Here is a 55,554-nt window from a genome sequence, read left to right as displayed (position 1 = left end):
TGGCCATCGTCTTCCAGAGCGCGATGAACGCCCTCAACCCCGTGCTCCGCCTCGGCGCCCAGTTCGCCGACGTCCTCCGTAAGCACCGCGGCCTGTCGAAGAAGGAGGCCTGGGAGCGGGCGGGGGAGCTGCTCGGCATGGTCGGCATCCCCGCCGACCGGCTGCGCTCCTACGCGCACGAACTGTCCGGCGGCATGCGCCAGCGAGCCACCATCGCCCTCGCGCTCGCCTGCGAACCCGACCTCGTGGTGATGGACGAGCCGACCACCGCCGTCGACGTCGTCATGCAGCGCCAGATCCTGCGCCAAGTGGCCCGACTGAAGCGCGAGTTGGGCTTCTCCGTCGTCTTCATCACCCATGACCTGTCGCTGCTCATCGAGATCGCCGACCGGATCGCCGTGATGTACGCGGGCAAGATCGTGGAGACGGGGCCACCGCGACGCCTCTACGAGGACCCCCAGCACCCCTACACCACCGCCCTGCGCGGCGCCTTCCCACCCCTGCACGGCGAACGCCGCGAGATCACCGGCATCCCCGGCTCGCCACCCGGCCTTCGCACCCCGCCGCCCGGATGCTCCTTCCATCCGCGCTGCGCACAACGCCTCGACGCCTGCGACCGCGAGGAGCCGGTCCTCTTGCAGCTCGGCGAGGCCGGAGACGTCGCCTGCCACCTCCACCGGCACCCCGCCACGACGACCCCGGAAGCCGAGGACCGCCATGCCCGTACCTGAGACACTCCCGGTCCTGGAGGCCCGCGAGGTCGTCAAGCGCTTCCCGATGCACGGGCCCGGCGGCCACGGCAAGGAGGTCAAGGCCGTCGAGCCGACCTCGCTCGCCCTGCACAAGGGCCGCATCACCGCACTCGTCGGCGAGTCCGGCAGCGGAAAGTCCACGCTCGCCCGGATGCTCGCGCTCGCCTACCCGCCCACCGAGGGCGAGATCCGGCTCGACGGCGACGTCGTCAAGAAGGCCCGAACGGCGAAGGCGAAGCGCGCGTACTACCGCCAGGTCCAGATGATCTTCCAGGACCCGTTCTCCTCGCTCAGCCCGGTCCACAAGATCCGCTACATCCTCAGCCGCCCCCTCAAACTGCACGGCCTCGCGTCCGGCGCCGAGGACACGGAGCGCCAGATCCTCCAGCTCCTCGAACGCGTCAACCTCACACCGGCCGACCAGTACATCGACAAGTTCCCCTACGAGCTGTCCGGCGGCCAGCGCCAGCGCATCGCCATCGCCCGCGCGCTCGCCGCCCGCCCCAAGGTGCTCCTCGGCGACGAACCGATCTCCATGCTGGACGTCTCGATCCGCCTGGACATCCTCAACCTGCTCGGCAGACTCCGCGACGACGAGGGCCTGGCGATCCTCTACATCACCCACGACATCGCCAGCGCCCGCTACTTCGCCGACGAGATCAAGGTCCTGTACGCGGGTCAGCTCGTCGAGTCGGGCCCCGGCGACGAGATCGTGGCCAACCCCCAACACCCGTACACCAAGCTCCTGTTGGAATCGGCCCCCGACCCCGACCGCGGCGGCTTCCTCGACGAACCGGACGTCGATGACGACGAGGAGACCCTTGGCGAACCCCCGAGCCTGGTCGACCCGCCCTCAGGCTGCCGCTTCCGCACCCGCTGCCCCTTGGCCAAACCGGTCTGCGCGACGGCCTTCCCGGCCAGGACCCAGGTCGACGAGAGCCACTGGGTGCACTGCTGGGCGCAGGACGAGCAGTACGCCTGAGCCCGACCCGTACCACCTCGAAAGGACCCGCGTTGCAATCCGACGCCCCCATCGCACCGACACCGCACCAACTCGCCTGGCAGCGCGCCGAGACGGGCGCGTTCTTCCACTTCGGCGTCAACACCTTCCACGGCCAGGAGTGGAGCGACGGCACCCTCCCGGCGTCGTCCTTCGACCCCACCGACCTCGACGCCGAGCAGTGGGCCGAGACCGCCCGCGCGGCCGGGGCCCGCTACGCGATCATCACCGCGAAACACCACGACGGCTTCTGCCTGTGGCCGACGAAGACCACCGACTACTCCGTCGCCTCCTCGCCGTGGAAGGACGGCAAGGGTGACGTCGTCGGCGAACTGGCCGCGGCCTGCCGGGCGGCCGGGCTCGGCTTCGGGGTGTACCTCTCCCCGTGGGACCGCCACGCGCCCGAGTACGCCGACCCGGCCGCGTACACCGAGCTCTACACCGAGCAGATCCGCGAACTGTGCACCTGGTACGGGCCGCTGATGGAGCTGTGGTTCGACGGCGCCGGCTCGGACGGCTACGCGTACGACTGGACCGCCATCATGGCCGTCGCCCGCAAGCACCAGCCGGACGCCATGGTGTTCAACATGGGTGACCCGACGATCCGCTGGGTGGGCAACGAGGACGGGCTCGCGGCCGACCCCGTCGAGTACGTCGTCGACCACACCCAGATGAGCAACTACACGGTCGTCACCGCCGAGTTCGCCGAGGCGCTCTACCTGCCGCCCGAGTGCGACGTGTCGATCCGCCGCGGCTGGTTCTGGCACCCGGACGACGAGCCCAAGTCCTTGGAGCACCTGCTCGCCATCCACTACCGCTCCGTGGGTCTCGGCGCGAACCTGCTGCTCAACCTGCCGCCCGACACGCGTGGCAGGATCCCGGACGCCGATGTGGCGCGGGTGGCGGAGTTCGGCGCGGAGGTCACGCGCCGCTTCGGGACGCCGGCCGCCACCGCCGAGCTGGCCCGCGACGAGAGCCACGACGACACCTGGACGGCTTCCTTCGGGGGGCCGGTCACCTTCGACCACATCCGGCTGCGCGAAGACCTCACCGACGGGCAGCGCGTCGTACGCCATGTGGTGCGGGCCGGTGACCGTGTCCTCGCCGAAGGACTCACCGTTGGCGCCGGACGCGTCCACCTCACCGAGCCGGTGACGGCCGACGAGCTGACCGTCGAAGTCGTGGGTGAAGGAGCGGTGTTGGAGTCCTTCGAGGTCTTCGAGACGGGGGTACGGGAACTGCCGCAGGTTCCCGAGGGATACCGGGCGCCGACGGATCGGCCGGACGCATGAGAGGGCACGGGAACGTGGAACTGACGGGTGAGGGCTGGACGCTGCGCGGCACCGGCGATACCGGTGACATCGAGGTACCGGCGGTCGTACCGGGATGCGCGCACACCGACCTGATGCGGGCCGGGGTCATCCAGGACCCCTTCTTCGGCACGAACGAGGAGCAGGCGCAGTGGGTCGGGCTCACCGACTGGGAGTACAGCAGGCGGTTCGACCTGGCGGCCCGGCACGACGGCTCGCGCGTGCACCTCGTCTTCGACGGCCTCCAGACCGTCGCGACGGTCCTCGTCAACGGCACCGAGGTCGGCAACTCGCGTAATATGCACCGCCGTTACCGCTTCGACGTGACCGACGCCGTACGGCCCGGGGCGAACGAGCTGACCGTGCGTTTCGCCTCGTCGGCGCGGGCGATGCTGGAGGCGGCCGGTGACGATCCGCTGCCGTACGACTGGTCGTACCCCTACAACGAACTGCGCACGATGGCCTGTGAGGGCGGCTGGGACTGGGGACCAACCCTCGTCACCGCCGGGATCTGGCGGGACGTACGCCTTGAGGTGTGGGACACGGCCCGCGCGGACGTCGATGTCACCACGACCCTGGACGAGGACCTGCTCAGCGGGACGCTCGTCGTCGGGCTGAACGTGGAGGGCGGCCCGTGCGAGACGGAGGTCGCCCTAGCGGGGCACACCGAACGCTTCCCGGTCTCGGCAACAGGCCGTCACAGGCTGTCGGTTGACGTACCGTCACCTGAGACCTGGTGGCCGCGCGGCTACGGCGAACCCACCCAGTACGACGCGACTGTGCGGCTCCTCGACGAGAACGGCAACGTCCTCCAGGAAACCCACCACCGCGTCGGCTTCCGGCACATCGCCATCGACACCACACCCGACGAACACGGCCGCGCCTTCACCCTGCGGGTCAACGGGCGACCGGTGTTCTGCAAGGGCGCCAACTGGATCCCCGACGACCTCTTCGTCTCCCGGATCACCCCCGCCCGCTACGAGACCCGCGTCGACCAGGCCTGCGCCGCCAACATGAACACCCTGCGTGTCTGGGGCGGCGGCATCTACGAGGACGAGGCCTTCTACGCGGCGTGCGACGCCCGAGGCGTCCTGATCTGGCAGGACTTCATGTTCGCGTGCGGCGCCTACCCCGAGGAGGAGCCACTGCGCTCGGAGGTCGCCGCCGAGGCCGACGACGTCGTCCGCCGCCTCGCGGCCCACCCGAGCGTCGTCGTCTGGAACGGCGCCAACGAGTGCCTGCTCGGACACGAGGACTGGGGCTGGCGCACGCAGATCCGGGACCGCACCTGGGGCGAGGGCTACTACCGCGAACTGCTCCCCGCCGCCGTCGAGGCCCACGCGCCCGGCGCCGTGTACGTCGTGAACAGCCCCGTGGCGAGCGAGCCGGGCGTCCACCCGCAGGTGCCCGGCGACGGCCCGAGCCACCTCTGGGACACCTGGAACCTCCTCGACTACGCCCACTACCGCGACCAGATCCCGCGCTTCGCCGCCGAGTTCGGCTGGCAGGCCCCCGCCACCCGGGCCACCCTGACCGAGGCACTGGGGTCCCTGCCCGAGAGCCCCGACGACCCGGCCCTCCTGGCGCACCAGAAGCAACCCGGCGGCGAACGCCACCTCGTGGACCGCTTGAAGGGCCGCTTCCCCGACCCGACCGGCATCGCCTCGGACACCGACCGCTGGCACCTCGCCACCGGCCTCAACCAGGCACACGCCCTGCGCACCGCCGTGGAGCACTTCCGCTCCTGGTGGCCGCGCACGGCCGGAGCTCTCATCTGGCAGCTCAACGACGTCTGGCCCGCCCTGTCCTGGTCCCTGATCGACCACGGCGGCCGCCCCAAACCCGCCTGGTACGCGGTGCGCGGCGCCTTCGCCGACCGCCTCGTCACGCTCCAGCCGAGGGAAGCGGGCCTCAGCGTCGTCCTCGTCAACGACACGGACGAGCCGTGGACGGGCGAACTCGCACTGCGCCGTGTCCATGTCCGCGACGGCGAAGTGGCACGTACGGAAAGGGAGTTCACGGTGCCCGCCCGCTCGGTCCTCGCGCTCCCCGCCGGCCCGGAGATCACCCAGGCGGGCCGGCGCCGCGAGGAACTCGTGGTCGCGGACACCGCGGGAGCCGACCGCGCCGTCCACGCCTTCGTACGCGACGACGGCGTCCGCTGGCCCGCCTCCGACGTCAAGCACACCGTCGAGCACAAGGAGGACCACGCGCTCGTCCACCTCACCGCGGGAGTCGCGCTCGGTGACCTGATCGTCGAGGCCCCCGGCATGCGCGCGGACACGGCGCTCCTGACGCTGCTGCCGGGGGAGAGCGGGACGGTCGTGCTGCGCCCCGAGCACGAGGGGGACCGGCTGCCCGGGGCGGACGCGATTTCCCTGCACACGCGGAACGGGTTCTTCCAGGGCTGAGGCACTCACACCTCTCCTCACACAGGGGCGGCCGGCGAAAGACGCCGGCTGCCCCTCACCCGTTCACGTGCCGCCCGAGCGCCCCGATGAAGTCACGGAAGTACGCCTGGGTCACACGGGCGTCCGGCACCATGTCGTACGCGTGGAACGCCCCCGGATACACGTGCAGTTCGGTCGGCACCCCTGCGCGGATCAGGCGCGTGGCGTACGCGACGTCCTCCTCCAGGAAGAGGTCGAGCGCGCCGACGCTCAGGTAGGTGGGCGGAAGGCCCTCGACCGACTCGACGCGGGCCGCGGCGGCGTACGGCGAGACATCGCTCCCGCCGGGCTCGCGCCCCAGGAGGGAGGCCCAGCCGAAGCGGTTGTCGCCCGGGGTCCAGATGAACTCGCCCGCGTGCGGGTGGGCGTCGACCGTGCTGGAGGTGCGGTCGTCGAGCATCGGATAGATGAGCAGTTGGAACGAGACGGGTACCTCGCCCCGGTCGCGGGCCAGCACCGTGAGGGCCGCGGCGAGCCCGCCGCCCGCGCTCGCACCACCGATCACGATCCGTTCGCGGTCGACGCCGAGGTCGGCGGCGTGGGCGTGCACCCAGCGCAGGGCGGCGTAGCAGTCGTGCACCTGCCCGGGCGCCCGGGTCTCGGGGGCGAGGCGGTAGTCGACCGAGACGATCTGGACGCCGGTCTCCGTGGCGATGCGGCGGCACAGGATCTCGTCGGCGTCGGCCGTGCCGAGTACGTAACCGCCGCCGTGGATCCACACGAGTGCGGCGGTGTCGGTGGACGCGGGGCGGTCCTTGGGCTCGTAGTGGAGCACGCGCACCTCGGGGTCGCCGTCCTCGAAGCCCGGTACCCACTGCTCGGTCGTGGTGATGTCCGGGTGGAGCGCCTGCGGATCGGGCGCGTCCGGCACGGGCGCCCGCATGCCCTCACGGGCCAGTGGCAGGGTGTCCGGGCCGAGGCCGAGCGGCGGGAAGGCGTCCAGGAGCGGCGCGATCTCCGGGTCGACGAGGTGGCGGGTGCCGGCCGGACGGGGGTGTGCGGCGCGGGTGAGGGCGAAGCCGCGGTAGCCGTCCTCGGCGACCTCGTCGCAGATGTCCCGGTAGGGGCCGACCCCGCCGACGTACGGCATGAAGATCCGGGGTTTTCCGGGGATGTTGGCGCCCATGTACCAGGACGCGGCCCGCGGGTAGAGGGTCTCCTGCGCCACCTCGTTGACGTGGTCGACCCACGTGTCCTGGGCGTCGCGCTCGGCCTCGAACCGGACGACGCCGGTGCGGCGCGCGTGGTCGATCGCGTCGGTGATCCAGTCCACGTGCTGCTCGATGGAGACGATCATGTTGCTGAGTACGGACGGGCTGCCCGGCGCGGTGATCATGAACAGGTTCGGGAATCCGGCCGAGGCGACCCCGAGATAAGTACGTGGCCCGGCGGCCCACTCCTCGCGCAGAGCGGCCCCGTCGAGACCGCGGATGTCGATCCCGTCGAGCGGCCCGGTCATGGCGTCGTACCCGGTGGCGAACACGATGGCGTCCACGGTGTGGTCGACGCCGCCGACCCGCAGTCCGTGGGGAGTGATGCGCTCGATCTCTTGGTCGCGCAGGTCGACCAGGGTCACGTTGTCGCGGTTGTACGTGGCGTAGTAGCCGGTGTCGACGCAGATGCGCTTGGTGCCGATGGGGTGGTTCGTCGGGCAGAGCAGTTCTGCGACGGTCGGGTCCTCGACGATGGCGCGGATGCGGTCGCGTACGTAGTCGGCCGAGACCTGGTTGGCCGCCTCGTCGATCGCGGTGTCCTCGAAGGCGCCCATGAAGGTGGTGCCGCCGAAGGCCCAGCGCTGGTCGAGCTCGGCGGTGCGGCGGGATGCGTCGAGGTCGAGGGCGTTGCCCAGCGGCGGCGGCACGACGACCCCGGAGGCCGACGCGCGGGCCTCGGCGCGCAGCTCGCGGTAACCGGCCTTCACGAGTCGCTGCTCGTCGGGGGCGAGCGGCCTGTTGTTCGCCGGGACGGAGAAGTTCGGGGTGCGCTGGAAGACGGTGACGTGCGCGGCCTGCTCGGCGATCACCGGGATGGCCTGGATGCCGGAGGACCCCGTGCCGATGACGGCGACATGCCGCCCGCTGAAGTCGACACCCTCGTGTGGCCAGCGCCCGGTGTGGAACGTGGGCCCGGTGAAGGAGTCGAGCCCCGCGAAGTCCGGCACACGGGACGCGGACAGACAGCCGACGGCCGTGACGAGGTACGAGGCGCGCGCCTGGCGCCCGTCCTCCAGCGTCACGGTCCACACATCGGCCTCGGCGTCGTAATCGGCGCCCCCCACCGAGGTGTCGAACTCGATGTCACCGCGCAGCTCGAAGCGGTCGGCCACATGGTCGGCGTAGCGGAGGATCTCGGGCTGGGAGGGGTAGCGCTCGGTCCACTCCCACTCCTGTTCCAGTTCCTCGGAGAAGGAGTACGAGTAGAACATCGACTCGACGTCGCACCGGGCGCCGGGATACCGGTTCCAGTACCAGGTGCCGCCGACGCCGCCACCGCGCTCATAGACCCGTACCCGCAGGCCGAGATCGTCGCGGAGCCGGTGCAGGAGATACATGCCGGCGAATCCGGCACCGATCACGATGGCGTCGTACTGAGGAGTTTGAGGAGTTTGCCGCATGGTGCACCACCACTCCCTTCCCGGCGACGGGGCGCCGGGCTCGGTTGGGTCGATCACCAAGCAGGATCGTCAGAGCGTGTGACGCGCGTCATTGGGCAGGTGGCTCGGTTGACGAGCCATCTGTCCCGCCCGCCCGATACAGGTCACCGGACTCGTGCAGCCGCCGCAGCACCAGAGCCAGGAACAGTCGGGTGCGCCCGTACGGTTCGGTGAAGCTGAACCCGAGGTAGCGCTGGGCGCGTTCCACCCGGTACGCGACCGAGTTGTGGTGCCGGTGCAGCAGACGGGCGGCCTTGCGCACGGAGTCGGTGGCGGCGACCGCTTCGAGGCAGACCAGCATGTCGTCCCCGTGGTCGTCGACGAGTCGGCCGAGTTGGCGCACATCGGGCACGGGGGCGATCTGCTCGGCGCTCAACGTCTCGGCGAGCAGCGCGTACCCGCCGATCCCCGCCGCGTCGACGAGTGTCGCCTCCTCCACGGAGTACGGCCCACGCGCCCGCGTGCTGGGACGGGCGAACCGCAGCGCGGTGCGAGCCAGTTGCCAGGCCGGTGGCGCGTCCGCGGCGGCGCAGGGCCCGGCGAACGCCGCGCGGGCCCCGACCGGAACACCCGGAACGTCGCCGGGGTCGAGCTCCTTCGCGACCACCAACTGCACGGCGCCGACGGGGGCGTCGAGCACGACGGGCGTACGGCCCCGTAGCCCGTCGACGAACGCCCCGGCCGCCCCGGGCGGCCCCGCCAGCGCGAACACCGTCACGGCCGACGCCTCACTGAGCCCGAACCGCAGCCACGTACGGGCACGCTCCGACGCGTCGACGCCGGCGTCGACGACGGACCGCAGCGCGATTGCGTCCGCGACGTGATGTGACGCCGGAACGCGCCCCAGCAGGGCGACCTTCGCCGCGATCCCGAGCCGGCGCAGCAGCAGCGCGGTCTCGGCTTCGGTGAGCGGGAGGCTGTGGGCGTCGAGCCAGACCTGCCCGGTGCCGGGCAGCTCGCGCGTCACCACCCGGCCAGGAGCGACCTGCTCCGCGCCGCCGACCGGACGACCATCGGGAGCCGCCGCCCAGACCTCGCCCTGCACGGTCCGGACTCCGACGGCGCGTCCGACGGCATCGGCGGTGCGGTCCAGAACGACGTCCAAGTCCGCGTCGGACTCGGCCAGTTCGTCGATGAGCCGCAGGACCGATTCGAGGTCGAACGTGCGCGCCACGGCGTCCCCCTACTCCTTCACCGCCCCGCTCAACATCCCTTCGATGAACTTACGCTGCAACGCCACGTACACCACCACCACCGGCAACGCGATCAGCACCGACGCCGCCGCCAGCAGTGTCGTGTCCGCGCTCTGTTGCCCCTGGAAGAAGGCCAGGCCGAGGGGGACCGTGCGCAGGGACTCGTCGCTGATCATGACCAGGGCCATCAGGAACTCGTTCCACGTCCACATGAACGTGATCACGATGAGCGTGGTGATGGCCGGGCGGCCCATCGGGACGAGGATGCGCCACAGCGTGGTCCACGACCCCGCGCCGTCGACGCGTGCCGCCTCGATGACCGAGCGGTTGCTGTTCATGAAGTACGTGCGCATCCAGAACACACCGAAGGCCAGGGACTGCGCGGACTGGGGCAGGATCAGCGCCCAGTAGGTGTCCGTGAGGTGGAAGTACCGCAGGTCGAAGTAGAGCGGGACGACCAGCGCCTCCTGGGGGAGCGTGAGGCCCAGGACGAACAGGTAGAAGAGCAGCGTCGAGCCGGGGAAACGCATCGTGCCGAAGGCGTACGCGGCGAGGACGGACAACACCGTCGAGGCCGTCACCACGACGACCGTCACCAGAACCGAGTTGCCGAGGTACGTGCCGAAGTGGCCGCGCTGCCACGCCTGTTGGAAGTTCGACCAGTGCAGGGCGTCGGGGAGTGTGAAGCCGCCGCCCACCGCGTCGGGGGACGAGAAGGCGGTGGAGAGGATGCCGACGACCGGGGTGAGGGCGAGCACCGCGAAGAGTGCCAGGATCGCGTACGTGGCCGTGCGCTCGATACGGGAGGTCATGCGCGGCGCCCTTCGACGAGACGGGAGACCGTGACGGTCAGGGCGAAGATGAGGACGGTGAGTGCCACCCCGATGGCGGCCGCCGAGCCGACCTCGTTCAGTTCGAACGCGCGGTGGTAGACCTCGTAGGCCGGTACGGAGGTGGCATTGCCGGGGCCGCCGCCCGTGGTGATGTAGATCAGGTCGAAGTTGCGCAGGCCCGCGATGATCGTGAGGGTCAGCGCGACCGAGATCTCGCCCCGCAGACCGGGCAGCGTCACCGCGAAGAACTCCCGCACCGCGCCCGCTCCGTCGAGCCGCGCCGCCTCGTACAGTTCGCGCGGGATGCGCTGCGCTCCGGCGAGGAAGAGGACCATGCACAGGCCGGTCATGACCCAGGTGCCGACGACGCCCACGGCGGGCAGCGCCCATGTGTCGTCGCCCAGCCACGGGCGGGCCAGGCTGTCCAGGCCTACGCCCCGCAGCACGTCGTTGAGCAGGCCGTCCGGTGCCAGGATCGAGCGCCAGGCCACACCGACGACGACCATCGCCAGGACCTGCGGCAGGAACAGCACCGTACGGAAGAAGGTCAGGCCGCGGACCCGGATGCGGGACATCGTCGCCGCGAGCAGCAGGCCGATGGCCACCGGGAGCGCCGCGTAGAAGACCAGCAGCACGAGCGCGTGGCCGAAGGGGGCGCGCAAGCTCGGGTCCGTGAAGAGGGCCGTGTAGTTGTCCAGGCCCGCCGACGTGGCCCGGGTCAGGCCGTCCCAGTGGAGGAAGGAGAGACCCACCGCCTGGCCGAAGGGATAGAGGAGGAACAGGCCGTAGATGACCAGCGCGGGCAGGACGTAGAGGTAGCCGATGGAGCGGGGTTCGCCGGGGGCCCGGCGCGAGGCGTGCACACTCTTGGTCACGAGCCCGACGCTCCCGAACTGCCCTTGCCCTGCTGCTTCTTGATGAACGGGGCGTAGTCGGCCTGGAGCTCGCGCGCGAAGTTCCGCGGCGAGGCCTTGCCCGCGATGAGGTCCTGCAGAGCCGCGGAGCTCGTGTCGTAGAACGTGGGCGTCGCGTAGTCCAGATATGGGACCAGGCCGTCCGCCGACGTCAACTGCCGCCATCCGTCGACCATTTGACCGTCGGGGGACTTCGGGTCGAGGGCGTCCGCCGCCTTTCCGGGGACCGCCGGAAGCACGCCGTTCCGCGTCATCACGTCCGCCGCGTGCTCGCTGGTGATGAAGTCCAGGTACGCCGCCGCGACATCCGGGTGCGCGGAGCGCGAGGTGACCGACCACGCCAGGCCCTGGCCGCCGGTGGTGACCGGCTTGCCGCCCTCGGTGGGCGGAGGCGGCGGCATGATGCCGAGGTCGTCGCCGAGCCGCTTCTTCAGGTCGGCCAGCATCCACGTGCCGGTGATCGTGTACGCGCCCTGCCCGGCCATGAACTTCTTGTTGGCGTCGTCGTAGCCGAGCCCGTTGGCGTCCTTGGGGAGATAGCCGCGGTCCAGCCAGTCGGTCAGCGTGGTGGCCGCCTTCGTCGTACGAGAGTCGGCGAAGCCGTCGCCGCGGCCGAGGACGGTGTCACGGGCCTGCTCGGCGCCCTGCTGGTCCTGGAGCGTGCCGAAGGTGTGGATCGCGGGCCACTTGTCGAGGTTGCCGAACTGGATCGGGAGCTCCCCGGCCTTCTTGAGCTTCCCGAGGCTGTCGGTGAACTCCGCCCAGCTGCGCGGGGGTTGGAGGCCCGCTTGCTTCAGGACCTTCTTGTTGTAGTAGAGGCCCACGAACTCGCCGGTCTGGGAGATCCCGTACAGACGTCCCGTGCCGAAGCGGCGCGATGTGCCCGGCTCCGGCACGGAGACCCGGTTCAGGTTGAGGAGCGTCGCCGGGTAGCGGGTGTTCCACTCGTAGATTCCCGCGTAGTTGTCGAGCGGTGTGAGCAGGCCCGCCTCGACGAACGCCACCATGTCCGGGTAGCCCTGGTTGGCCTGCACGACATCGGGCGGGTTGTTGCCGGACAGGGCCAGCTTGAGCGTCGTCTTGAGGTCGTCGAAGCTCCGCGAGACCCGCTTGATCGTGACGTTCGGGTACGTCCGCTGGAATTCCCTGTTCAGCTGCTCGATCTCGGCGTTGGTGCCGCCGCGGACCTCCTGGTCCCACACACGCAGCGTCACGTTCCCGGCCTTCGCGGGATCGGGTATGCCGTTGCCGCCGCCCGGCGCGGTGTCACCGGTCACGGCGCCCGAACCGTCCGTACCCGGTGTGCAGCTCGCGGCGCCGACGGCGAGGGCGGCCGCGAGCATCGACCTCCGCGTGAATCTTGAGCTCATGGTGTCTCCTGCGCGGCGCGGAAGCCGAGGGTCGGTGTGGCGCGGCGGCGGGCCACCTCGTGCAGGCGGGCGGGGACGACGTCGGCCAGGAAGCCATAGCGGCGTGCCAGATCCGTGGCGGCGGCGTCACCGGCCTTGGCCCGCACAGTCAACTCGCCCCACCAGGCGGCCACTTCCACCCAGCCCGGCGCGGACAGCGAACCGCCGAAGTGCTGCACGGACAGGGCTGCCGTGAGATTGGCGAAGGCGAGGCGGTCGGCGAGCGGCCACCCGGCGAGGGTGCCGGTCACGAACCCGGCCATGAACACATCCCCGGCGCCGGTCGGATCGAGCGCCTCCACGCGCAGCCCCGGGACATCGGCGTGCTCACCGGTGAGCGAGTCGACGGCGACGGCGCCCTCCGGGCCCTTGGTGACCACGGCGATGGGCACCAGGTCCGCCAGCCTGGCCACCGCGTCCCGCGGGGTGTCGGTGCGCGTGTAGTGCAGCGCCTCGGTGGCATTGGGCAGGAAGGCGTGGGCGTACGGGAGTCCCGTCAGCGTCGCGGTGTCCCAGCGGCCCGACTCGTCCCAGCCGACATCGGCGAAGATCCGGGCGCCCTGGTCGTGCGCCTGCCGCAACCAGGCGTCCTCACGGTCGGGTTCGAGCGAGGCCACGCCCGCGCGGGCGCGCGGCACGGTGTGCTCCAGCGGGGGCGCCGGGTGCTCGTGCGTCACCATGGTGCGCTCGCCGTCGTACGCCATGGAGACCGTCAGCGGCGAGTGCCAGCCGGCGAGGCGCTGCGAGTGGGTGAGGTCGACGCGTTCGACATCGGCGAGCGACTCCCAGCAGTAGTCGCCGTACAGATCCGTGCCGAACGTGGCCGCCAGCGTGGTGCGCAGGCCCAGGCGGGCGAGCGCGGTGGCCATGTTGGCGATGCCGCCGGGGCTGGAGCCCATGCCGCGGGCCCAGTTCTCGGTGCCGATGCGCGGGGCGCCGTCGAGCCCGGTGAAGACCAGGTCCATGAAGACGGTTCCCGTGAGGAACACGTCGTGTTCGGGATCGCCGGTGGCGCGTACCCCCGCCAGCGGATCGATGCAGTCGCACACCGCTCTGCTCGGACTCACCGTCGTACCCTCCCTGTTCGCCAACGTCGGCCGGGTTCAGCGCAACGATGATCGATACCATGCACTTCCGGCCAGACAGTTGCAAGAAGATGCTTACCTTTGCGCGGGCTCGCCGTCTGTGCATGGCGTTTGTGCATGACGAAGGGGCGCTCGCCCTCCGGCCGTGTGGCGGGAGAGTGAACGCCCCTTCGGCGGGCGACAGGCCCTAGCTGAGCGTCTTGAGCGCCGCCGCGTCGTACGGCTTCAGCTCGTCGAAGCGGCCCGCGAGGACCTTCGCCGCCCACTGCGGGTCCTGGAGCAGGGCACGGCCGACCGCGACCATGTCGAACTCGTCGCGCTCCAGGCTGTCGAGAAGGTCGTCGATGCCCTTGACGGGGGAGCCCTCGCCCGCGAAGCCACGGATGAAGTCGCCGTCGAGACCGACGGAGCCGACGGTGATGGTCGGCTTCCCGGTCAGCTTCTTCGTCCAGCCCGCCAGGTTCAGGTCCGAACCTTCGAACTCCGTACGCCAGTAACGGCGGGTGGAGGCGTGGAAGACATCGACACCGGCCGTCGTGAGCGGGGCGAGGATCGCCTCAAGGTCCTCGGGGGTCTCCGCGAGCCGCGCGTCGTACGCCTCCTGCTTCCACTGCGAGTAGCGGAAGATGATCGGGAACTCGGACGAGACACGTTCGCGGATCGCGGCTACGATCTCGGCGGCGAACTTCGTACGGGCCACGGCGTCGCCGCCGTAGGCGTCGCCACGGCGGTTGGTGCCCGCCCAGAGGAACTGGTCCAGCAGATAGCCGTGCGCGCCGTGCACCTCGACGCCGTCGAGACCGATCCGCTCCGCGTCCGCGGCGGCCTGCGCGAAGGCACCGATGACATCGTCGAGGTCGGCCTGCGTCATCGCCCGGCCCTTGCCCTCCGTGCCGTCGACGCGGATGCCGGAGGGGCCGACGGGCGGGGCCTCGGCGAAGGGCGGCTCGCCCGCCTCGCGCACCATGCCGATGTGCCACAGCTGCGGAACGATCGTGCCGCCCGCCGCGTGCACGTCCTCGGCGACCCGCGCCCACCCGGCCAGCTGCTCCTCACCGTGGAACCGCGGCACCCGGTCGCTGTTGCCGGCCGAGTCGTGGCCCACGTAGGTGCCCTCGGTGATGATCAGGCCGACGCCCGCGGCGGCCCGCCGCGCGTAGTACGAGCGCACATCCTCACCGGGAACGCCGTCCGGCGAGAACATGCGGGTCATCGGCGCCATCGCGATGCGGTTCGGCACGGTCAGGCCGTTCAGCGTGACGGGACGGGAGAGTATCTCGGCGGCGCGGGACGTGGGGTCGGCCACGGGTGCTCCTCAGAAGTGCGGACATACGGGGTATACGGGACATGCAGGCGTACGGAGTATCGGCACTGGTCGGCTGTGCGGCGCTGCACAAACGACGATCTTCGGTGGCAACCACGCCACCGCCCGCGCGCATTCCGCGAGCGCGCCACACCGCGCTGTGATCCCGGCCACGGGCCGCGGGCGACCCGCCGCACACCCGTGTCGATCACTCCCGTACCGTGCTGCGACGGGCCGGCCTCCCCCCTCCCGGCCTCGCAGAGGGAGTGAGAGCTGGTGCGTACGGTCGATACGCGTGTGGTCGTTGTCGGAGCCGGTCCCGCCGGGCTGACACTTGGTGTGTTGTTGCGGCGGCGCGGGATCGACTGTGTGGTGGTCGACAAATTCGCCCGGGAACAGCTGCTGGCGCGTTCGCGGGCCGGGTTCCTGGAACGGCGCACCGTGCAACTGCTCGACCGGCACGGCCTGTCCACCCGGCTGCGCGCGGAGGGCCTCGCGCACACACGCTGCGAGATACACGCCGAGGGCGAGCGGGTCACCGTGGACTACGAGGCGTGGTGCGGCGACGCGCCCAGCTATGTGTACCCCCAACAGGACGTCGTGGCCGACCTGTTGGACGCGTACGTCGATGAGGGTGGCACCCTGCTGCTCGGCACCCCGATCACCGAAGTCGTGGCGGACGAGGCGCCGCGCGTCGTGTGCGCCGACGGCACCGTGATCCGCGCCGACCTCGTCGCAGGCGCCGACGGATGGCACGGACCGACGCGCGCGGCGCTGCCCGACTCCGCCTTCACCCGGTACGACGTCCCGCACGACGCCCGCCTCCTGGGCGCGCTCGTCGAGGCACCGCCGTCCGCAGGACACACCGTGTACGCGCAGCACCCCGACGGCTTCGCGGGACACATGCTGCGCTCCCGCGACGTGACACGCATGTACCTCCAGATACCCGCCGGTGACACCATCGAGCAGTGGCCGGACGAGCGGATCTGGAAGGAGCTGCACACGCGGCTCGACCTGCCGGACTGGACACTCAACGAAGGCCCCGTCCTGGACCGGGCCGTCGTCGACATGCACACCAAGGTCGTGGAACCCATGCACCACGGGCGCGTCGTGCTGCTCGGCGACGCCGCGCACATCGTGCCGCCCTCCGGCGGCAAGGGCATGAACCTCGCGGTGGCCGACGCCGCCGATCTCGCCGAGTGCCTCCCGGACCACTTCGAGGGCGAGGAACCCCTGGAGTCGGTACTGGCCGCGTACTCCCGGCGGCGCCTCTCCGACGTGTGGCAGGTGCAGGAGTTCAGCCACACCATGCTGGAACTCCTGCACGCCGACGAGCCCGACACCCCGCACGCCGCCTACCGCGAACGGCTCCGGCGGGCCCGCTGGCAGCGGCTGCGCGACGACCCCGCGTACGTACGGTCCTTCGCCGAGCAGTACATGGGGCCTTCGCTCACCGAGTAGCCCTGGCTACTGCTGGCCCGCGAAACGCGGACGCTCCAGCTCTCCGAAGGAGCCCGGGGCCGCGCCCGTGAGGCGGTCCGGGGCGAAGTCGGCGAGCAGCGGGTCCCGTTCCCCGGTCAGCAGCTCATGCGCGGCGAGGCGCCCGAGCAGCGGGCCGAGGGTGATGCCGCTGTGCGTCGCCAGCGCGTAGATCCTGCCGTCCGGACGCAGCCTGCCCGCGACCGTGAGGCCGTCCGCGGGCAGGGCGCGTTGCCCCACGCGCAGCGATTCGAGGCGCGCGCCCTCGGTGCCGTGCAGCAAGTCCGCGAGCCGGTCGAGGAGTTGGGCGGCGTGCGGTCCGTCCACCGGCGGCGGCGCGGCCGGGTCGGCGTCCGTGTCCAGGTCGAGGCCCTGGACGACGAGCCGTCCGCCGCCGTCCGGTCGGACGTTCAGGCGCGGCGTGGTGAGCACCGCGTCGAGGCGCGTCGCCGTCGGGGAGGTGTAGCCGAGGAGCCCGACCGTGGCGGAGCCGGGCTCGGACGTGTCCGCCATGGGCAGCGACACCCCGGCCAGCGCGGCGGTCCGCTCGCTCCACCGCCCGGTGGCGCTGACGACGAGGTCGAAGGTCTCGCTCGTACCGTCCGCCAGCTCGACCCGTACGTCCGACGCGTGCTCGTCGATACCGGTCACGTCGGCGGGGCAGCGAAGCTGAGCCCCATGCTCGCGGGCCTCGCCCCACAGGCGGGCGACGAGTGGGTGCGGCAGGACGTGGCCCTCCTCGGGGAAGTACGCGATGCGGCGCACCTCTTCGGGGATACGCAGGTCCGGCACGAGCTCGCGGGCCCGGTCGGGCTTCAGCCACCGCCACGGGTAGTTCCGTCCCTCCAGGAGTCCGAGGGCGTCCGCGAGTCGTGCGTCGCCCACGTCGTCGGCTGCCCACTCCAGGTTCCCGGACGGGAAGAACCAGTCGGGCGCAAGGCCGTCGGCCTCCCGCAGTGCGTGGTGCTCCGCTACACCCGCCACGTTCAGCTCGTGGTACGAAATCGGGTTCTTTGCATGGGAGTTGACCCAGGCGAACGTGGTGCCGGTCGTTCCGGCGGCGAAGCCGGACCTCTCGTAGAGGGTGACCGCGGCGCCGCGCAGGGCGAGGGCACGGGCGGTCGCGGCGCCGAGGACTCCGGCGCCGATGACGGCGATGCGGGGGGTGGGTGCGGTCATGCGGAGGTGCTTCCTTCCGGGGCGGGGACGGGGGAGGACTGGGTGGGGACGGGTGCCGTCGGGCGGCCCGAGGCGAGGGCGCAGCCGAGCAGGACGACGGTGGAGGCCGCGATGCCGTACACCGCGTACGGCACGAGGGTGTCGGCGAGTTGGGCCGCGCCGCAGCCCGCGAGGCCCGCGAGCATCGCGGAGAGGGCGGCGGTGGGTGTCAGCCGGAACCGGCGGCGCAGCGCGTAGCCGAGGAAGAGCGGTGCGGCGAGCGCGGCAGCCGAGTACGCGTAGGTGGCGACCAGCCACGTCAGCGCGGTCGGGAAGGAGATGGCGAGAACGGCGGCGATCGCGGTGACCACGACCGTACAGAGCCGGGAGAGTGTCACCATGCGGCGGTCGGTGCGCCGCCCGCCCGCGACGCTGCTGTACAGGTCGCGCACGAGGCTGGTGACGACCGACTGCAGCGCGCTTCCCGAGGTCGAGACGATGGTGGCTACGAGGAACGCGCCGTAGGTGACGAGGAGGAGCGGCGGCAGCTGCGTGATCAGCCAGCCCGCCGCCTCCTCCGGGTTGGTCAGTCCGGGGTGCTGGGCGCGGACGGAGAGACCGATGGCGGCCGCGTAGACACCCCCGACCAGGATGGTGAGACCGCTGAGGATGATGCCGCGGCGGGCGTCGGATACGTTCTTGGTGGCGAAGATGCGCTGATAGTAGAGCTGGTTGGTGAGGGTGCCGGGCAGGATCGCGGCCACCCACAGCCACACCTGGTCGCCTCCGGCGGCGAACAGGCCCGACGGCTGCCACAGCCGCTCGGGTACGTGTGTCGTGATGCCGCTCCAGCCGCCCGCGAGGTGGACGGCGTAGGCGGCGACCACGAGCGACATCACGATCTTGAAGATACCGAAGACGAAGTCCGTCCAGGCCACCGACGTCAGCCCGCCGGGCAGCACGAACAGCAGGGATCCGGCGGCGATCACGGCGATCAGCAGACTCGGCGAGAGCCCGGTCAGCTGCCCGAACAGCTGGGAGAACGCGACGAATTGGGTGGCCAGCCAGCCGAACGGGACGACCAGGGCGCACACCCCGGCGAGCGCGACGACGGGACGGCTGTGCCCGAACAGGCGGGTGACGACGTCGGGGACGGTGCCGAAGCCCTGGTCGCGCAGCCAGCGCGCGGTCAGGGCGAGGCCGAAGAAGCCCAGCACGACGCAGAGTTCGTACGCGAAGACCGACCAGCCGGAGGCGTACGCGATGCCGACGTGAGCGATCAGTACGCCGCCGCCCGCAGCGGTCGCGAACTGGGTGATGACGACGACGATGAGGGGCAGTGACTCGGGCGCGGAGAGCCAGTCGGCGGAGCTCTTCGCGCGGCGGCCGAAGTACACCGAGAGCAGTGCCCCGGCGGCGATGATGACCAGCCCCGCGACGACGATCGCGGCTATTTGAGCGGTGGAGTGGTGCGGCAAGGGGTCACGCTCCTTGGGAGGGCAGGGGGGAGCCAGGAGGGTGTGCGGTGCCGTGCGGGTGGGGGAGTTGGTGTGTCAGCCGGTGAAGCGCGCCGGGTCGAGGAACGAGATGTCGTACGGCGACTTCCCGCCCGTGACCAGGGATGCGGCGATCTCCCCGAAGATCGGGGCGAGTTTGAAACCGTGCCCGGAGAACCCGGCCAGGAGAGTGGCGTCGCGGGCGCCGGGCAGCGGGCCGACCAGCGCGTGCTCGTCGGCGCTGAACGCCTCCGCGTACACACCGATCCGTACGGGATGCGGGACGAGTCCTGGCAACAGCCGGGCCACGGCGGCGGACGCGGCCTGCGCGAACCCGGTGTCCGCGCTGCGGGGCAGGTCCTCCGGGTCGTCCGCGTCATGCCAGGTGAGGTGGTGCGGCACGATCTTGACGGCGGTTCCGTCGAGCACGGGGAAGCAGGAGAAGCCCGCCTCGTGGTGGCGCCTGATGGCGATCGGCAGCCGGTCGGGCCGGTGTGCGGCGACGTCCTTCGCGGCGAACCACGCGGCCGTGATGCGCCGCCCCTGAAGCGGAAGCCCCGCGAGGCGCCCGAACGATCCGGACCAGGGGCCGGGGCTCAGCACCACGTGATCGACGTCGAAGTCGGCCTGCTGGGTACGGATGCGCCAGCCCCCGCCGGGACGCTCATTCAGCCCGTCCACCCGGTGGTACGGCAGCAGTTGGGCGCCCAGCTCCTGTGCCCGGGCGAGCGCGGCCTGCACGGCGGGCTCGGGGCGGAGCACCCCGGCGCCCGGGTCGAGGACGGCGATCTCGTCCGCGTCGAGCCGGTGCTGCGGGAAACGCCGCGCGGCGCCCTTGGCATCCAACACCTCCACGTCCAGGCCGTGTTCGGCGGCGCTGCCCTGAACGGCGCGCAGATCGGGGTGGTCGGGCGGACCGAGTGTGAGGCCGCCGCAGAGGGTGAGCAGCTCGCGGTCGGCCTCGCTTTCGAGGCGCCGCCACAGTTCGTACGAGCGGCGCAGCAACGGAACGTAGGAGGCGCCCTCCTTGTACGCGGTGCGGAAGATCCGGGACTCGCCGGCCGAGGCGCCGCGGTCGTGGCCGGGAGCGTACGCGTCGAGGGCGAGCACCTCGGCACCGCGGGCGGCGAGGTGCCAGGCCGTCATGGCGCCGATGACACCGGTGCCGACGACGGCGACGCGCAGCGGGGGAGTGGGCATGGGGATTCCTTCCAGCGAGTACGAGAAGGGCTCAGGAGCCGCCCGGCACCTCCGGCACCTCAAGGACCGACTGCTCGACGAAGAACTCGGTGCGGCCGGGGCGCATGATGTGCCACATGGCCTCCGCGAGCCCGCCGTCGGTGAGCCGTGTCAGGCGCCGCAGCCGCAGGACGGCCTCGCCGGGCGGGGTCTCCAGCAGGGCCGCGGTCGTCTCGTCCAGGACCTGGGCCTCGACGTACATCCGTGAGGTGCTGACGGGGGTTCCGGTGCGGTGGAAGTAGTGCAGGACGGTCAGCTGTTCCAAGTCCTCGCTCAGCAGGTGCGGGGCGAGGGAGAAGGGCACGGCGGACAGTTCGACGGCGAGCGGTTCGCCGTCCTCGCTGTACTTGACGCGCCGCAGCTCGTTGACGGGTTCGGTGTCGGACACTCCTGGCAGGGCGACGCCGGCGTCGCCCGCCGGGACGACCTTGGCGGACTGGACGATGTGCGGACCCGGCACCTCGGGCCCGGTCTGGTGCACGTCGGTGAAGCGCAGCAGATTCTCCTGGCGGGCACCTTCGGCGACGAATGTTCCGCGCCGCCGGTAGCGGACCACGAGCCCTGCCTGGGCGAGTTCGTGCAGGGTGCGCTGCGCGGTGGCGCGGCTCACCCCGTACTCCTCGCGCAGCTCGGCCTCCGTCGGTACGCGGGCGCCGGGCTGCCATTCACCCGAGGTGATCCGGGCCTCGATCTCGGCCCGGATCAGTTGATACTTGGGGATGCCCATTGATTTGATCCAACCATTCGCCAATTGACCGGTCAATAGTGTGGACGACTCCTGTTCGTCGCCGCTTCTCTGTTGACAGTCGCCAGTTAGGATGTTGACACCCTGAAGGGAGCCACCTTGTCTATTGAGCCCTTGCCTGTGATGGACCGCAGCACCCTGCGGGAACGCGTGCTACAGGCGTTGCGGTCCGCGATCACGGCGGGAGCGTACCGGCCCGGTGACCACCTCGGAGAGGTGGAGCTGGCCGGCCGGCTCGGAGTGAGTCGGGGGACGGTGCGCGAAGCCCTGCGCCACCTTCAGCAGGAGGGCCTTGTGCGCGCCGGCGTCCGGGGCATGCTGCGGGTGAACTCCCTGTCCGCGGAGGAGATCCGCGGGATGTTCCGGGTGCGCGCGGCACTGGAAGGACTGGCCGTCGCCGAGGTCATCGCCAGGCCCGACCGGGCGGAGGCGGTGGCGGTGCTGCGTGCCGCCGCGGGTGAACTGGACGCCGCCGGGAGTGACTTCGCCGCCCGTGTCGAGGCCGATCTCGGTTTCCATGTGCGGCTCTGCCAGGTTTCGGGCAATTCGATGCTGGTGGATTCCTGGCGTCACCTTGAGGGCCGGATCCGCGTCACGATCATGTCGCGTGACCAGGACGACGCCCCCGCGATGATGACGCGCGGGCGGCACGCGGCCATCATCGACGCCATCGAGGCCGGTGATGTCCCGGGCGCCGTCGCCGTGGTGGAGGAGCACATGGCCGTGGCGGCCGAGCACTTCGCCGTGATCGACGACTGAGCGACTTTCTGCTGAACGGCCATTGACAGCAAGGCTCCCGGCCTGGATGGTTTCTTCATGCCTCCCGAGTGTTAACAGTCAACACTCGACTGTCGAGTACACGGCTTCCCGGAAGCCGAACCGACGTTGGATCAATGGAGATCAACCATGTCCGCACAGCAACTGGCCGCCGTCAAAGGCACCCCAGCGCGCCGACGCGTGGCCATCGGCTCATCGATCGGCGCGACGATCGAGACGTATGACTTCATCGGTTTCGGCACCGCCGCGGCCCTGTACTTCAACGATGTCTTCTTCCCGTCCGAGGACCCCCTGTCCGGCACGCTGCTGTCCTTTGCCACCCTCGGCGTCGGCTTCGCGGTGCGGCCGATCGGCGGGATCATCGGTGGACACCTCGGCGACCGGATCGGCCGCAAGCCGGTCCTCGTGGGGTCACTGCTGCTCATGGGCGTGTGCACGGTCCTGATCGGCATGCTGCCGACGTACCAGACGGTGGGCGCCTGGGCCGGTGTCCTGCTCGTGCTCGTCCGCGTGGTCCAGGGGCTGGCGTTCGGCGCCGAGTGGGGCGGCGCCATCCTCATGACCTTCGAGCACGCGCCGTGGCGCAAACGCGGGCTCTACACCGGAATCACCCAGGCCGGCTTCCCCGTAGGCCTGCTCCTCGCCAACGCCGCGTTCCTGCTCAGCGTCCCGCTGGGGGAGCAGTGGGCCTGGCGTGTGCCGTTCCTGTGCAGCGCCGTGCTCATCGTCGTCGGCATCCTCATCCGCCTCAAGGTCGAGGAGTCCCCGGAGTTCGAGGCGCTGAAGTCCGAGGGCGAGGTGGCCAGCAACCCGCTGCTCGAAGTGCTCCGCACGGACTGGCGCAATGTCCTGCGTGCCTTCTGCCTGCGCAGCACGGAAACCGCCGGTTACGCCCTCTCGGTCACCTTCGCCATGTCCTACCTGGCGAGCGAGGGCCTCGCCGGCCGGTCCGTGACCCTGTTCGGGCTCATGCTCGCCGCCGCGCTCGGTATCGCGGCGACGACCCTGTGGGGCGCGCTGACCGACCGCATCGGGCGCCGCCCGGTCTACCTCTTCGGCACCGCGTTCACGCTCGCCTGGGGCGTGCCGCTGTTCCTGCTCCTCAACACTGGTTCCGCGACGGCCATCGTGCTGGCCTTCGTCGTGAGCTACGCCGTGTGCCAGAACGGTCTCGCAGGGGTGCAGGGCGCCTGGTTCTCCGAACTGTTCCAGGCCAGGACCCGCACCAGCGGCGCCTCGCTCGCCTACCAACTCTCCGCCGTGGTCTCCGGGTTCACCCCGCTGATCGCCACCGCCCTCTTCTCCAGCACCGGTTGGCTCGGCCCCGCCCTGCTGTTCAGCGCGTACGGGCTGCTCGGCCTCGTCGCGACCCTTCTGACCCGCGAGACCTGGGGCCCGGCCGAGCGCGCCGAGGTCGACGCCCTCGAGCGCGAACTCGCCGCCACCACGCCTGCGGCCCACCCCAACACCGTCCCTGTACGACAAGGAGGTACGCACCGATGACATCGGTGACGACACACCAAGGCCCGGCCACCGAGCGCGAGCAGCAGGTCGACCGCCTCCGCGCCGCCGCCACCCGCATCCGCTGCCACGCCCTCACCATGGGCGAGGTCCAGGGCCAGGGATACATCGGGCAGGCCCTGGGCGTCGCCGACGTCCTCGCCATGTTCTACGCACGCGAGGACGGAGAGCTGCGGCTGCGCCCCGAGGACCCGGAGTGGGCGGGCCGCGACCGGTTCCTGCTCTCCATCGGCCACTACGCGATCGCCTTCTACGCCGCGCTCGCCGAGGCCGGCACGATCCCCGTCGCCGAACTGGAGACGTACGGGATGGACGACTCCCGCCTCCCCATGTCCGGCATGGCCAGCTACACGCCCGGCATGGAGATCTCCGGCGGCTCGCTCGGCCACGGACTGGGCGTTGCCTGCGGGATGGCGCTGGGACTGCGTCAACTCGACAGCAACGCAAGGGTGTTCAACCTCCTCTCCGACGGCGAGCTCGACGAGGGGTCGACCTGGGAGGCCGCCATGGCCTGCGCCCACCACGGCCTGGACAACATCACCGCCGTAGTCGACGTCAACGGCCTGCAGGCCGACGGCCCCACACCCGGCGTGCTGCGTACCGAGCCCGTCACCGAGAAGTGGCAGGCCTTCGGCTGGAACGCCGTACGGGTCGACGGCAACGACATCCCCGCCCTGCTCACCGCGCTCGACAGCATCCGCGAGCACACCGGCAGCCCCTCCGTGCTGATCTGCGACACCCGCACCGGCCGTGGTGTGCCGTTCCTGGAGACCCGGGAGAAGGCCCACTTCATGCCCGTCGCCGCCCACGAGTGGCAGGCCGCCCGCGACCACCTCGAAGGAGCCCACCAGTGAGCACCGTCGCCACCCAGGACGCGTCCCGTAAGCGCCTCACCACCTCAGCGATGATCGCCTCGTTCGCCGACCCCGGGCAGCGCACCGCCCCCGCCCCGTTCGGTCACGCGCTGAACCGGCTCGCCGCGCAGCGCCCGGAGATCGTCGGCCTCTCCGCCGACCTCGCCAAGTACACCGACATGCACGTCTTCCGCGAAGCGAACCCCGGTCGCTTCTACCAGATGGGCATGGCGGAACAGGTCATGCTCGGCGCCGCGGCCGGCCTCGCCGAGGTCGGCCTGGTCCCGTTCGCGTCGACGTACTCGGTCTTCGCCACCCGCCGCGCCTACGACTTCCTCTGCCTCGACATCGCCGAACCCGGCCTCAACGTCAACGTCGTCGGCGCCCTGCCTGGCCTCACCACCGGCTACGGGCCCAGCCACCAGGCCACCGAGGACCTCGCGATCCTGCGGGCCTGTCCGAACCTGACCATCGTCGACCCGTGTGACTCGGTGGACATCGAACAGGCCGTGCCCGCCCTCGCAGACCACCCCGGCCCCACGTACATGCGGCTGCTCCGCGGCAAGGTCCCCACCGTGCTCGACGAGTACGACTACCGCTTCGAACTCGGCAAGGCCGCCGAACTGCGCGGCGGACGCGACGTGTTGTTCATCTCGACCGGACTGATGACGATGCGCGCACTGCAGGCGGCGCAACGACTGGAGGCCGACCACATCGACGCCGCCGTCCTGCACGTTCCCACCATCAAACCACTGGACACCGACACCATCCTGCGCCAGCTCCAGGGCGACCGGCTCGTCGTCACCTGCGAGAACCACACGGTCGTCGGCGGACTGTCCGAAGCGGTCGCGGCCACCGCCGGTTACGGAGGCGCCCGCGCCCGGATCCTGCCCGCGGCGCTCCCCGACGAGTTCCTCGCGGCCGGCGCCCTGCCCACCCTCCACGACCGCTACGGACTCTCGACGGACGCACTGTGCGCCCGAGTCAAGTCGGCACTCTGACTTGCCACTTCGCCGCCTTTCTCTCTCTGAGGAGCTGCACCACCTCATGAACGCGAACGGAACGAACGTCACCGAACTGACCGCCGTCGTCACCGGCGCCGCCTCCCGGCGCGGCATCGGCCGCGCCACCGCGCACGCCCTCGCCGCCGCCGGCTGGAACATCGCCGTCCTCGACCTCGACGAGGCCGCCGCCAAGGAGGCCGCGGACGAGATCGTCGACCGGCACGGTGTGCGCGCGACGGGCCTGGCTTGCGACGTCACCGACGAGGCCGCCGTTGCCACGGCCACGAGCACCCTGGCCTCGGACGCGCCCCCGATCGGCGCACTGGTCAACAATGCGGGCATCACGTCGCCCACCCCGTTCCTCGACGTCGAGGGCGGCGAATGGGACCGCATCTTCGCCGTCAACGTCCGCGGCGCCTTCAACATCACCCGCGCCATCGCCCCCGGCATGGCCGAACGGGGATTCGGCCGCGTCGTGTTCCTCTCCTCCGTCTCCGCCGAACGCGGCGGCGGCGTCTTCGGCGGCGTCGCCTACTCCGCCGCCAAGGCCGCCCAACTGGGCTTCGCCCGCGCCCTGGCCCGCGAACTCGGCCCGCACGGCGTCACCGCCAACAGCGTCGCCCCCGGCCTCATCGACACGGACATCACGGGCGGCGCCCTCGAAGGCGAACGGAAGACCTCGCTGATCGCCGGCATCCCGGCGGGCCGCAACGGACGCGTCGACGACGTCGCCGACCTGATCACTTACCTGTGCCGGGTGGAATCCGGCTACATCACTGGAGCGACGTACGACGTGAACGGAGGCTCGCACATTCACTGATCGTCGCCCGGGCGCGCCCGATCGAGTGTTTCGGGCCGCGCAAAGAAGGCGGCCTCCGGTTGGCCTCGCGAGCTGCCTGAGCAGTCGCTCGGCCGGCCGAAGGCCGGGTGGGTACGTGTGGGCTGTCTGCTGTCTGCTGTCTGCTGTCTGCTCTCAGCCCTTCAGCGCGAGGATGTCCGCCCGGGCGCGCAGCAGTGTTTCGCGGGTGATGACGACGATCTTTTCGTGGTCGGCGCACGCGGCATCGGCGGGCAGCCTGTCACCGAGCAGGTCGGTCCTGTCCGTCCCGATGACCGCGAAACTGCCGTCTCCCAGCTCGAAGATGTCGGGGCACGCCTGGCCGCCGACGCTTCCGCGCTCGACGGGGGCTACGCCGATACGGCGCACGATGTGCAGGTCGGAACGGTCGTCACCGTGAAGGGAGTTGGTCACGGCGCACCAACATAGCGCACGCGAAGTGGACCGAAGGGCCCGTTGATTCGCCGTGTTGACGTCGCCCGACGGCGGGGCAGCGACCCGGCGCCGGACGGCCGGACTACACGCCGTCGGGCGGCCGTCCGACGACCCACCACGACTCGCCTTCGCGCTCCGCGTCATTGGCGTCGAGATCCGCGACGAGTGCGTCGACCACCCGGCCGAGGCGGGCCTCGTCGGAGCCCTCCGAAAGGCTGGCCCGGTGATGCCGGGTCGCCTCCCAGTAAGCGCGCATGGAACGGCTCTGGAAGATGTACCGCAGATGGCCGTGCAGCTCGGTGAGCGTCAGGATTCCGACGTGGTAGCCGTGCAGGGCGTGCTGGTACAGCTCGTTCGCGTACAGGTGCCTTCTCTTGAGGTCGTCCGGCAGTTCCTCTTCCTCGTACGCGTCGAGCACGGGCAGCAGGGTGGGGTCCGCCGTGGCCCGGGCGATGAGCTGCTGATGGTCCCGCCGGTAGTCGGTGAGCGCCTTGCGCCGTTGCTCCTGCGCGGTCATGGCCTCGAGCCGGCGCAGGGCGACATGAACGCGGCAGGCGGCGAGCAGCACCGCCGCGACATACGTCACCGGTATGGAGCGGTGCCTTCTGCCCCCTGCTTTTCCTGTGATCATGGATGTCCCCGCTTCGGTGTCGTCAACCCACACGATCCACGATGGCGAACGACACGATCGGCGTCCAGATTGTCCCGGGTGCCCGACGCCGGGGAAGCGCGTTCCGCAGGCGTACGGCCGCACCGTCCGGTCGGCCGGCCCGGCCGCCGCCCCGCCGTGAGCCCCTCGTGCGCCCCCTCCCGACGCGCGCGCCGTCCGGTACGCGATCCTGGACGCATGGAATTCCTCTGCTACCACCGGGACCGCAAAGGGTCCCTGACGTTGCGTCACGAAATGGTGCAGGAGCACTGGTCCTACATGGACCGGTACGCGAAGGAGATGGTCGCCCGCGGCCCGACGTTCGCCGACGACGGTGAGACGCTCACCGGAAGCGTCCACATCGTCGACCTGCCCGACGCCACCGCGGCCCGCGCGTTCGCCTTCGACGAGCCGGGCTACCAGGCGGGTGCCTACCGGGACGTGCTGCTGCGGCGCTGGCGCAACGCGCTGGGGCGCACCATGTGGGACTTCCCCGGCGGCCCCGACGGGGGCAACCGCTACCTCGTGCTCGGCCTCGGCGCGGAGCCTGCCGCTGACGCCGATGCGCCAGATGGCCCGGACGACGCACTCTTCAGTAGGGACGAACTCGTCGCCTACGGACCGCTATTGTCGGACGACGGGGCCGTCTGGCTGGGCACGGCGGCGCTGCTCCGGGCGCCGGACGCGGACGCCGCTCGCGCCGTCCTGTCCCCGGACCGGTACGCCGACATCGAGGTCCACAACTGGGAGTTCGGCGGACGGTCGTGACCGCGGTCTTCCCCAGCACGGAACTAAAGCGCTAAAGTCACGGCGCGCACCGGCCCGGGCCAAGGGCCGTACACGGGAAGCCGGTTGAGTGCCGACCGGTCCCACCCGCCTTCTTCACCTCGAACGGAGCTCCATGCCCGCACGCCCGCGCCGCCTGGCCCTGCGCGACATCGCCCGGCTCGCCGGGGTGTCCGAGACGGCGGCCTCGTTCGCGCTCAACGGCAAGCCCGGTGTGTCGGACGAGACGCGACGGCGCATCCTCGCCGTGGCCGACGAGCACGGCTGGGTTCCGCACCACGCGGCCAAGGTCCTCACCGGTGCCAAGTCCGGGACCGTCGGCCTGGTCATCGCCCGCAGCGCGCGGGACGTCGGCTCCGAGTCGTTCTTCCTGCGGTTCATGACGGGCCTGCAGAGCGTGCTCAGCCAGCGGCGCCAAGGGCTGTTGCTCCAGGTCGTCGACTCCGTCGAGGCGGAGATCGAGACGTACCGGATGTGGCAGGTGGCGGGCCGGGTCGACGCCGTCGTCCTCGTCGACCTGCGCGTCGACGATCCGCGGCCGGACGCGCTCGCCGACCTCGGTCTTCCGGCCCTGATCGCCGGCGGTCCCGATCCGCGCCGCAGGCTGCCCGCCGTCGCGATCGACGACCGGGAGCCGATGCGCAGGATCGTCACGCACCTCCACGACACCGGGCACGACTCCGTCGCCTACGTCTGCGGGGAGGGCGAGATGCTGCACATCGCCCGCCGCGTCGACGCGTTCCACACCGGTGCCCGCGAGCTCGGGATGTCCGGGCACATGGTGATGTCGACGGACTTCTCCTCGCCGTCCGCCGCGAAGGCGACCCGGCTGCTCCTGTCGTCCGATGACCGCCCCACGGCGCTCGTGTACGACAACGAGATCCTCGCCGTCGCCGGAGTCGGCGAGATCCGCCGGCTGGGCCTTGCGACACCCGCCGACGTGTGCGTCGTCGTCTGGGAGGACACCCCCATCGCCGGCGCCATGGAGCCGCCGCTCACCGCCCTGAGCCGCGACGCGTTCGCGTTCGGCTCCGACGTCGCCACCCGGCTCATCGCCATCCTCGACGGCACCGACGACGCCACCGGCGACACCGTGGAGAGCGTCCCCGAACTCATCGAGCGCACCAGCTCCCGCTGCGGCCGCACCGCGCCGACCGAGCAGGCCCCCTGAGAAGACCGTCCCCTGAGAAGACCGCGAAAGGCGACGCCCGTGTCCGCACCGAACATCGTCCTGATCTGCGTCGACCAATGGCGCGGCGACTGCCTCTCCACCGCGGGACACCCCCACGTACGCACCCCGCACCTCGACCAACTCACCGCCTCCGGGACGCACTTCACGTCCGCCTACTCCGCCACCCCCACCTGCATCCCGGCCCGCGCAGCCCTGTTCACCGGCCAGTCCCAGGAGCGCCACGGCCGCGTCGGATACGTCGAAGGGGTGCCCTTCGAGACCGCGCACCCGGTCACCCTGGCGGGCGAGCTGGGGCGCGGCGGATACCAGACGCAGGCCATCGGCAAGATGCACGTGTGGCCCGAGCGGGCGCGCGCCGGGTTCGACGACGTCGTCCTGCACGACGGGTTCCTGCACTACGCCCGCCGCGAGGAACGCCGAAACTTCGCCTTCTTCGACGACTACGTACCCTGGCTGCGCCGACAGCCGGGAGTCAGCCCCGACGCCGAGTACGCCGACCACGGGGCGGGCTGCAACTCCGTCGTCGCCCGCCCCTGGGACAGGCCGGAACACCTGCACCCGACGAATTGGGTCGCCACGCAGACCACCGAGTGGCTCTATCGCCGCGATCCCTCACGGCCGTTCTTCCTCTACCTGTCCTTCCACCGGCCGCACCCGCCGTACGACCCACCCGCCTGGGCCTTCGACGAATACCTCCAACTCCCGCCGTACGAACCCGTGGTGGGCGACTGGACGGACGACTTCGCCGGTCATCGCAAGGATGGCGACCACGAGGCCTTCGCGGGCCGCATGGACGCCCGGACCCTGCACCGTGCGCGGGCCGGCTACTACGGGCACATGGCCCACATCGACCTCCAGATCCACCGGATCCGCATGGCTCTGGAGGACTTCGGCCTGCGCGACAACACGGTCATCGCCTTCACCTCGGACCACGGCGAGATGCTCGGCGAACACCACCTGCTCCGCAAGGGGTTCGGCTACGGGGGGTCGGCCCGCGTACCCCTGCTCTTCGGCGGACTGCCCGACGGGTACGCGGCCGGGAACGTCGTCGCCGACGAGGTGGTCGAGCTGCGCGACATCATGCCGACCCTCCTCGACCTGGCCGGGCTTCCGGTCCCCGACACATGCGACGGACGCAGCCTCGTACCGCTGCTGCGCGGTGAACAGCCGGACGACTGGCGGCCGTTGCTGCACGGCGAGCACGTGCTGCTCGACCAGTCGTTGCAGTGGGTGACCGACGGTCGCACCAAGTACCTGTGGATGTCGGGCGACGGCCACGAGCAGCTCTTCGACCTCGACGCCGACCCGCACGAGCAGCACAACCTGGTGGGTGACCCGGCGGCACAGGACCTGCTGCACACCTGGCGCGGACACCTGATCGAGGCGCTGACCGGCCGCGAGGAGGGCTTCGTCGAGGGCGGTCGCCTTGTCACCGGGCGCCCTGTGGTGGCCGTCCTGCGCCCCACCCGGGAACTCCTGGAGGCGGCCCACGCCGTCTGACGCACCCCGCTCCATCACGGCGCGGCAGCCGCTCACCCCCTCACCGCCGCCCCCGCACCTCCCGCGGCGCCGCCCCCAGCTCCCTGCGGCACGTCTTGTTGAACGCCTGGAGGTCCGGGATGCCCACCGTCGCCGCGACCGCGGTGATCGCGAGCGTGGAGGACTGCAGCAGGTGCCGGGCGCGCTCCATCCGGCGCCTGCGGATCCAGGCCACCACGGTGTCTCCCGTTTCGGTGCGGAACAGTCGGGTGAGATGGCCGGGGGAGACGCCCGCCGCGGCGGCGATCCCCGGCACCGTCAGTGCCGTCGCGAGCGACCTCTCGATGTACTCCGTCGCCGCGGCCAGCGCGGGGTGGGGGCGTCCCGTCCGTTCGGGCGTGCCCAGTTGGGTGGTGTGCCAGAGCACCGTCCACACCTCGGCGGAGGCCCGCGCCCGCGCCGTCGGCATGGCCGCCACGGCGCTCCCGAGCAGCGTGCCGAGCAGCGCCGCCTGCGCGCCCGCGTCCTGCATGACCGGCAGCCGGCGCAGGCCCTGCGGATCGCGGCCCGGCAGCCGGAAGTGCGCGTACAGGTGCTCGCTGCGCCGCGACGCGTACCGGAAGTGGGCCTCGGTGTCCGGCCGGATCAGGCTGAGGTGTCCCGGCCGGATCGGATGGCGGTGGCCGTCGACCGTCAGTTCGCCCGCGTAGCTGTAGAGGTGCAGCTGCCACAGGTCGGGCAGCCGGAAGGACTCCTGGAGCGCCTGCCCGCCGTGGATGCCGACGCCCGCGCTGACCACGTGGGGCGGCTGGTCCAACTGCAGCGCGACGCTCTCGGTCATGCCGGGAAATTACCAGTAGAGGCCCGATACAGCCCACGACGAACGGGCATCGGCTGCTTACGTTTGCCTCATGCCAACCAGTGAGCAGCTGCTGAGCTCCGTACAGATGGCGCGCTTCGTCGCCCACGGTTCGCTCCGCCTCGACGCGGTCGTCCCATCGGAGTTGAACCAACAAGCCATCGATGTCTTCGAGGCCGGAATTCCCGCCGCGCCGTACGGCACCCCCGTCCCCAAGGCCTACCCGGACGGGTCCTTCGCCCGGCGCCTCCTCCAACTTCCCGCTGTGGCAGGGGCGTTGAAGAGCCTGGTCGGCCCCGACCCGACCGTCGACCACCACGCCGTACATGTGCGCGAGGCCCGCGACGGCACCGCCCAGCCGCTGCACGGAGACGCGATCATCGACGTGCGGCCGGACGCCTTCGACGTCCAACTCATGTACTACCCGCAGGACGTGACGCTCGACATGGGCGGCACACTGAGCGTGCCGGGCAGTCATCTGCGGCACACCAACGAGACCGACACCGGCCGCTACCAGAACCTGCGCGGCCAGAACCGGCTGACCTGCCCGGCCGGCACCGTCCTGCTGATGCACCACGGCATCTGGCACGGCGGGCGCCGCAACGACAGTGACATCCGGCGCTACATGTTCAAGATCCGGTTCAATCCGACCGTGCCGCAGGTGCGCCTGTGGGACACCACCGACCTCGGCGACCCGGCGGTCGGCGACGAGCTCCGCCATGTCTTCCCCTGGTACGAGCCCGCCACGGGACGCCTGGAGATCCACAACCGGATCCGGCTGTGGCGCGCGCTGACCGGCGACGACACCTTCGACCTCGACCACTGGGTGACCCGGGTCTCCAACCGTCCCACCATCGGGAGCCACGCATGAGACAGCAGGTACTCGTCCTCTACCTCGCCAACTCGGCGCTCGACGCCAAGGTGGTCGGCTGGGCCCGCTACGACGGCACCGGGACCACCGACCACACCACCGGCGACAGCGACGACCCGCCGTACGAGACGGGCCTCGAAGCCCTACTCGACGGCTGGCGCCTCTTCCAGGCCGCTCAACTGCTCCCGCCGCACCCGGGCCACGAGTACGACACGTCGTACCTGAAGCACGAGTTCTTCTTCGAGAAGATCCAGCCGACACCCTGAGGCGGGCTTTAGGACTTCGGTGGCTCCTGCCCCTGCTCTCGCGGGGGCGGAGTCACCGTCTCGCCGCGGATGACGCGCGGCGGCGTGCGGGGCTGGTCGCCCGCCGGATCGTCCTGCTCCTTCATGGCCCTTGCCTCGGCCTTGAGGATGCGGGCCGACTTGCCCGCGCTGCGGCTCAGTTCGGGCAGTTTCTTCACGCCGATCACGACGGCGATCACGATCAGGACGATGGCAATCTCGCTGAGTCCGAACATGGTCAGTCCTCGCCGCTCTCGTCGTCGCCTTCGTTCTCGTCCTCGCCCTCGAAGAAGTCCCCGACCTCGTCGACGACTTCGGCGGCCACCATGCCGCCCACCACACCGACCGCGAGCCCGGCCGCGCCGACCGCCACGGCCGTGCCCACGCCCGGCCCGGAGCGGTGCCCACCACCGTCACCGCCACCGTGCCCGTACGAGGCGTGCGTGTCGTAGGCCGAGTGATGCTCGACCAACTGCCGTACCCAGCCGTCGACGACCGCGTTCCAGTCCAGGCGTCCGACCTCGTCGTGCGCCACGGTGAAGCGGGTGAGCACGTCGTGGCCGCCGGAGAAGGAGCCGCCGCGCTTGTCGGCCTCCAGGACCACCTCCGTACCGCCCGGCGTGGCGAGGAAAGTCAGCTCGATCTCCTTGACGGCGTGCGCGTACTGCGCGGAGGGCGACAGTTCGATCTCCTGGTAGAAGGGGAGCTGCTGGCCGGTGCCGCCGATGTGCCCGTACTCCAGGTCCGCGGACGTGAAGCCGAAGCCGAGCTGCCCGAACGCTTCGAGGATCGCCTCCTGTACGGGGAGCGGCCCGACGGCGAGCTGGTCGAGGTCGCCCTTGTCCTTGGCGCCGGACACCGAGAGTTCGGTGCGTACGCCGAGCGCGATGCCGAGCCGCTGCCCGTACAGCTCGGTGATGGGTGTCTCCCACGGCAGCGTCACCGTGAAGGGCACGCTGTGCTCGGCGCCCGCGACCAGCCGGAAGCCGCCGCCTACCACGAACCGCTCGAACACCACGGTGCCGTGGCCCTCATCATCGTCGTACTCCGCCTCGACCCGTGCGACGAGTTCCAGGGTGATGTGCTCGATCTCGAAGTCGCCGCTGCCGCCCTTGAGATGGACCTGGCCGGAGACGGTGCCGCCGGGGGCGGTGGTCCAATCGGGCAGGACCGTGTCGACGGTGGGCCCGCCCACACCGAGTGAGCCGAGCAGTCGTTTGAACACCATCGAGGCGTGAACTCCCTTGTGGACGTGGTGAGCGGAGGAGATGTTCTACAGGCGTGTAGAAGTATACGGGTGGGGTGGATCGGGGCGGAACTTTCCAGGAGTCCCGCCAGTTTCTACAGTGCTGTAGAAGTAGAGCACCGTAGAAAACGCAACGTGAGGAGCAACTGTGGCCCTGTGGGACCGCATCAAGGAAAACGCGTCGACGATGCAGACGCAGCTGATGGCGAAGAAGAACGACCTGAAGTCCGGGGCCTTCCGGGACGCCTCCATGGCGATGTGCGCGCTGGTGGCCGCGGCCGACGGCACCATCGACGCCTCGGAGCGCCGCCGCGTCGCGCAGCTCATCACGAGCAATGAGGTGCTGCAGAACTTCGACGCCATGGACCTCCAGAAGCGCTTCGAGGCGAACCTCGACAAGCTGACGGCCGACTTCGACTTCGGCAAGGTCAGCGTGTTGCAGGAGGTCGCCAAGGCGAAGAAGAAGGAGGCCGAGGCGCGTGCCGTGATCCAGATCGGCATCGTCATCGGCGGCGCGGACGGCGACTTCGACCAGACCGAGCGGGGCGTCGTGCGCGAGGCGTGCCAGATGCTCGGCCTGGCGCCGACCGAGTTCGACCTGTAGCCCCGGCTGGTTGACCCCTTCGATGTCAGAGCGGAGTGGCCGCGTGGAGCGTGGCCGCCAGGGTGAGCGCGGAGTTGGCGGACGACATGGCGGACGCCGCCGTGCCGAATCCCGCCGTCCACGTGGCGAGCCCCACGGGCGTGAACGCCGTGGCCCGGCCCTGTGCGCCGGGCGGCGGCGCGAGCAGCGCGGCGACGCGGCGGGGCAGCGGGCCGGGAGCGGCGAACGCCGCGAAGAGCGGCTCGCGCACCCCGTCCGAGGGTCCCGAGGACAGCGCCGCCTTGCCGATGGCGCGCGCGACCACCTTGCGGTCACCCACCAGCGTGGCCGCCTCCTCGTCGGCCCACCGCTCGGCCGTGTACGCGACGGCCGAACTCAGCGGGCGCAGAAAGGGGTTGGCGCGGGCGGCCAGGCGCACGGTCAGCAGCAGGCGGTGGTGCCGGCCCGTCAGATGGGCCCGCTCGTGGGCGAACAGGGCCCGCCGCTCCGCGGGCGCGAGCCGGTCGAGCAGCGAAGTACTGACGACGATCCGGCCGCGACCGCCACCGGGCAGCGCGTAGGCGTACGCCTGTGGGTCGGGCAGCACCGCGACCTGGGTGGCGGGCAGGCCGGTGAGTGCGGCGTGGGTGCGGCGGCGCAGCGTGAAGTGGCGCCAGAGCGTGCGGGCGCAGGCGGCGACGACGGCGAGCAGCGCCGGGATGGCCGCCTTGCCCGCGATCTCGTCCTGCGGCACGGCGGCCCGTACCTCGGGATCCGACCAGCCGTCCGGCAGCGGATTGCCCGGCAACTGCGCGGTGCCGACCACCATCAGCAGGGCGAGGCACACCGTGCTGCACACCGCCATCACGGCGGCGACGCAGGTCAGGAGCCGGGTCGCGGTGCGCGGATGCAGGCGGTGCGCGGCGAGCCGGGCCACCGGCCAGGCCGTCAGCGGCAGCACCAGCGGCAGAAAGACGAAAATGCCCACGGCTCAGTCCGTGCCTTCCTCGTCGCCGGTCGCCGCGTCGTCGCCGGTCGCCGCGTTGGCGTCGGCGTCGGTGTCCGCTTCCGCGCGCCGCAGCAGATCCCGCAGCAGCCGCTCGTCCCCCTCGGGCAGCGAGGTGACGAAGCTCGCCAGGACGGCCTCCCGGTCCGCCTCGGCGTCCAGCACCTTGCGCATCTTGAACGCGGCGAGCCCGGCCTCGTCGGCCATGGGCGTCCACACGAACGAGCGTCCCTCGCGCCGCCGGGTGACCGCGTCCTTGGCCTGGAGCCGCGCCAGGATCGTCACCACGGTGGTGTACGCGAGGTCCCCGCCCATCCGGTCGCGCACCCACCCGGCGCTCACCGGACCTTCCGCCGTGCGCAGCGCCGCCAGGACCTGCGCCTCCAGCTCGCCCTGGGCGCGTCTCGGGGTCCTGTGGCGGGACGTCGTCACCGGCTCCTCCTGGTGGCTGGGTGTGCGGGCCACTCCATCATCCCTGTTCACCTCCGAGAGCCCGGCGGGAGGTGCGGTGGCGGCGCGTACATGCCCGACAGAGAGTGGTCGGGAACGGCGTCGCCGGGCCGGGCGTTGTCACCAACAAGGCAAAGAGAAAGCAAAGTGCGAAGGAGCAGCCGGTTGTCCGCCAGACCGACGGACCCAGCGGGGCACAGCCCCCGACCACCCCGCCCCTTGATCGGTGAGCACGGCACGCGGCGAGGTGGTGGCACATGCTGAGTGCCGTGCTCGGCCTCCTCGCGGTCCTCGTGCTGACCGCGGGCACCGGCTACTTCGTGGCCCAGGAATTCGCGTACGTGGCGGCGGACCGCCTCGCGCTCGCCCGCGACGCCGAGGCCGGTGACAAGAGAGCGGCCAAGGCCCTCAAGGTCCTCGGGCGACTGTCCTTCATGCTGTCCGGCGCCCAGCTCGGCATCACGGTCACAGGCCTCGTCGTCGGCTTCCTCGCCGAACCGTCCGTCTCGGCCCTGCTGCGCCCGGCCCTGGACGGCATCGGCCTCCCGGCCGCCGCGGTGACCGCGATCTCGGTGGTCCTGGCGTTCGTCCTGGCCACGGTCGTGCAGATGGTGCTGGGCGAGCTGGCCCCGAAGAATCTCGCCCTCGCCGTCCCCGAACGCCTCGCCAAGTCCCTCGCCGGGTCCACACTCGGCTACCTGAAGGTCGTCGGCCCCCTCGTGCACCTCTTCGACAGCGCCGCGAACAAACTGCTGCGCAAGGTCGGCATCGAACCCGTCGAGGAACTGCACCACGGCGCCACCCTGGAGGAACTCAGCCATCTCATCGGCGAGTCCCATCAGCAGGGCGAGCTGCCCCGCGAGACCGCCACCCTCCTCGACCACGCCCTGGAGTTCAACGAGCGGACCCTGGACCAGGTGATGGTGCCCCGCGCCGACGCGATCTTCGTCCGCAACGAGGCCACGGCCGCCGACGCGATCGAGCTGATCGCCAAGCACGGCCACTCGAACTACCCCGCCATGGGCGACCACCCCGACGACGTCACAGGCGTCCTCGGTGTGCGCGAACTGATGCGGCTCCAGCAGTCCGCGTACGCGAGCGCCCCGGCCGGGGCCCTGGCCCGCCGCCCCCTCCTGCTGCCGGACACGCTCCAGCTCCCCGCCGCCGTCGACCGGATGCGCGAGGCCGACGACGAGTTCGCGGTCGTCCTCGACGAACACGGCGGCGTCGCGGGCGTCGTCACGTACGAGGACATCGCCGAGGAACTGGTCGGTGACATCGCGGACGAGACCGACCGCGAGACACAACTGGCGGTCCGGGACCCGGACGGCACGGGCTGGGTGATCGACGCGGGCCGCCGCATCGACGAGATCGCCGAGGCCACGGGCGTCGAACTGCCCGAGGACGAGGGTTACGACACCGTGGCAGGACTGATCGTGGACCGCCTCGGCCGCTTCCCGGCGATCGGTGACCGGATCACGGTCGAGCTGGCCGAGGCGCACGGCGACGGCGGACATGCCGTCATCGACGTCCGCACCCTCGACCGTCACGTACCCGAACTCGTCCACCTGGCCCGCGAATCCGTCGCCGCCGACACCGAGGAGGAGCCGCGCCCATGAGCTTCCCCATGGCCCTCTTCATCACGGTCCTGCTGCTGATCGGCAGCGGATTCTTCGTCGCCGCCGAGTTCGCGCTCGTCGCCGCCAAACGGCATCGCATGGAGCAGGCGGTCGCGTCCGGCGCGCGCGGTGCCAAGGCCGCGCTCGCCGGTATGCGGGAACTGTCGCTGATGCTCGCGGGCGCCCAACTCGGCATCACCATCTGCACGTTGGGGCTCGGCTCGATCTCCAAGCCCGCCATCTCGCACGAGCTGGACCCGCTGCTGCGCGGCTGGGGGCTGCCCAGTGGTCTCAGCTACGGCGTCTCCTTCGCCTTCGCGATGATCGTCGTGGTGTTCCTGCACATGGTCGTCGGTGAGATGGCGCCCAAGTCCTGGGCGATCGCCCACCCCGAGCGCTCGGCGATGCTGCTGGCCCCGCCGTTCCGCGCCGTGGTCAAGGTGGTCCGCCCGCTGATCTGGGTCCTCAACAAGGTCAGCAACGCGCTGGTACGGATGTGCCGGGTCACCCCGCGCGACGAACTCGCCGAGGTCCACAACCGGGAGCAGCTCACCCACCTCGTCGTGGAGTCCGAGCGGCTCGGCCTGATCAGCAAGGACGACTCGGAGCTGATCACCAGCTCCCTGGTCGAACCGCTCACCCCCGTCGGCGACCTCCAGACCCCCGCCGCGCGGATCACCTCCGTCCCGGTGGACGCGGACCTCGACGCGATCCTCGCCACCGCGACGGCGCGCGACCGCAGCCGCCTCCTCGTACGGGCGGGGGACCGGGTCGTCGGCTCCGTGCACGCCCGCGACGCGCTGATCGCCCGCAGCCGGGGACGTTCCGCCACCGCGGGAGAACTGGCGCGCCCTGTACCGGAGTTGCTGGCATCCGACACGGTCGGACAGGCCATCGAGCAACTCCGTCACCGCCGGGCCTCGCTCGCCGTCGTCCGCGACGGCACCGGCCGGCTGACGGGCCTCGTCGCCCTCGACGACCTGCTGGCCCGCCTCACCCACCCGCAGGCGGCCGCCTGAGCGCTCAACCGTCGCCGACGGGACTGCGTCCCCTATGCCGGGGAACACGTAAATCGACATTCGACAGCTGTGTCGAATCGTCGAAGTGTCGGATCAAGGAGAGGCGGACACACATGGAGATCTCCGGCATCTTCACCGCGATCGTCATCGGCATCGTGATCGGCGTGCTGGGCCGACTGGCCATTCCGGGACGCCAACGCATCGGCATCCTGTGGACGTTGCTGGTCGGCATCGTCGCGGCACTCGTCGGAACCGGTCTCGCCGGTGCCTTCGACGTCGCCGAGACCGACGGTATCGACTGGATCGAACTCGCCATGCAGATCGGTCTCGCCGCCGTCGGCGTGGCGGGAGTGGAGAGGCTCAAGGGGCGGCGCTGATTCACGCTCTACGAAAGTGTGGCGCTACGCAGTCGACCTGTAGTGGGATTGGGCTACCCTGGCACAACGCCCAGTGGAGGAGCCCGGATTGACCAGGCCGACCGGATCGGGGAGCGCGCGCTCCCTCCTGCTGACCGTGCTCGGTGAGTACGTGCTGCCACGGGACGTTCCCGTCTGGACCTCGGCACTGTTGCGCGTGATGGACGGCCTCGGCGTCGAGGAGAAGGCGGCCCGCCAGGCCCTGAACCGGCTGTCGGCCGGCGGCATCATCACTGCCGAGCGGGCCGGGCGGCGGGTGCGCTGGGCGCTGACCGAGCACGGCAGGACGCTGCTGAGCGAGGGCGCGGAGCGCATCTACTCCTTCGGGCGGGCACGGGCGCGCTGGGACGGCCGCTGGCTGGTACTGCTCGTCAGCGTCCCGGAGACCAAGCGCGAACTGCGCCACCGGCTGCGCACCAGGCTGACCTGGGTCGGCCTCGGCAGCCCGGCACCGGGCCTGTGGGTGGGCCCGCATCCCGCGCGCGAGGCGGAGGCCAAGCAGGTGGTGGAGGAGCTGGGCCTCGGCCCGGAAGTGTCCTCGTTCTGCGGGCCCTTCGCGGGGATCGGCTCCGAGCGGGACATGGTGGAACAGGCGTGGCGGCTCGGAGATCTGGCGACGGAGTACGAGGAGTTCGTCCGCGCCTTCGCCGGGATGCGCGCCGAACCCGGAATGGACACCCTCCTCGCACAGGTCCGCCTCGTGGACGCCTGGCGCCGCTTCCCGGCCCTCGACCCGCAACTGCCCCTGGAACTGCTGCCCCCGCACTGGATCGGTGTGCGCTCCGCGAACCTCTTCACCGAGCTGCACGAGCGGTGGCACGGCGCCGCGCAGGAGGAGTGGGACCGGCTGACCGCCCCTCTCACGCCTCCAGCTTGAGCCGGTACACCTGCGCCGCGTTCCCCGCCAGGACCAGGCCCGTGGTCGTCTCGTCCGGACACAGGGCCGCGACCGCGCGGGCGTTCCTCGCGATGCCCGGGACGCCCGGCCAGTCCGTGCCGAAGATCATGCGGCGGGTGAGACGGGCCCAGTCGTGCTTGCCGTAGTACGTGCGCAGCCGGGACGGCGGCAGGCCCGAGAGCTCGATCCAGACCCGTTCGTTGGACAGCGCCATGAAGGCCGCCGCGTCGTACCACCAGCCGCGCCCGCCGTGCGCGAGCGCAACGTCTAGGCGCCGGAAGTCGCGCAGCACGTCGTCCAGGAACAGCGGGTCGGCGTACTTGTTGAGGGCGCCGGGGAACGTGCTCGTGCCGCAGTGCACGACGAGCGGGACACCGGCCGACTGGCACAGCTCGTACGCCGGGTAGAGGCGCCGGTCGTTGGCGGCGACGCCCGCGTGCACCGGGTGGAGCTTGCAGGCGACCGCGCCCAGGTCGAGCTGGCGCTGAAGTTCCTCCTCGATGGGGTAGTGCAGGTGCGGGTTGATGTTGGCGATCGGCTTGGCCCTGGCCGGGTCGTAGGACGTGATCGGCAGCAGGTCCTCGATGGGCTGGATGCCGGTCGCCCGCGGGCTGTACTCCGAGAGCAGCAGCGCGATGTCGACGCCCTCGGAGACGAGGTGGCGGTGGAACGCCTCGGGGTCCACCGTGTCGTCGTCGTAGATCCGGGCGAGGAGATCGTGGTCGGCGATGCCCTGGGTCCACTCCTCGTATGTCGGTTTCAGCGTGGACAGGCGCGCCGGGTGGAGGTGCACGTCGATCAGCGGGTGGCCGTCCAGCATCAGGTCTCCTCGTACGGTTCTCGGTAAGCGATCACGTCGTCGGCCGCGCGGGCCCTCAGCTCCACACGGCGGATCTTGCCGGTGGCGGTCGTCGGCAGCGTCTCGGTGAACAGCACGTGCCGGGGCCGCTTGAACGAGGGCAGCCCGGTGCGGCAGTACGCGATCAGTTCCGCCGCGGTGGTGTCCTGCCCCGGTGCGGCGACGACATACGCGACCGGCTTCTCCAGGCCGTCCGTGTCCGTCGCCGCGACCACCGCGGCCTGGGCGACGGCGGGGTGTTCGAGCAGCCGCGCCTCGACCTCGGCGGGGGACACCCAGATGCCACCGGCCTTGAGCATGTCGCCGGTGCGCCCGAGACACGTGAAGTAGCCGTCCTCGTCGCGCACGTAGGTGTCTCCGGTGCGCAGCCACTCGCCGCGGAACACCTGGCGGGACTCGTCGTAGCGCGACCAGTAGCCGGTGGCGACGGAGCGGCCGCGGACGTGCAGGGTGCCCGGTGTGCCGGTCGGTGTCTCGCGGTCCTCCTCGTCGAGGACGCGCAGCTCGTAGCCGGGCACCGGGCGGCCCGTCGTGCCCGGACGGATCGCCCCCGGCGCGTTCGACAGGAAGATGTGCAGCGTCTCGGTCATGCCGATGCCGTCGATGATGTCGACGCCGAAGCGCTCGCTCCAGCGGCGTTGCAGGGCGGCGGGCAGCGGCTCGCCCGCGGACGCCGCGAGCCTGACACCGGCGAGCGCGTCGCCGGGCAGCTCGGCGCGGAGCATGTTGGCGAAGAACGTCGGCCCCGCGAAGAACAGCGTCGCGCCGAACTCCCGTGCCCGCGCGGCCAGCAACTCCGGGCGGGACGGCTCCGGTTCGAGCACGGTCGTCGCCCCCGCCGCGAGCGGGAACAGCAGCGAGTTGCCGAGCCCGTACGCGAAGAACGCCTTGGCCGCCGACAGACACCGGTCGCCTGCCCTGATGCCGAGGACCCCGGTCGCGTACGTCTCGCAGACCTCTGCGACGGCGCCGTGCCGGTGCATGGCGGCCTTGGGCGAGCCGGTGGTGCCGGAGGTGTAGAGCCAGAAGCCGGGGGAGTCGGCCGTGGTGGCGTACGCGTCGGTGTCCGGGTCGGCCTCGGCCAACTCCCGCAGCGGGTGCACCGGGAGGTTGCCCGTGAACGTGACATCGGCCCCGGCGAGCAGCCCGCGCAGCTCCGGGGCGTCCGGCACCGCCTTGTCGGCCACCGCCGCGTACGAGGAGCTGACGGCCAGGAAGGCTGCCCGCGCGTCACGCAGCAGCTCGGCGAGGTCGCCCGCGTGCAGCATCGTCGACACCGGCACCGGAATCGCGCCGACCCGCAGCGCGGCGAGGAAGACGGTGACGAAGTCGGGGGAGTCCGCCATGAACAGCATCACGCGCTGCTCGGGCCGCAGGCCGACCGCCCGCAGGCCGTTCGCCGTGCGGCGCAACCGCTCGTGCAGTGCGGCGTAGGTGAGATCGCCCGCGGGTCCTGTCAGGGCGAGGCGGTCGCCGTCCCCGTGGTCGAGCCGGCGGTCGAGCAGATAGCGGCACGCGTTGAAGGGTTCGCTCATCGTCGGCTCCCCGGTCGTCGGCTTCAGACGCTTCGGACGTCTTCAGGTGAGGTGCACGTACTCGTAGTCGAACGGCTTGCCGTTGATGCCCTGGCGCGGCGGGGCGATCCAGGAGGCGATCCGGCCGGGCTCGTGCACGGGCCGCATCAGCGAGCGGATGTACGTCTTGTCCACCTCGGTCGGCAGCCAGGCGCCCCGGGCGTCCTCCCACGCGTCGGCGGTGAGTACCGTGCCGTCGGGCGCCGTCTCGACCGCGGCGAAGGCGCCGACCTGCCGGTTGAACGCGATGTGCGGCAGATACAGCCGCTGCTCGATCCCGGCCTCCTCCAGCAGACGGTTCCAGCGGTTCAGGCCGCTGTGGCAGTCGCGGATGTACTCGCGGCGCAGATCGGTGTTGAGGCCCACGAGCGCCGCGACCTCCCGCTGCCCGATCACGCCCTCGACCAGCGCGTCGACCAGGAACGAGTCGTCGGTCAGCGTGTGGTCGTCCTTGCGGCGCTCCTCACCCCAGCGGCCCTTGAGGCCCGAGGTGTAGTAGTTGGCGACGTTCGTCGACGTCTCGGAGCCGAACAGGTCGAGCGAGACCGAGTAGTGGAAGTTGATGTACTTCTGGATCACGTCGAGCGGGATGCCGCCGCAGCCGGTCAGGTCTTCGGTGTCGTGCTGGCGCATCAACTCGGCAGAGCGCAGCACCACCCGGTCGATGCCGGTGGTGCCGACGAACATGTGGTGCGCCTCTTCCTTCAGCATGAACTCGGCGGTGCGCGACAGCGGGTCGAAGGCCGACTCCTTGAGCGTGCCCAGCTGGTACTTGCCGTCGCGGTCGGTGAAGTACGTGAACATGAAGAAGGACAGCCAGTCGGGCGTCTCCTCGTTGAACGCGCCCAGGATGCGCGGCGATTCCTCGCTGCCGGAGTTGCGGTGCAGCAGCTCCTCGGCCTCCTCGCGCCCCTCCCGGCCGAAGTAGGCGTGCAGCAGATACACCATCGCCCACAGGTGCCGGCCCTCCTCCACGTTCACCTGGAAGAGATTGCGCAGGTCATAGAGGCTGGGCGCGGTGGCACCCAGATTGCGCTGCTGCTCGACGCTTGCCGGTTCGGTGTCTCCCTGGATGACGATGAGGCGTTGCAGATCGGCCCGGTACTCGCCGGGCACCTGCTGCCAGGCGGGCTCGCCGCGGTGCGCGCCGAAGGCGATACGGCGGTCGGGTTTCGGTTCGGAGAGGAAGACACCCCAGCGGTAGTCGCGCATCGCCACGTGCCCGAACCGCGCCCAGCCGTCACGCCCGACGTCGACCGCCGTGCGCAGATACACGTCGCTGGTGGGGAGGGTGGGGCCCATGGAGTCCCACCAGGTGAGGAAGTTGGGCTGCCAGGACTCCAGGGCCCGCTGGAGCCTGCGGTCCTCGTGAAGATCCACATTGTTGGGGATCTTGTCCGTGTAGTCGGCGGTGAGCGCCATCGTCACACCCGCTTCCGGTCGAATTCGGCGCGCTGTCCGGTGCCGTACCTGCGCAGGGCCCCTTCGGGGCCCGAGGCGTTGGGACGGTTGAAGATCCAGTTCTGCCAGGCGGTGAGCCGCCCGAAAATCTTGGTCTCCAGTGTCTCGGGGCCCGCGAAACGCAGGTTCGCCTCAAGACCTGTGAGGGCGTCCGGGCTGAACCCGGCCCGCTCCTCCAGTGAGATCCGCACCTCCTCGTCCCAGTCGATGTCGTCGGGGGCGAACGTGACGAGGCCGAGCCGCTCGGCCTCTTCGGCGTCGAGTGGGCGGCCCTCTGCGGCGCGGGCCGCCGCGAGCGACTCCGTGTCTGCGAGGAACCGGGTCTCCAGCCTGCTCAGCCCGTTGCTCATGGGGAGCGGGCCGAGGTTCATCGGGCCGACGACGAGCGCGGCCGGTTCGGCGGCCGGGTCGATCTCCTCGAAGACTCCGGCCAGTTGGAAGGACCGGTCGGCCGCGAGCACGGTCTCCAGGAGCGTCCCGGCGAAGCAACTGCCCGGCTCGATCAGGGCGATGAGGCTGCGGCTGCTCAGGTCGAGGCGCTTCAGCGTGCGCTTGAGGTAGAGCGTGATCTCGCGGGCGAGCCAGTCGTCGCGGTGGGCGAGCAGCAGGGCGTCGTGGCCGAGGATGCGGGAGGCGTCGCCCCGGCTTCGTACGACCCAGGTGCCCAACTCCGGTTCGTTCGTGCGCAGATCGAGGACGAGGTCGTCGAGCTCGCGGGCCAGGGCCAGCGGCCAGCTCGCGTCGCCCTGGTGGTGCAGGGCGGCGAGGTCGGCCGGGGCGTCGGCCTGTGGTCCTTCGAGTGTGATCTCTACGGTGCGGCGGGCGCGGTCGAGCGTCGCGTGCACGTACCGGTACGCGATCCGCTCCTCGGTGTCATCCTCGGTCCGGGTCTTCTCCAGCGGGGTGAGGCGGATCCCCGGCGGGTCGTTCGCCGGGCGGTCGGAGTGGGCGGCGGCCTCGGCCGCGCGGGCGGCGATGGTGTGCTCCCACTCCCCGCGCGGCACGGCCTCGTCGACCAGGCGCCACTGCGCGGCCCGCTTGCCGCCCAGGCCCTCCGGCTTCGTGGCGAAGTAGTCGGCGCGGTCGCGGCGGACGTGCCGCTTGTCGACGAGCCGGGTCAGGCCGCCGGTGCCCGGCAGCACACCGAGCAGAGGCAGCTCGGGCAGGGACACCGCCGACGAGCGGTCGTCGACGAGCAGGATCCGCTCGCAGGCGAGCGCCAGCTCGTAACCGCCGCCGGACGCCGTGCCGTTGAGGGCGGCGAGGTAGGTCTGGCCGGAGTGCGCGGAGGCGTCCTCGATGGCGCCGCGCGTCTCGTTCGTGAATTTGCAGAAGTTCACCTTCCACGCGTGGCTCGATCCGGCGAGCATCCGGATGTTCGCCCCGGCGCAGAACACTTTCTCCTTGCCGCTCGTCACCACCACCGCACGTACCTCGGGGTGCTCGAAGCGCAGCCGCTGCACGGCGTCGTAGAGCTCGATGTCGACGCCCAAGTCGTAGGAGTTGAGCTTGAGTTCGTAGCCGGGCACGAGGCCGGCCTGCTCCGCCACGTCCATGGTGAGCGTGGCGACGGCCTCGTCGACCTTCAGCGACCAGTGGCGGTAGTGCGTCGGCGCGGTCCGGAACTCGACGCGCATGGCGGTCCCCTCGTCCTCGATTGGTCCTCGACAGTTCTCCATGAGTCCTCGGATGACACAACACTCCACGCTCGGCTGTAGGAGCGTCAATATCCCGTAGCACGTTTCCTGGGGGCGGGCAGGGTCTGGACGGGTGGCGGGAGGCAAAAGGTATGGTCGCGAGCATGACGGCCTACAAGACGGTGAACCCCGCGACCGGCGAGACCCTTGAGGAATTCCCCGAGGCGACCGCGAAGCAGATCGAGACGGCACTGGCCGACTCCCATGCGGCCTACCAGAGTTGGCGCACCTCGCCCGTCGAGACCCGCTCCGCGGTGCTGCGTCGCGTCGGCGAGATCTACCAGGAGCGCAAGGACGAGCTCGCCCGCATCATCAGCCTGGAGATGGGCAAGCCGCTCGCCCAGGCCAAGGGTGAGGTCGACATCGTCACCAGCATCTACGAGTACTACGCCACGCAGGGCCCGGGCTTCCTCGCCGACGAGGAGCTCTCGGTCAGCGGCGGCGGCACCGCCACCGTGCGCACCGCCCCGCTCGGCTCGCTGCTCGGGATCATGCCGTGGAACTACCCGTACTACCAGGTGGCCCGGTTCGCCGCGCCGAACCTGATGCTCGGCAACACGATCCTGCTCAAGCACGCCCCGAGCTGTCCGCAGGCGGCCCTCGCGATGGAGCAGATCTTCGCGGACGCCGGACTGCCGACCGGCGCGTACATCAACGTCTTCGCCACCAACGACCAGGTCGCCGACATCATCGGCGACCCGCGCAACCAGGGTGTCTCGCTGACCGGCAGCGAGCGGGCCGGTTCGGCCGTCGCCGAGATCGCGGGCCGCAACCTGAAGAAGTGCGTCCTTGAGCTGGGCGGTTCTGACGCCTTCATCCTCCTGGACACCGACGACGTGGCGAAGACGGCCCGCAAGGCGGCAGGCGGCCGGCTCGGCAACGCGGGACAGGCCTGCAACTCGCCGAAGCGCTTCCTTGTCCAGGAGGGCCTCTACGAGGACTTCGTGCGCGAACTGACCGCGAACGTCGGGGCGGTGCAGGCCGGTGACCCGCTGGAACCGGACACCAAGTTCGGCCCGCTGTCCTCGCGGGCAGCCGCCGACCAGCTGCTCGAACAGATCAAGGACGCCGTCGACAAGGGCGCCACGCTGCACACCGGCGGCAGCCGAGGCGAGGGCCCGGGCGCGTACGTCCAGCCGACCGTGCTGACCGGCATCACGCCCGAGATGCGCGCCTACACCGAGGAGCTGTTCGGCCCCGTCGCCGTCGTCTACCCGGTGGCCGACGAGGACGCCGCCGTCGAGCTGGCCAACAGCTCGCCGTACGGGCTCGGTGGCGCGGTGTGGAGCGGCGACGTCGAGCGCGCCAAGCGGGTCGCCGACCAGCTCGACACCGGCATGGTGTGGATCAACGGCTTCGCCGGCACCCAGGCGGACCTGCCCTTCGGCGGCGTCAAGCGCTCGGGCATCGGCCGTGAGCTGGGCAAGTACGGCATGGCGGAGTTCGCGAACAAGAAGCTGATCCGCGTCCAGGGCTGATCACGCCGCGGCCGGCCCGCCCCTGACACGCAGGGGCGGGCCGGCCCTCGCGTGTCAGGGGCGGGCGTACGGCCGGGTCATGATCTCCATGTTGTGGCCGTCCGGATCGTCGAAGTAGGCCCCGCGCCCACCGAACAGGTCATTGACCCGGCCGGGCTCGGTGTGTCCGGGGTCGGCGTAGTACGTCACCCCGACCGTCTCCAGGCGTAGTGCTGCGCCTGGATCGGCTCGTCCCGCTTCTCGTAGTAGTCGAGCGTCACGCCGTTGCCGAGGTCGAGGGGCAGGAACGGTCCGAAGGGGGCGCCCACCTTCAGACCGAGGATCGCGGCGATGAACTCGGCGGACAGGTGCCGGTCGCTCGCGTAGACGGCGGTGTGGTTGCGCCGCGCACGGGCGCCGGGGGACGGACGCGGAGAGGAACGGCGGGCTTCTCGCCCGCCCCTGGCTCACGCCGGGGCCGGGAGCCTCACTCGTGCATGGCCCATGGCCGACCCGGTAGTCACCCGAGCGACCCTAGGGCCTGTACGGAGTTCCCCCGCGGCGGAACTCAGTACAGGCCCTAGTGCCGCTCCCGGACAGGGACAACGCTATTTCCGGCGGCGGAAGAACAGCCACACCCGCGCGGCCATGAGGCCGAGGACCACCACGGCCGCCGTGATCTGCAGCCAGCGCGGGACCGCGTCGAGACCGGGCAGGTACAGGGCGAGCGGCGTCATGGCACCACGCCTCCTCAAGTGCGGCAAATCGGGCTCCGGGTCGCGAATGTACCAAGTCGCCCGTTGGGCCGTCGGCCGTCAGATCACCTTGCGGCGCACCAGCGCGGCCAGCACCAGTGCGCCGGGCAGCAGCGGCCCCCAGACCGTGAGCAGACGGAAGCCCACGACCGCGGCGGTCGCCTCGACGACCGGTGACCCCGCGCCCACGAGCGCGATGGCGAGGGCCGCCTCGACGGACCCGATCCCGCCCGGCGTCGGCACCACCCCGGCCACCGCCGAGGCCGCCAGATACGCGAGGGCGATGTCCAGCGACGGCACCGGCACCTCAAGGGAGCGTGCCACCGCGACCATGACGGTGGCCTGCAACGCGGGAAAGCCGACCGCCCCGCACCACAGGGCCAGCGCGCGGGCGGGCCGGGCGTGCAGGGCCCGCACATCGGTCAGCGCGGTGGCCAGGAAGTCCCGGACGGCGCCGCGCAGCGGCCGCACCCACCACAGCACCCCCGCCGCCACCGCGACCACCGCGACGAGCAGGAGCACCGCGAGGCCACCCCGCTCGGCCGGCACGAGGCCGCCCAGCGGCAGCGCGTCCGGCGAGGCCGCCATCAGCGCGATCAACAGGGCGTACCGGCCGATGGGTTGCGCCAGCGAGTACAGCGCGAGCGCGGCGCAGGCGCGGGTCGCCGATATCCCGCACGAGCGCATGAACCGCAGCGTCACCACGTGCGCGCCGAGCCCCGCGGGCAGCAGGTGATTCGCGGAACCCGCGGCGACCTGCGAGGCGAACAGCCGCCCCGGGGGCAGCGGTTCGAGCACCGCGCCCTGCCGCAGCAGACACACCGGTACCCAGCACGCGACCGTGACCACGGCGGCCGCCAGCAGCCAGCCGGGATCCGCGCCGCGCAACTGCGCGAGCCCCGAGGCGAACACGGGCCAGTTCCAGGCCACCCACCCGGCGACCAGGACGAGCGGAACGAGCGCAATCCATTTCCGTAACGGAAGTCGGCGTCGCGGAGCAGGTCGCAGGACAGGAGGAGGGGGAGTGGCCACGCTTGAGCCGTCCTTTCAGGGCGCGCACAGCGCAGGGCGGGGGAGAGAGCGGTATGGGGCCACTACAGTCATGCCCGTTTTCGGCGGCGTCGTAGTGTCGCGCGCCCGTCGATCTGCGAAACGGTGCGGGCCCGCGGCCCAGCGGTGGCCCGACGTGGACGCGAGGTAGGATTTTCGCGGCGGTGGGGCTCGCCGTCCTCCCACCGCGGCACAGTCGCCGCCAACGGTCCCTACTTGCGACGACGCACACCCGTAACGTGTGCCCGGCGAGTAGGAGACGTACGTGGAAGAGGCCCGCCCCCGATGCTGAACGAACCCGTCGACCCGGATGTGGAACTGCGTGGTCCCGTTCCGCGCAAGGACGTATGGCGCGGACAGGGGCCCGTGATCGCCGTGGTCTCGCTCGGCGGCGCGGTCGGCGCGAGCGCCCGCTACGGGGCGACCCTGCTGTGGCCCACGGCGACCGGCGCCTTCCCCTGGACGACGCTCGTCGTCAACGCGATCGGCTGCGCCGTCATCGGCGTCTTCATGGTCGTCATCAGCGACGTGTGGGCGGCCCACCGCCTCGTCCGGCCGTTCTTCGGCACCGGCGTCCTCGGCGGCTTCACGACCTTCTCCACGTACGCCGTGGACATCCGGAACCTGATCGACGAAGGCCACCCGCTCACCGCACTCGGCTACCTCGCCCTGACGGTGTGCGTGGCGATCGCGTCGGTGTGGACCGCGGCGCGTCTGACCCGCCGCGTCATCCAGGGGAGGCAGCGGTGACGACCCACAACCCGGACGGGAGCGACGCGTGAACTGGCTGTTGGTGATCGTGGGTGCGATGGTCGGCGCCCCGCTGCGCTATCTCACCGACCGCACCGTCCAGTCCCGGTACGACACGGTGTTCCCCTGGGGCACGTTCGCCGTCAATGTGGCGGGGTCCCTGATCCTCGGTCTCGTCACCGGCGCCGTCGCGGCCGGCGGCGCCTCCTCCCAGGTGCAACTGCTGCTCGGCACCGGCCTGTGCGGGGCGTTGACGACGTACTCCACGTTCTCGTACGAGACCCTGCGCCTGGCCGAGAACGGGGCGCGCCGCTACGCCGCCGTCAATGTCGTCGGCAGCGTCGTGGCAGGACTCGGCGCCGCGTTCGCGGGCGCGGCACTCGCGGCGGCCGTCTGGGCGTGAGGGGAGGGCGGGGGCGGCAAGCCCCGCTCAGTGCAGTCCCGACACCCGGAACACCGATTGCGCCAGCTCCCCGTCCACCCGCCGCGCCAGCCTGCGCAGCGCGGTCGCGCCGCACAGCAGGAGCCCGCGCCGCTCCGACTCGCGGGCGGCGTCATCGAGGAGGTGCCACAGCGGCGGATTGGCCACGAGGACCTGTGGGTCGATCTCGACCCGACCGCCGAACTGGTCGCGCAATACCAGTCGTTGGGCGACACCGTCCACGCAGCGCACCGACACCAGCAGGTCCGTACGCACCGTGTGCTCGCGCCACAGCCCGCGCGCGGTGAGCCGGTCCACGGTCGCGGTGACCCGGGCTGGCAGCAGCACCACGGTGAGCAGCGCGCCGAGCCCCAGCCACAACACGCCGCGCCACAAGGTGAACTGACCGGACAGTGTGTCGATCCCGAGCAGCAGCGCGCTCAAGCCCACCCCGCACCGCACGGCGCTGTGCGCCTCGCCGGCCCACTGTTCGTCCCGTGCGCCAGAGGGGTCCGTCGCGCTGAAGATGTCTGCCATGCCGCCGACGCTAGGCACGCCATCCCGTGCCGTCCGCCTTCTTGATGTGTCCCGAACGCCTCTGCGTACGCCTTCTTGACGAGGCGCGCGCCGTGGTCGTCAACGACGCGTCAAGGTGCGCGGACCGACCGCGAAGATCCCGCTAGGAGGCGCGGTCACGGCCCCGCCGGGGGCACAACCTGGCCCCACCGTTCCACCGGGCCACCGCCCCCGACCGTGAGCAGGACTCCCATGACGACCCAGGCCACCGAACCCGCGGGAACCATCACCGCCGAGGAACCTCCTGATCCGGCGGGGACCGAGCGGCACCGCCTCACCGCCGTGACCGGCCTCGCCGCACTGTCGCTCGACGCCATGGCGTCCGTCGCCTACGGCCCCGAGGCGATCGTCCTGGTCCTGGCCGCCGCCGGCGCCCACGGCCTCGGCTTCACCCTCCCGGTCACCCTCGCCATCGCCGCGCTGCTCGCCGTACTCGTCGCGTCCTACCGGCAGGTCATCGCCGCGTTCCCGGACGGCGGCGGATCGTACGCCGTCGCGAAGAAGCATCTGGGGGCCCGGACCAGCCTGGTGGCCGCCGCCTCCCTCGTCCTCGACTACGTACTGAACGTCGCCGTCGCCGTGACCGCCGGGGTTGCCGCCCTGACCTCCGCGTTCCCGGCGCTGTACGGCGAGCGGCTGTGGATATGTCTGGCCGTGCTCGTACTGATCACGGCGGTGAACCTGCGCGGCATCGTCGACTCGGCGCGCGCCTTCATCGCGCCGACCGCGATCTTCGTCGTGTCGATCCTCGTCCTGATCGTCATCGGCCTGTTCCGCGACGCCCCCGTCTCCACGCAGGCCGCCGCGGGCCATGCCTCCGCCCTCGCCGACAACGCCACCACCGTCGGCGCGCTGCTCCTGCTGAAGGCGTTCGCCTCCGGCTGCTCCGCGCTGACCGGCGTCGAGGCCATCGCGAACGCGGTGCCGCAGTTCCGCACCCCGCGCGCCCGCCGCGCCCAGCACGCGGAGGTGGCACTCGGCGCGGTCCTCGGCGTCATGCTCATCGGCCTCTCCGTGCTCATCGCCCGCTTCCATCTCCAGCCGGTGGCGGGTGTCACCGTTCTCGCCCAGCTCGCGGACGCGTCCCTCGGCCACAACTGGGCTTTCTACGTCGTGCAGTTCGCGACGATGATCCTGCTGGCGCTGTCCGCGAACACGTCGTTCGGCGGACTGCCCGTGCTGCTCAAGCTGCTCGCCCGCGACAACTACCTGCCGCACGTCTTCGCCCTGAAGGCCGACCGCCAGGTCCACCGGCATGGCGTCCTCACCCTCGCCGGTGTCTCGGCCGCGCTGCTGGTCTTCTTCGGCGGTGACACCAACACCCTCGTGCCGCTCTTCGCCATCGGTGTCTTCGTCGGCTTCACCATCGCGCAGGTCGGCATGGTGATCCATTGGCGCGGGGTGCCGGGAGCCCTCGGAAAGCTGCTCCTGAACGGGGTGGGCGCCCTGCTCACCGGGGTGTCCGCGCTCGTCGTGACCGCCACCAAGTTCCACGACGGCGCCTGGCTGATCGTGATCGCGCTGCCGCTGCTCGTCCTCGCGTTCCGGGCCGTGCACCGCGCGTACGACCGGATCGGCGAACGCCTCGGACTCGGCCGCATCCCTGCCTGTCCGACACACGCCCGTTCGCTCGTCATCGTCCCGGTCTCCGGTATCTCCCGGCTCACCAGCGAGGCACTGACCGCCGCGAACTCCCTCGGTGACGAGGTACGCGCCGTCACCGTCGTGCACTCCGATCCGGAGGACCGGGCCGCGAGCGAGGCGCTCCTACGTGACTGGGCGCTGTGGAACCCGGGCGTCGAGCTCGTCCCACTGCCGTCCGAGCGGCGTGCCATCGGCAGGCCCGTCGCCGCGTACGTACGCGGGGCGGCAGCACCAGGTACGCGCGTGACCGTGCTCGTCCCGGAGGCCGAGCCGGCGCGGGCCTGGCAGCGGATCCTGCAGAACCAGCGGGGCGCCGTCGTCGCACACGCCGTGCGCCGGGACACCGACGCGGTGATCTGCCGGCTGCGGTTCCGCCTGAACTGACCCGGGTCTCAGGCCGCGACGGCCATCCGCTCCACCGGGTACGACCGGTGCGGGGCCACGACGCCCCCGTCGGGCCGCAGCTCACCGGTGTCGTCGAAGACGATCGTGCCGTCGCAGCACAGGCTCCAGCCCTGCTCCGGGTGGGCGGCGACGACGTGCACGGCGTCCGGGCACGCGGGGCGGTGGAAACACATGGCGACCTCCTGGTCGGCCGGCGGGGCGGTCCTGGAGGGCTGCCCCATGTGTCGACGATGCGCCCGCCGGGCCCCGCGAAAGAAGGGCCGGGCGGCGAATGTGACAGCTCCCGGACACTCCCGGAACCGTTCCACGACCCCGCCGCCCGCCCCCTCGCGTAAGAGAGCCGTCAAGGGCGCACACGGCGGCGTATGGGAGCCGTCAACGGGGATCGAAACCGGCCATGACCGGGGGTTTCCTCTCAGTGTCAGTTCCGAATCAACACCTTCAACCAGGGAGCTCACGATGGCCGACCTGGCCTTCGTCGTCACCACGATCGCGGTCTTCGCGCTGGTGGCACTCGTCGCCAAGGGGGTGACCAAGCTGTGACCGCCGAGAACATCGTCGGCCTCGTCGTGGCCGTCGCCCTCCTGGGCTATCTCGTCCTCGCCCTCATCTACCCCGAGAGGTTCTGAGTACAGATATGAGCCCCGAACTCGCCGGAGTGCTCCAGTTCGTCGCGCTGATAGCGGCGCTGGCACTGGCGTACCGCCCCCTCGGCGACCACATGGCCCGGGTCTACTCCTCCGGCAAGCACCTGCGCGTGGAGAAGTGGATCTACAAGGGCATCGGCGCCGACCCGGACACCGAGATGCGCTGGACCGCCTACCTGCGCGGCGTCCTCGCCTTCTCGGCCATGAGCGTCCTGTTCCTGTACCTGCTTCAGCGGATCCAGGGCAGTCTGCCGGGCTCGCTCGGCTTCGCCTCGATCGACCCTGACCAGGCCTTCAACACGGCCGCGTCCTTCGTCGCCAACACCAACTGGCAGTCGTACGCCGGCGAGCAGGCCATGGGCCACGTCGTACAGACCGCCGGACTCGCCGTGCAGAACTTCGTCTCGGCGGCCGTGGGGATCGCCGTGGCGGTCGCGCTCGTACGCGGCTTCGCCCGCTCCCGCACCGGTGAGCTGGGCAACTTCTGGTCCGACCTGGTGCGCGGTGTCATCCGGATCCTGGTTCCGATCTCCGTGATCGGCGCGCTCGTCCTGGTCGCCTGCGGCGCCATCCAGAACTTCTCCGGCATCCACTCGGTCGGCCAGTTCATGGGGGGCTCGCAGCAGTGGAACGGCGGCGCGGTCGCCTCCCAGGAGGTCATCAAGGAACTGGGCACGAACGGCGGCGGCTACTTCAACGCCAACTCCGCCCACCCCTTCGAGAACCCCACCGCGTTCTCGAACCTCTTCGAGGTCTTCCTGATCCTGGTGATCCCGTTCGCGCTGACCCGCACCTTCGGCCGCATGGTCGGCTCGGTCAAGCAGGGCTACGCGATCCTCGCCACGATGGCGACGATCTGGATCGGCTTCACCGCCCTGATGATGTGGACCGAGTTCGCCCACCACGGCCCGGCCTTCCAGGCCGCGGGCGGCGCGATGGAGGGCAAGGAGACCCGCTTCGGCATCGGCGGCTCGGCGATCTTCTCGGTCGCCACGACGCTCACCTCGACCGGCGCGGTGAACTCCTTCCACTCCTCCAACACCGGCCTCGGCGGCGGCCTCAACATGCTCGGCATGCAGCTCGGTGAGATCGCTCCCGGCGGCACCGGATCCGGCCTCTACGGCATGCTGATCATGGCGATCATCGCGGTGTTCATCGCAGGCCTCATGGTGGGCCGCACGCCCGAGTACCTCGGCAAGAAGATCGGCACCCGCGAGATCAAGTTCGCGGCCTGCTACATCCTCATCACCCCGGCCCTCGTGCTCGTCTTCACGGCCGTCGCGATGGCCCTGCCGACCCCGCCGAACTCCATGCTCAACCCCGGCGCGCACGGCTTCTCCGAGATCCTGTACGCGTACACGTCCGGCGCCAACAACAACGGCTCCGCCTTCGGGGGCCTGGCCGCCGACACCCAGTGGTTCAACACCACGATCGGCCTCGCGATGCTGCTCGGCCGCTTCCTGCCGATGGTGTTCGTGCTCGCGCTCGCCGGCTCGCTCGCCGAGCAGCGGCCGGTCCCGGCCACGGCGGGCACACTGCGCACCAACAAGCCGCTCTTCACCGGCCTGCTGGTCGGCACACTCCTGATCATCACCGGCCTGACGTACTTCCCCGCGCTCGCGCTCGGCCCGCTCGCGGAAGGGCTCGCGTCATGACCGTACGTACCGAACGTTCCGAGAATTCCGAGGACACGATGTCCACTGCCACACCCACCAGGGCGCCCCACCCGGACGTGCCCACCGGGCACAAGCCCGGCGGCGGCAAGGTCGGCGGGGGCCTGTTCGACCCCAGGCAACTGCTGAAGTCGCTGCCCGACGCCTGCCGCAAGCTCGACCCGCGCGTCATGGTCAAGGCGCCCGTGATGTTCGTGGTGCTGATCGGGTCCGTGCTGACGACGGTGTTCTCCTTCCTGAACCCGTCCGACTGGTTCGGCTGGACGATCAGCGCCTGGCTGTGGCTGACGGTGATCTTCGCGAACCTGGCGGAGGCCGTCGCCGAGGGCCGCGGCAAGGCGCAGGCCGACACACTGCGCAAGGCGAAGACCGACACCGTGGCACGCCGCCTGACAGCGGGCCGCGAGGAGCATGTCGCCGGCACGGAGTTGAAGATCGGTGACCTCGTCGTCTGCGAGTCCGGCGACACCATTCCCGGCGACGGTGACGTCGTCGAGGGCGTGGCCTCCGTCGACGAGTCGGCGATCACCGGCGAATCCGCCCCGGTCATCCGCGAGTCCGGTGGCGACCGGTGCGCGGTCACCGGCGGTACGAAGGTGCTCTCCGACCGCATCGTCGTCAAGATCACGACGAAGCCCGGCGAGACGTTCATCGACCGCATGATCAACCTGGTCGAGGGCGCCGCCCGGCAGAAGACCCCCAACGAGATCGCGCTCAACATCCTGCTGGCCTCGCTGACCATCGTCTTCCTGCTCGCGGTGGCCACCCTGCCGCCGTTCG

The 55,554-nt window shown here is 70.9% G+C and carries 52 protein-coding genes and 2 pseudogenes (2 of these 54 running past the window's edge); 27 read left to right on the top strand and 27 right to left on the bottom strand.

Annotation, left to right across the window (positions count from 1 at the left end; translation table 11 throughout):
* The 4 genes in view from ACFYWS_RS02965 to ACFYWS_RS02950 are tightly spaced (at most 32 nt apart) and all read left to right on the top strand, a layout consistent with a single transcriptional unit that may run on beyond the window.
* A protein-coding gene (locus tag ACFYWS_RS02965; protein WP_389268831.1) for an ABC transporter ATP-binding protein crosses the window boundary here: on the top strand, nucleotides 1-731 show its 3' portion. The gene continues 307 nt to the left of window position 1, outside the view; only the last 731 of its 1,038 coding nucleotides appear in the window; its start codon lies off the left edge, out of view; its stop codon occupies nucleotides 729-731.
* A complete protein-coding gene (locus ACFYWS_RS02960) occupies nucleotides 718-1,734 on the top strand; it encodes an ABC transporter ATP-binding protein (protein ID WP_389268829.1) in 1,017 nt (338 codons plus the stop codon). The genes ACFYWS_RS02965 and ACFYWS_RS02960 overlap by 14 nt, the downstream gene beginning before the upstream one ends.
* 32 nt (nucleotides 1,735-1,766) lie before the next feature.
* Nucleotides 1,767-3,044, top strand: coding sequence for an alpha-L-fucosidase (locus tag ACFYWS_RS02955; RefSeq protein WP_389268827.1), 1,278 nt, complete (start codon nucleotides 1,767-1,769; stop codon nucleotides 3,042-3,044).
* On the top strand, nucleotides 3,041-5,473 hold the full coding sequence (locus ACFYWS_RS02950; protein ID WP_389268825.1) for a glycoside hydrolase family 2 protein: 2,433 nt from the start codon (nucleotides 3,041-3,043) through the stop codon (nucleotides 5,471-5,473). Before ACFYWS_RS02955 ends, ACFYWS_RS02950 begins: the two co-directional genes overlap by 4 nt.
* A gap of 55 nt (nucleotides 5,474-5,528) precedes the next feature.
* On the opposite strand, the gene ACFYWS_RS02945 is transcribed toward ACFYWS_RS02950, so the two are convergent.
* The 7 genes from ACFYWS_RS02945 to ACFYWS_RS02915 all read right to left on the bottom strand — a co-directional run bounded on the left by ACFYWS_RS02945 (nucleotide 5,529) and on the right by ACFYWS_RS02915 (nucleotide 14,905).
* Complete coding sequence (locus ACFYWS_RS02945) at nucleotides 5,529-8,126, bottom strand: alpha/beta hydrolase fold domain-containing protein (RefSeq protein WP_389268823.1); 2,598 nt, start codon at nucleotides 8,124-8,126, stop codon at nucleotides 5,529-5,531.
* Between the two features lie 88 nt (nucleotides 8,127-8,214).
* Complete coding sequence (locus tag ACFYWS_RS02940; RefSeq protein WP_389268821.1) at nucleotides 8,215-9,339, bottom strand: helix-turn-helix domain-containing protein; 1,125 nt, start codon at nucleotides 9,337-9,339, stop codon at nucleotides 8,215-8,217.
* A gap of 9 nt (nucleotides 9,340-9,348) precedes the next feature.
* Complete coding sequence (locus ACFYWS_RS02935) at nucleotides 9,349-10,170, bottom strand: carbohydrate ABC transporter permease (RefSeq protein WP_389268819.1); 822 nt, start codon at nucleotides 10,168-10,170, stop codon at nucleotides 9,349-9,351.
* The gene (locus ACFYWS_RS02930) at nucleotides 10,167-11,066 is read right to left on the bottom strand and encodes a carbohydrate ABC transporter permease (RefSeq protein WP_389268817.1); all 900 of its coding nucleotides are present in this window, start codon (nucleotides 11,064-11,066) and stop codon (nucleotides 10,167-10,169) included. The genes ACFYWS_RS02935 and ACFYWS_RS02930 overlap by 4 nt, the downstream gene beginning before the upstream one ends.
* Nucleotides 11,063-12,475, bottom strand: coding sequence for an extracellular solute-binding protein (locus ACFYWS_RS02925; RefSeq protein ID WP_389268815.1), 1,413 nt, complete (start codon nucleotides 12,473-12,475; stop codon nucleotides 11,063-11,065). Before ACFYWS_RS02925 ends, ACFYWS_RS02930 begins: the two co-directional genes overlap by 4 nt.
* Nucleotides 12,472-13,581 carry a carbohydrate kinase family protein gene (locus ACFYWS_RS02920; RefSeq protein ID WP_389268813.1) on the bottom strand — a complete coding sequence of 370 codons (1,110 nt, stop codon included), beginning with the start codon at nucleotides 13,579-13,581 and terminating at the stop codon, nucleotides 12,472-12,474. The genes ACFYWS_RS02925 and ACFYWS_RS02920 overlap by 4 nt, the downstream gene beginning before the upstream one ends.
* 205 nt (nucleotides 13,582-13,786) lie before the next feature.
* A complete protein-coding gene (locus ACFYWS_RS02915) occupies nucleotides 13,787-14,905 on the bottom strand; it encodes an NADH:flavin oxidoreductase (RefSeq protein ID WP_389268811.1) in 1,119 nt (372 codons plus the stop codon).
* Nucleotides 14,906-15,178: 273 nt separating this feature from the next.
* Between ACFYWS_RS02915 and ACFYWS_RS02910 the strand changes: the two genes are divergently transcribed.
* The gene (locus ACFYWS_RS02910; protein WP_389268809.1) at nucleotides 15,179-16,363 is read left to right on the top strand and encodes a 4-hydroxybenzoate 3-monooxygenase; all 1,185 of its coding nucleotides are present in this window, start codon (nucleotides 15,179-15,181) and stop codon (nucleotides 16,361-16,363) included.
* Nucleotides 16,364-16,369: 6 nt separating this feature from the next.
* Here ACFYWS_RS02910 and ACFYWS_RS02905 read toward each other — a convergent pair whose 3' ends face one another.
* The 4 genes from ACFYWS_RS02905 to ACFYWS_RS02890 form a co-directional block, all read right to left on the bottom strand.
* Nucleotides 16,370-17,560 (bottom strand): NAD(P)/FAD-dependent oxidoreductase, encoded by a 1,191-nt coding sequence (locus tag ACFYWS_RS02905; RefSeq protein ID WP_389268807.1) that lies wholly within the window; start codon nucleotides 17,558-17,560, stop codon nucleotides 16,370-16,372.
* Complete coding sequence (locus ACFYWS_RS02900; RefSeq protein WP_389268805.1) at nucleotides 17,557-19,017, bottom strand: sodium:solute symporter family protein; 1,461 nt, start codon at nucleotides 19,015-19,017, stop codon at nucleotides 17,557-17,559. Before ACFYWS_RS02900 ends, ACFYWS_RS02905 begins: the two co-directional genes overlap by 4 nt.
* Before the next feature lie 75 nt (nucleotides 19,018-19,092).
* Nucleotides 19,093-20,235, bottom strand: coding sequence for an N-methyl-L-tryptophan oxidase (gene solA, locus ACFYWS_RS02895; protein WP_389268803.1), 1,143 nt, complete (start codon nucleotides 20,233-20,235; stop codon nucleotides 19,093-19,095).
* A gap of 31 nt (nucleotides 20,236-20,266) precedes the next feature.
* Nucleotides 20,267-21,001, bottom strand: a complete 735-nt coding sequence (locus ACFYWS_RS02890) for a GntR family transcriptional regulator (RefSeq protein ID WP_389268801.1) — start codon at nucleotides 20,999-21,001, stop codon at nucleotides 20,267-20,269.
* A gap of 141 nt (nucleotides 21,002-21,142) precedes the next feature.
* On the opposite strand from ACFYWS_RS02890, the gene ACFYWS_RS02885 reads away from it, so the two are divergent.
* The 5 genes from ACFYWS_RS02885 to ACFYWS_RS02865 all read left to right on the top strand — a co-directional run bounded on the left by ACFYWS_RS02885 (nucleotide 21,143) and on the right by ACFYWS_RS02865 (nucleotide 25,995).
* Nucleotides 21,143-21,778, top strand: coding sequence for a GntR family transcriptional regulator (locus ACFYWS_RS02885; RefSeq protein WP_389268799.1), 636 nt, complete (start codon nucleotides 21,143-21,145; stop codon nucleotides 21,776-21,778).
* A 147-nt stretch (nucleotides 21,779-21,925) separates the two neighbouring features.
* Nucleotides 21,926-23,299: an MFS transporter gene (locus ACFYWS_RS02880; RefSeq protein ID WP_389268797.1), complete on the top strand. Its 1,374-nt coding sequence runs from the start codon at nucleotides 21,926-21,928 to the stop codon at nucleotides 23,297-23,299.
* Nucleotides 23,296-24,171 carry a transketolase gene (locus tag ACFYWS_RS02875; protein ID WP_389268795.1) on the top strand — a complete coding sequence of 292 codons (876 nt, stop codon included), beginning with the start codon at nucleotides 23,296-23,298 and terminating at the stop codon, nucleotides 24,169-24,171. The genes ACFYWS_RS02880 and ACFYWS_RS02875 overlap by 4 nt, the downstream gene beginning before the upstream one ends.
* Complete coding sequence (locus tag ACFYWS_RS02870; protein WP_389268793.1) at nucleotides 24,168-25,172, top strand: transketolase family protein; 1,005 nt, start codon at nucleotides 24,168-24,170, stop codon at nucleotides 25,170-25,172. The genes ACFYWS_RS02875 and ACFYWS_RS02870 overlap by 4 nt, the downstream gene beginning before the upstream one ends.
* A 46-nt stretch (nucleotides 25,173-25,218) precedes the next feature.
* Nucleotides 25,219-25,995, top strand: coding sequence for an SDR family NAD(P)-dependent oxidoreductase (locus ACFYWS_RS02865; protein ID WP_389268791.1), 777 nt, complete (start codon nucleotides 25,219-25,221; stop codon nucleotides 25,993-25,995).
* 153 nt (nucleotides 25,996-26,148) lie between these two features.
* Here ACFYWS_RS02865 and ACFYWS_RS02860 read toward each other — a convergent pair whose 3' ends face one another.
* Nucleotides 26,149-26,391, bottom strand: coding sequence for a hypothetical protein (locus ACFYWS_RS02860; RefSeq protein WP_389269469.1), 243 nt, complete (start codon nucleotides 26,389-26,391; stop codon nucleotides 26,149-26,151).
* Between the two features lie 139 nt (nucleotides 26,392-26,530).
* Entirely contained in the window at nucleotides 26,531-27,079 is a 549-nt protein-coding gene (locus ACFYWS_RS02855; RefSeq protein ID WP_389268789.1) for a DUF6082 family protein, read from the bottom strand.
* A gap of 216 nt (nucleotides 27,080-27,295) precedes the next feature.
* Between ACFYWS_RS02855 and ACFYWS_RS02850 the strand changes: the two genes are divergently transcribed.
* From ACFYWS_RS02850 to ACFYWS_RS02840, 3 genes and pseudogenes are all read left to right on the top strand, one after another.
* Nucleotides 27,296-27,865 carry a YciI family protein gene (locus tag ACFYWS_RS02850; protein WP_389268787.1) on the top strand — a complete coding sequence of 190 codons (570 nt, stop codon included), beginning with the start codon at nucleotides 27,296-27,298 and terminating at the stop codon, nucleotides 27,863-27,865.
* A gap of 133 nt (nucleotides 27,866-27,998) precedes the next feature.
* Nucleotides 27,999-29,054: a LacI family DNA-binding transcriptional regulator gene (locus ACFYWS_RS02845; protein ID WP_389268785.1), complete on the top strand. Its 1,056-nt coding sequence runs from the start codon at nucleotides 27,999-28,001 to the stop codon at nucleotides 29,052-29,054.
* Nucleotides 29,055-29,093: 39 nt separating this feature from the next.
* Nucleotides 29,094-30,476, top strand: a pseudogene (locus ACFYWS_RS02840) (arylsulfatase); the annotation flags it as partial.
* A 139-nt stretch (nucleotides 30,477-30,615) separates the two neighbouring features.
* Here the strand turns inward: ACFYWS_RS02840 and ACFYWS_RS02835 are convergent.
* Nucleotides 30,616-31,395, bottom strand: a complete 780-nt coding sequence (locus ACFYWS_RS02835; protein WP_389268783.1) for a helix-turn-helix domain-containing protein — start codon at nucleotides 31,393-31,395, stop codon at nucleotides 30,616-30,618.
* Between the two features lie 70 nt (nucleotides 31,396-31,465).
* Between ACFYWS_RS02835 and ACFYWS_RS02830 the strand changes: the two genes are divergently transcribed.
* Together ACFYWS_RS02830 and ACFYWS_RS02825 are read left to right on the top strand one after the other, a co-directional pair.
* A complete protein-coding gene (locus ACFYWS_RS02830) occupies nucleotides 31,466-32,284 on the top strand; it encodes a phytanoyl-CoA dioxygenase family protein (protein ID WP_389268781.1) in 819 nt (272 codons plus the stop codon).
* Nucleotides 32,281-32,550, top strand: a complete 270-nt coding sequence (locus ACFYWS_RS02825; RefSeq protein ID WP_389268779.1) for a hypothetical protein — start codon at nucleotides 32,281-32,283, stop codon at nucleotides 32,548-32,550. Before ACFYWS_RS02830 ends, ACFYWS_RS02825 begins: the two co-directional genes overlap by 4 nt.
* An 8-nt stretch (nucleotides 32,551-32,558) precedes the next feature.
* Here ACFYWS_RS02825 and ACFYWS_RS02820 read toward each other — a convergent pair whose 3' ends face one another.
* Nucleotides 32,559-32,804, bottom strand: a complete 246-nt coding sequence (locus ACFYWS_RS02820) for a twin-arginine translocase TatA/TatE family subunit (protein ID WP_389268777.1) — start codon at nucleotides 32,802-32,804, stop codon at nucleotides 32,559-32,561.
* A gap of 2 nt (nucleotides 32,805-32,806) precedes the next feature.
* Nucleotides 32,807-33,796 (bottom strand): sporulation protein, encoded by a 990-nt coding sequence (locus ACFYWS_RS02815; RefSeq protein WP_389268775.1) that lies wholly within the window; start codon nucleotides 33,794-33,796, stop codon nucleotides 32,807-32,809.
* 166 nt (nucleotides 33,797-33,962) lie between these two features.
* Between ACFYWS_RS02815 and ACFYWS_RS02810 the strand changes: the two genes are divergently transcribed.
* On the top strand, nucleotides 33,963-34,418 hold the full coding sequence (locus ACFYWS_RS02810; protein ID WP_389268773.1) for a tellurite resistance TerB family protein: 456 nt from the start codon (nucleotides 33,963-33,965) through the stop codon (nucleotides 34,416-34,418).
* A gap of 25 nt (nucleotides 34,419-34,443) precedes the next feature.
* On the opposite strand, the gene ACFYWS_RS02805 is transcribed toward ACFYWS_RS02810, so the two are convergent.
* Nucleotides 34,444-35,385: a M56 family metallopeptidase gene (locus ACFYWS_RS02805; RefSeq protein ID WP_389268771.1), complete on the bottom strand. Its 942-nt coding sequence runs from the start codon at nucleotides 35,383-35,385 to the stop codon at nucleotides 34,444-34,446.
* 3 nt (nucleotides 35,386-35,388) lie between these two features.
* Nucleotides 35,389-35,868 carry a BlaI/MecI/CopY family transcriptional regulator gene (locus tag ACFYWS_RS02800; RefSeq protein ID WP_389268769.1) on the bottom strand — a complete coding sequence of 160 codons (480 nt, stop codon included), beginning with the start codon at nucleotides 35,866-35,868 and terminating at the stop codon, nucleotides 35,389-35,391.
* A gap of 242 nt (nucleotides 35,869-36,110) precedes the next feature.
* Here ACFYWS_RS02800 and ACFYWS_RS02795 point away from each other — a divergent pair, with 242 nt between their 5' ends.
* The 4 genes from ACFYWS_RS02795 to ACFYWS_RS02780 all read left to right on the top strand — a co-directional run bounded on the left by ACFYWS_RS02795 (nucleotide 36,111) and on the right by ACFYWS_RS02780 (nucleotide 39,784).
* A complete protein-coding gene (locus ACFYWS_RS02795; protein ID WP_389268767.1) occupies nucleotides 36,111-37,472 on the top strand; it encodes a hemolysin family protein in 1,362 nt (453 codons plus the stop codon).
* On the top strand, nucleotides 37,469-38,491 hold the full coding sequence (locus ACFYWS_RS02790) for a hemolysin family protein (protein WP_389268765.1): 1,023 nt from the start codon (nucleotides 37,469-37,471) through the stop codon (nucleotides 38,489-38,491). The genes ACFYWS_RS02795 and ACFYWS_RS02790 overlap by 4 nt, the downstream gene beginning before the upstream one ends.
* A gap of 113 nt (nucleotides 38,492-38,604) precedes the next feature.
* Nucleotides 38,605-38,868 (top strand): GlsB/YeaQ/YmgE family stress response membrane protein, encoded by a 264-nt coding sequence (locus ACFYWS_RS02785; RefSeq protein WP_389268762.1) that lies wholly within the window; start codon nucleotides 38,605-38,607, stop codon nucleotides 38,866-38,868.
* Between the two features lie 88 nt (nucleotides 38,869-38,956).
* Nucleotides 38,957-39,784: a PaaX family transcriptional regulator C-terminal domain-containing protein gene (locus ACFYWS_RS02780; protein WP_389268760.1), complete on the top strand. Its 828-nt coding sequence runs from the start codon at nucleotides 38,957-38,959 to the stop codon at nucleotides 39,782-39,784.
* Here the strand turns inward: ACFYWS_RS02780 and ACFYWS_RS02775 are convergent.
* From ACFYWS_RS02775 to boxC, 4 genes are read right to left on the bottom strand one after another with little or no spacing between them, the layout of a single operon-like run.
* A complete protein-coding gene (locus ACFYWS_RS02775) occupies nucleotides 39,768-40,625 on the bottom strand; it encodes an amidohydrolase family protein (RefSeq protein ID WP_389268758.1) in 858 nt (285 codons plus the stop codon). The two genes, ACFYWS_RS02780 and ACFYWS_RS02775, sit on opposite strands and share 17 nt — an antisense overlap.
* Complete coding sequence (locus tag ACFYWS_RS02770) at nucleotides 40,625-42,199, bottom strand: benzoate-CoA ligase family protein (RefSeq protein ID WP_389268756.1); 1,575 nt, start codon at nucleotides 42,197-42,199, stop codon at nucleotides 40,625-40,627. Before ACFYWS_RS02770 ends, ACFYWS_RS02775 begins: the two co-directional genes overlap by 1 nt.
* A 42-nt stretch (nucleotides 42,200-42,241) precedes the next feature.
* The gene (gene boxB, locus ACFYWS_RS02765) at nucleotides 42,242-43,660 is read right to left on the bottom strand and encodes a benzoyl-CoA 2,3-epoxidase subunit BoxB (RefSeq protein ID WP_389268754.1); all 1,419 of its coding nucleotides are present in this window, start codon (nucleotides 43,658-43,660) and stop codon (nucleotides 42,242-42,244) included.
* A gap of 2 nt (nucleotides 43,661-43,662) precedes the next feature.
* On the bottom strand, nucleotides 43,663-45,336 hold the full coding sequence (gene boxC / locus ACFYWS_RS02760) for a 2,3-epoxybenzoyl-CoA dihydrolase (protein WP_389268752.1): 1,674 nt from the start codon (nucleotides 45,334-45,336) through the stop codon (nucleotides 43,663-43,665).
* 164 nt (nucleotides 45,337-45,500) lie between these two features.
* Here boxC and ACFYWS_RS02755 point away from each other — a divergent pair, with 164 nt between their 5' ends.
* Nucleotides 45,501-46,874 (top strand): NAD-dependent succinate-semialdehyde dehydrogenase, encoded by a 1,374-nt coding sequence (locus ACFYWS_RS02755; protein WP_389268750.1) that lies wholly within the window; start codon nucleotides 45,501-45,503, stop codon nucleotides 46,872-46,874.
* 54 nt (nucleotides 46,875-46,928) lie between these two features.
* On the opposite strand, the pseudogene ACFYWS_RS02750 reads toward ACFYWS_RS02755, so the two are convergent.
* The 3 genes and pseudogenes from ACFYWS_RS02750 to ACFYWS_RS02740 form a co-directional block, all read right to left on the bottom strand.
* Nucleotides 46,929-47,221 (bottom strand): annotated as a pseudogene (locus ACFYWS_RS02750) (VOC family protein).
* Nucleotides 47,222-47,461: 240 nt separating this feature from the next.
* On the bottom strand, nucleotides 47,462-47,590 hold the full coding sequence (locus ACFYWS_RS02745; protein WP_389268748.1) for a hypothetical protein: 129 nt from the start codon (nucleotides 47,588-47,590) through the stop codon (nucleotides 47,462-47,464).
* 78 nt (nucleotides 47,591-47,668) lie between these two features.
* Nucleotides 47,669-48,520, bottom strand: coding sequence for a YbhN family protein (locus tag ACFYWS_RS02740; RefSeq protein ID WP_389268746.1), 852 nt, complete (start codon nucleotides 48,518-48,520; stop codon nucleotides 47,669-47,671).
* A gap of 423 nt (nucleotides 48,521-48,943) precedes the next feature.
* On the opposite strand from ACFYWS_RS02740, the gene crcB (ACFYWS_RS02735) reads away from it, so the two are divergent.
* Both crcB (ACFYWS_RS02735) and crcB (ACFYWS_RS02730) read left to right on the top strand, forming a co-directional pair.
* Nucleotides 48,944-49,408 (top strand): fluoride efflux transporter CrcB, encoded by a 465-nt coding sequence (gene crcB, locus ACFYWS_RS02735; protein WP_389268744.1) that lies wholly within the window; start codon nucleotides 48,944-48,946, stop codon nucleotides 49,406-49,408.
* A 28-nt stretch (nucleotides 49,409-49,436) separates the two neighbouring features.
* Nucleotides 49,437-49,811 (top strand): fluoride efflux transporter CrcB, encoded by a 375-nt coding sequence (gene crcB, locus ACFYWS_RS02730; protein ID WP_389268742.1) that lies wholly within the window; start codon nucleotides 49,437-49,439, stop codon nucleotides 49,809-49,811.
* 27 nt (nucleotides 49,812-49,838) lie between these two features.
* Here the strand turns inward: crcB (ACFYWS_RS02730) and ACFYWS_RS02725 are convergent, their stop codons facing one another.
* On the bottom strand, nucleotides 49,839-50,366 hold the full coding sequence (locus tag ACFYWS_RS02725; protein WP_389268740.1) for a hypothetical protein: 528 nt from the start codon (nucleotides 50,364-50,366) through the stop codon (nucleotides 49,839-49,841).
* A gap of 231 nt (nucleotides 50,367-50,597) precedes the next feature.
* On the opposite strand from ACFYWS_RS02725, the gene ACFYWS_RS02720 reads away from it, so the two are divergent.
* Entirely contained in the window at nucleotides 50,598-52,433 is a 1,836-nt protein-coding gene (locus tag ACFYWS_RS02720) for an APC family permease (protein ID WP_389268738.1), read from the top strand.
* 8 nt (nucleotides 52,434-52,441) lie between these two features.
* On the opposite strand, the gene ACFYWS_RS02715 is transcribed toward ACFYWS_RS02720, so the two are convergent.
* A complete protein-coding gene (locus ACFYWS_RS02715; RefSeq protein WP_389269467.1) occupies nucleotides 52,442-52,627 on the bottom strand; it encodes a DUF5999 family protein in 186 nt (61 codons plus the stop codon).
* 366 nt (nucleotides 52,628-52,993) lie between these two features.
* Between ACFYWS_RS02715 and kdpF the strand changes: the two genes are divergently transcribed.
* The 3 genes in view from kdpF to kdpB are tightly spaced (at most 38 nt apart) and all read left to right on the top strand, a layout consistent with a single transcriptional unit that may run on beyond the window.
* Nucleotides 52,994-53,083, top strand: a complete 90-nt coding sequence (gene kdpF / locus ACFYWS_RS02710) for a K(+)-transporting ATPase subunit F (RefSeq protein WP_018533641.1) — start codon at nucleotides 52,994-52,996, stop codon at nucleotides 53,081-53,083.
* Nucleotides 53,084-53,091: 8 nt separating this feature from the next.
* Complete coding sequence (kdpA, locus tag ACFYWS_RS02705; RefSeq protein WP_389268735.1) at nucleotides 53,092-54,756, top strand: potassium-transporting ATPase subunit KdpA; 1,665 nt, start codon at nucleotides 53,092-53,094, stop codon at nucleotides 54,754-54,756.
* Between the two features lie 38 nt (nucleotides 54,757-54,794).
* Nucleotides 54,795-55,554, top strand: the 5' portion of a protein-coding gene (gene kdpB, locus ACFYWS_RS02700; RefSeq protein WP_389269465.1) for a potassium-transporting ATPase subunit KdpB. It continues 1,337 nt past the right edge of the window; only the first 760 of its 2,097 coding nucleotides appear in the window; it begins with the start codon at nucleotides 54,795-54,797; its stop codon lies beyond the right edge, outside the window.

Source organism: Streptomyces sp. NPDC002795, from assembly GCF_042888725.1.
Classification (GTDB): Bacteria; Actinomycetota; Actinomycetes; order Streptomycetales; family Streptomycetaceae; genus Streptomyces.
This window is presented reverse-complemented; position numbering and strand designations above follow the sequence as displayed.

What these genes read in the sequence shown, in the direction of transcription:
- ACFYWS_RS02830 (WP_389268781.1), top strand. Translation starts at nt 31,466, where the DNA reads ATGCCAACCAGTGAGCAGCTGCTGAGCTCCGTACAGATGGCGCGCTTC.
- ACFYWS_RS02925 (WP_389268815.1), bottom strand. Translation starts at nt 12,475, where the DNA reads ATGAGCTCAAGATTCACGCGGAGGTCGATGCTCGCGGCCGCCCTCGCC.
- ACFYWS_RS02855 (WP_389268789.1), bottom strand. Translation starts at nt 27,079, where the DNA reads ATGATCACAGGAAAAGCAGGGGGCAGAAGGCACCGCTCCATACCGGTG.
- ACFYWS_RS02875 (WP_389268795.1), top strand. Translation starts at nt 23,296, where the DNA reads ATGACATCGGTGACGACACACCAAGGCCCGGCCACCGAGCGCGAGCAG.
- ACFYWS_RS02790 (WP_389268765.1), top strand. Translation starts at nt 37,469, where the DNA reads ATGAGCTTCCCCATGGCCCTCTTCATCACGGTCCTGCTGCTGATCGGC.
- ACFYWS_RS02880 (WP_389268797.1), top strand. Translation starts at nt 21,926, where the DNA reads ATGTCCGCACAGCAACTGGCCGCCGTCAAAGGCACCCCAGCGCGCCGA.
- ACFYWS_RS02850 (WP_389268787.1), top strand. Translation starts at nt 27,296, where the DNA reads ATGGAATTCCTCTGCTACCACCGGGACCGCAAAGGGTCCCTGACGTTG.
- ACFYWS_RS02865 (WP_389268791.1), top strand. Translation starts at nt 25,219, where the DNA reads ATGAACGCGAACGGAACGAACGTCACCGAACTGACCGCCGTCGTCACC.
- ACFYWS_RS02795 (WP_389268767.1), top strand. Translation starts at nt 36,111, where the DNA reads ATGCTGAGTGCCGTGCTCGGCCTCCTCGCGGTCCTCGTGCTGACCGCG.
- ACFYWS_RS02745 (WP_389268748.1), bottom strand. Translation starts at nt 47,590, where the DNA reads ATGACGCCGCTCGCCCTGTACCTGCCCGGTCTCGACGCGGTCCCGCGC.
- ACFYWS_RS02825 (WP_389268779.1), top strand. Translation starts at nt 32,281, where the DNA reads ATGAGACAGCAGGTACTCGTCCTCTACCTCGCCAACTCGGCGCTCGAC.
- ACFYWS_RS02885 (WP_389268799.1), top strand. Translation starts at nt 21,143, where the DNA reads ATGGACCGCAGCACCCTGCGGGAACGCGTGCTACAGGCGTTGCGGTCC.
- ACFYWS_RS02775 (WP_389268758.1), bottom strand. Translation starts at nt 40,625, where the DNA reads ATGCTGGACGGCCACCCGCTGATCGACGTGCACCTCCACCCGGCGCGC.
- solA (WP_389268803.1), bottom strand. Translation starts at nt 20,235, where the DNA reads ATGCCCACTCCCCCGCTGCGCGTCGCCGTCGTCGGCACCGGTGTCATC.
- ACFYWS_RS02945 (WP_389268823.1), bottom strand. Translation starts at nt 8,126, where the DNA reads ATGCGGCAAACTCCTCAAACTCCTCAGTACGACGCCATCGTGATCGGT.
- ACFYWS_RS02820 (WP_389268777.1), bottom strand. Translation starts at nt 32,804, where the DNA reads ATGTTCGGACTCAGCGAGATTGCCATCGTCCTGATCGTGATCGCCGTC.
- ACFYWS_RS02845 (WP_389268785.1), top strand. Translation starts at nt 27,999, where the DNA reads ATGCCCGCACGCCCGCGCCGCCTGGCCCTGCGCGACATCGCCCGGCTC.
- ACFYWS_RS02770 (WP_389268756.1), bottom strand. Translation starts at nt 42,199, where the DNA reads ATGAGCGAACCCTTCAACGCGTGCCGCTATCTGCTCGACCGCCGGCTC.
- crcB (WP_389268744.1), top strand. Translation starts at nt 48,944, where the DNA reads ATGCTGAACGAACCCGTCGACCCGGATGTGGAACTGCGTGGTCCCGTT.
- ACFYWS_RS02715 (WP_389269467.1), bottom strand. Translation starts at nt 52,627, where the DNA reads ATGTGTTTCCACCGCCCCGCGTGCCCGGACGCCGTGCACGTCGTCGCC.
- ACFYWS_RS02905 (WP_389268807.1), bottom strand. Translation starts at nt 17,560, where the DNA reads ATGACCGCACCCACCCCCCGCATCGCCGTCATCGGCGCCGGAGTCCTC.
- ACFYWS_RS02950 (WP_389268825.1), top strand. Translation starts at nt 3,041, where the DNA reads ATGAGAGGGCACGGGAACGTGGAACTGACGGGTGAGGGCTGGACGCTG.
- kdpA (WP_389268735.1), top strand. Translation starts at nt 53,092, where the DNA reads ATGAGCCCCGAACTCGCCGGAGTGCTCCAGTTCGTCGCGCTGATAGCG.
- ACFYWS_RS02960 (WP_389268829.1), top strand. Translation starts at nt 718, where the DNA reads ATGCCCGTACCTGAGACACTCCCGGTCCTGGAGGCCCGCGAGGTCGTC.
- ACFYWS_RS02815 (WP_389268775.1), bottom strand. Translation starts at nt 33,796, where the DNA reads ATGGTGTTCAAACGACTGCTCGGCTCACTCGGTGTGGGCGGGCCCACC.
- ACFYWS_RS02835 (WP_389268783.1), bottom strand. Translation starts at nt 31,395, where the DNA reads ATGACCGAGAGCGTCGCGCTGCAGTTGGACCAGCCGCCCCACGTGGTC.
- ACFYWS_RS02725 (WP_389268740.1), bottom strand. Translation starts at nt 50,366, where the DNA reads ATGGCAGACATCTTCAGCGCGACGGACCCCTCTGGCGCACGGGACGAA.
- ACFYWS_RS02935 (WP_389268819.1), bottom strand. Translation starts at nt 10,170, where the DNA reads ATGACCTCCCGTATCGAGCGCACGGCCACGTACGCGATCCTGGCACTC.
- ACFYWS_RS02720 (WP_389268738.1), top strand. Translation starts at nt 50,598, where the DNA reads ATGACGACCCAGGCCACCGAACCCGCGGGAACCATCACCGCCGAGGAA.
- ACFYWS_RS02755 (WP_389268750.1), top strand. Translation starts at nt 45,501, where the DNA reads ATGACGGCCTACAAGACGGTGAACCCCGCGACCGGCGAGACCCTTGAG.
- ACFYWS_RS02785 (WP_389268762.1), top strand. Translation starts at nt 38,605, where the DNA reads ATGGAGATCTCCGGCATCTTCACCGCGATCGTCATCGGCATCGTGATC.
- boxC (WP_389268752.1), bottom strand. Translation starts at nt 45,336, where the DNA reads ATGCGCGTCGAGTTCCGGACCGCGCCGACGCACTACCGCCACTGGTCG.
- boxB (WP_389268754.1), bottom strand. Translation starts at nt 43,660, where the DNA reads ATGGCGCTCACCGCCGACTACACGGACAAGATCCCCAACAATGTGGAT.
- ACFYWS_RS02890 (WP_389268801.1), bottom strand. Translation starts at nt 21,001, where the DNA reads ATGGGCATCCCCAAGTATCAACTGATCCGGGCCGAGATCGAGGCCCGG.